This is a genomic window from Cupriavidus basilensis, from assembly GCF_000832305.1.
Lineage (GTDB): Bacteria > Pseudomonadota > Gammaproteobacteria > Burkholderiales > Burkholderiaceae > Cupriavidus > Cupriavidus basilensis_F.
The window spans coordinates 2,326,170-2,382,026 of record NZ_CP010536.1 but is presented as its reverse complement, the minus strand read 5'-3'; the positions used below and the strand labels follow the sequence as shown (position 1 = coordinate 2,382,026).

Sequence of the window (55,857 nt, the reverse complement as noted above, 5' to 3'; positions counted from 1 at the left end):
CCGCCTGGACGCGAACTCCGACATGAAGATGGAGGCGCTGACCACTTACCTGGCCAAGGATCCCGGCGTCAAGAAGGTCTACCTGATCAACCAGAACTACTCCTTCGGCCACCAGGTGGCGCGCGCCGCCAAGGAATACCTGAAACGCAAGCGCCCGGACATCCAGATCGTCGGCGAAGACCTGCACCCGCTGGCACAGGTCAAGGACTTTGCCCCGTACGCGGCCAAGATCAAGGCCTCCGGGGCCGACACGGTGATCACCGGCAACTGGGGCAGCGACCTTGCGCTGCTGATCAAGGCCGGCAAGGACGCGGGCCTGGCCACCAACTACTACACCTACTACGCCGGCACCACCGGCGTGCCGACCGCCATGGGTGCGTCGGAAGCCGGGCATGTCAAGTACGTCGGCTACTACAACCCCAACAACAAGGGCTTCAAGGGCGGCGATATCATCGAAGGCTTCAAGAAGAAGTACAACGATGACTTCTACGTGATGGCCGCCTACACCGGCATCGCCATGCTGGGCAAGGCGTTTACGGACATCAAGTCGACGGATCCGGTCAAGGTGGCCAAGGCGCTCGAAGGCATCAAGGCCGAGAGCCTGAACGGCACGGTGGAGATGCGCGGCTCGGATCACCAGGCCCAGCAATCGCTGGTGGTGGCTACCTGGACCAAGGTTGACGGCAAGGAGGTCAAGTTCGATCAGGAAAACACCGGCTTTGGCTGGAAGACCGATGCGCTGATGGACCAGTACGTGGCAGCGCAGCCGACTTCCTGCCAGATGAAGCGCCCGGGCTAAGCCTGCGCGCGGCGGGTGGCGCGGCCAGTTCCGGCGCGCCACCCGATCCTGCATACTTCGGCCGGCCCGGCGCGTTGCATGCCGCGTTCGGGTGGGCGGCGCTCACCCGTGCGCGCCCGTTCTCCGGCCGCCGATCGGTGGCCGCCAACTGGCCACGAGCGTCAGAATGAAGGATAAGTTGTGGAATTCTTCGTCATTTCCCTGTTGAACGGCGTCAGCTACGGGCTGTTGCTGTTCATGCTCTCTTCCGGGCTTACGCTGATCTTCAGCATGATGGGCGTGCTGAACTTCGCGCACGCCAGCTTCTATATGCTGGGCGCGTACTTTGCCTACACCATTGCCAGCAAGATCGGCTTCTGGCCCGCGCTGATCTTCGCGCCGCTGCTGGTGGCCGGCGCCGGCGCGCTGGTGGAGCGCTTCGGGCTGCGCACCGTGCACAAGTACGGGCACGTGGCAGAACTGCTGTTTACCTTCGGCCTGGCTTACCTGATCGAGGAAGGCGTGAAGCTGGTATGGGGCCTTGCCGCCGTACCCTACCGCATCCCGGCAGAGCTGGATGGGCCGCTGTTTACCGTATTCACCTCGTCGTTCCCCAAGTACCGCGCCTTCATGATGCTGGTGTCGCTGGCCATGCTGGTGGCGATCTACCTGGTGCTCACCCGCACCCGTATCGGGCTGGTGATCCAGGCCGCGCTGACGCATCCGGAAATGGTCGAGGCGCTTGGCCATAATGTGCCGCGCGTGTTCATGATGGTGTTCGGTGGTGGCGCCGCGCTGGCGGGGCTGGCCGGCGTGATCGGCGGCAATGCCTTTATCACCGAGCCGTCGATGGCGGCGGCGGTGGGGTCGATCATCTTCGTGGTGGCGGTGGTGGGCGGCATGGGGTCTCTAGTGGGGGCGTTCATTGCCTCGCTGCTGATCGGTGTGCTGCAAACCTTTGCCGTCACGCTTGATGCCTCGCTGGCTGGCCTGCTGGGCTCGATCGGCCTGCAGGTTACCGACAGCACGCCGCTGTCCTCGCTATGGAAGCTCACGGTGGCGCAGGTTGCCCCGGTACTGCCGTATCTGTTGCTGGTGGTGATGCTGATCTTCCGCCCGCGTGGTTTGATGGGCACCAGGGAGGGTTGATAGCATGAGCATGGAGACGACAATGCAACAACGCCGCGAGACGGTTGTGACCGGCAGCACCATGCGCTACCGCCCGATGAACCTGGCACGCTGGGCGATCTGGGGCCTGACCGCGGCCCTGATGCTGGTGATGCCGCTGTTCTTCACCGGCGGGTTCGCCATCACGCTGATGTCCCAGATGGGCATCATGATTATTTTCGCGCTGTCCTACAACATGCTGCTCGGGCAGACCGGGATGCTGTCGTTTGGCCATGCGGTGTACGCGGGCCTGGGCGCGTTCATCGCCATCCACGTGCTCAATATGGTGGGGGCGGGCAAGGTGTGGCTGCCGGTTTCGCTGCTGCCGGTGGTTGGCGGCCTGGCCGGCGCCTTCTTCGGCGTGCTGTTCGGCTATGTCACCACCAAGAAGTCCGGCACCACCTTTGCGATGATCACCATGGGCATCGGGGAAATGGTATTTGCCAGCTCGCTGATGTTCCCGGATTTCTTTGGCGGCGAGGGCGGTATCTCCACCAACCGCATGGTGGGCGATCCCGTGTTCGGCATCACCTACGGCCCCGGGCGCCAGGTGTATTACCTGATCGCCGTGTGGTGCCTGCTGTCGATGGTGGCCATGTACGCCTGGACCCAGACGCCGCTCGGCCGCATTGCCAACGCGGTGCGCGACAACCCGGAGCGGGTGGAATTCATCGGCTACAACACGCAGCGCGTGCGCTACCTGGTGCTGATCCTGTCGGCATTCTTCGCCGGCATCTCGGGGGCGCTGTCGGCGATCAACTTCGAGATCGTGTCGGCCGAAAACGTCAGCGCGGTGCGCTCCGGCGGGGTGCTGCTGGCCGCCTTCATTGGCGGTGCGGGCGTGTTCTTCGGGCCGGTGATCGGCGCGGTGGTGTTCATCCTGTTCGCGGTGGCGCTGTCGGACCTGACCAAGGCCTGGCTGCTGTACCTTGGCCTGTTTTTCGTGCTGATGGTCATGTTCGTGCCGGGCGGCATCGCCAGCTTGCTGATGATGCAGGTGCCGCTGCTCGCGCGCGGCAAGCTGCGCGCCATGTTGCCCGACTACGGCCGCGCCGCGGCTGCCGGGCTGGTGCTGCTCGCCGCGGTGATCCTCACCGTGGAGCTGGTCTACAAGGTGCAGGTGGACAGCGCCAACGGGACCGAGATGTCGCTGTTGCGCATCGGCTTTGACGCCGCGACGGTGAAGCCGTGGCTGGTGGCCGCAGCGTTGTGGGTGGCCGGCCTGCTGGCTTGCCGCGCCGCGCGCGCGCGGGTGCGCGCCACATGGGACAAGGTACAGGCCGAGATGGCGGGAGGCACGGCATGAGCGCCGCACTGGAACTGAACGACGTACGCAAGAAATTCGGCCAGACCGAGATCATCCGGGGCGTCAACCTGAGCATCCCCAAGGGGGAGCGGCATGCGTTGATCGGCCCCAACGGCGCCGGTAAATCGACCACCTTCAACCTGATCTCGGGGCGTTTCGCGCCGAGTTCGGGCACGGTCAGGCTGAACGGCCAGGAGATCGGCGGGCTGCAGCCATTCGTGATCAACCGCATGGGGCTGTCGCGCAGCTTCCAGATCACCAATATCTTTCACCGCTTGTCGGTGTTCGAAAACCTGCGCTGCGCGGTGCTCTGGTCATTGGGCTACAAGTACTCGTTCTGGCATCGCCTGTCCGAGCTGCGCGACGCGCGCGAGCGGGCGGACGAAGTGCTGGAGCTGATCGGCCTGCAGCACCGCCATAGCACCCAGGCCAGCCTGCTGACCTATGCGGAACAGCGCGCGCTGGAGATCGGCATCACCATCGCCGGTGGCGCCGAGGTGATCCTGCTGGACGAGCCCACGGCCGGCATGAGCCGCTCGGAGTCCGACCATGCGGTGGAACTGATCCGCCGCGTCACCGTGGGCAAGACCCTGGTGATGGTGGAGCACGACATGAGCGTGGTGTTCGGGCTGGCCGACCGGATCTCGGTGCTGGTCTACGGCGAGGTCATCGCCACCGACACGCCCGAGGCCATCCGCGCCAACCGCAAGGTCAAGGAAGCCTACCTGGGCACGACCCTGGACGAACCTGCTACTGAGGGAGCGCACTGATGGGCAAGCGCATGCTGGACGTGCAGGGCCTGCACGCCTACTACGGAAAAAGCCATATCCTCCACGGCGTCGACGCGCATATCGACGAAGGCGAGATCGTTGCGCTGCTGGGCCGCAACGGCGTGGGGCGCTCGACCATGGCCAAGGCTATCCTCGGCATGGTCAAGGCGGAGGGCTCGGTGCGCTTTCGCGACGAAGAGATCCTCGGGCGGCGCACCTTCGAGATCGCCCACCTGGGCGTGGGCTACGTGCCGGAGAACCGCGATATCTTTCCCACGCTGACGGTACGCCAGAACCTGCAACTCGGGGAGAAGCGCAATCCGCGCCAGTCCAAGCCTCGCTGGACGGTGCAGGACATGTACAACATGTTCCCGCGCCTGAAGGAGCGCGAGAATACGTCAGCCGGCGTGCTCTCCGGCGGCGAGCAGCAGATGCTCACGCTGTGCCGCACCCTGATGGGCGACCCCGACCTGGTGCTGATCGACGAGCCTACCGAAGGGCTGGCCCCGATGATCGTCGCGCTGGTGGGCGATTACCTGAAGGTCCTGAAGGAGCGTGGCGTGTCGGTGCTGCTGATCGAGCAGAAGCTGGCTATCGCGCTCGATATTTCGCAGCGGGTCTATGTGATGGGGCACGGGCACATTGTGTTCGAGGGCACGCCAGGAGACCTGAAGGCCAATGCCGCCATTCGCAAGGAATGGCTGGAAGTGTAGGCCGGATGGGTGTCCTCGCTAGCCCGGGACACCCATCCATGCCGGCTCGTGCGCCGGCACTGCCCTGAGGCCAATTACTTCGCCCTCAGGAACTCACCGACCTCAAGCAGCACCAGTTCATTGTCGTCGGCCTTGTTAGGCTCGCGGCTGCTGGAGAAGGGCAGGTTGTTGTCGTTGCCGACCACGATATGGGTCGGGTCGACCACATCCACGTTCTCGATGGTGAAGAACGGGAACTTGAGCACGCCTTCGTTGAGCGGCTTGCGGGCCAGCTTGTCGGGGTCGGCGATATTGAGCAGGTCGATGTAGCCGATCTTGCGCACCGCGCCGCCCGCGTTGGCGTCGCTCAGTTCGATCTTGTAGATGCGCTTGAATTTGGCGATATCCGCGAAGCAGTCGTTGCGCTTCTGGCCTTCGGGGCAGGCTTTGTCGGCCGTGCCTTCGCCGTTGTCGCGCTCGATGATGAGGCCGGTGCTGGCGTCGATCATGTTGAAGTCGCCGATGGCGTTGCCATTGGCTTCCAGCGGGTACTTCCAAGAGCGGCCCGTCCACTTGCCGGCCTGGGTGTCGAACTCCAGCACCCGCAGGGCTTCCTTGCCGCCGATACGCTCAAAATCCTTGGCTTCGGCGTTCCACACGGGGCCTTCCAGCAGCGCGTAGAGCTTGCTGCCGTCCGGCGACGAGGCCATGCCTTCGAAGCCCTTGGAGCGCTTGACCTGGAAGTCCACAGCGCCGCCCGGCACGCCCGGCGTGGTCACGGCGGGATGGTCCGGCGAGCGGACAACCTTTGCGTCGACCAGCGTGTCGTACACGGCCAGCACCTTGCCTTGCAGGTCGGCCTTGATCAGGAAGGGCCCGAACTCGTCGCCGATCCACAGCGCGCCGCCGGCGAACTGGAAGCTTTCCGTGTCGAAGTCCGCACCGGTCAGGTAGCGTTGCCTGGTGCCTTCGTGGACGACGCGGAAGGGCACCTTCTTGTCCGGATCGTGCAGGAACACAGTGCCCAGGCGATGGAGCTTGCCGCTCTTGAAGTCCACCTTGTAGTGATTCAGGTAGAGCATGAAGTCCGGCGAGTTCGCCTTGCTGCCGGCGCCATTGTCGGTCAGCACCCAGAAGCTGCCGTCCGCCATGTGCTTGATGCCGGAATGGCCTTGCAGCGGCTGGCCCTTGAAGGGCAGCGACACACCCGTCGGCCGGTTGTTCGACTGGCCTTCCACCGCGCCGATCTTTTCCACGCGCGCGCCGGTGGTGAACTTGCCGCTCTCCTGCAGGTCCTGCGGCGCGTCCTTGGGCGCGGCGATATAGCTCTGCGCGGGCAGGATGGCGTGGCCGGCGAGGGTGGCGGGGTACGCGGCAGGGGCTGTGGCCTGGGCCGCGGCGGGCAGAGCCCAGGCCGCAGCGGTGACGGCGATAACGGCAACGACGGTCGCGGACGGGAGGATGCGCATGTAGGAGAAGAATGGTGTAGAAAGACCGCTACGATGCATGGGCCACGTGACGGTGGCGTGATGAAGGTGTGACGCTCGCGTGACAGTCAAGTGTCTCGGTCTGACAATGGCCGCACGCGCTGATCATGGTTTTTCTTGGTACGACATGGTTTTTCCCAGTCAGTGCTGTGATCAAACCTGGTATCAAACCTGGTGTTGACGAATTGTCTACATTTGGATAACCTGTCCATATGAAAAAACGTACACCAGAACGCACGCCCGAGCAGCAAGCGCTGCTCGAGCAACTCAAGCAGGTGGCTCAAGGTTTGAGCGAGACCTTCGCGCCCTTTTGCGAGGTGGTTGTTCACGATCTGCTGGACCCCAAGCACGCCATTCTCGCCATCCATAACAACTTGTCGGGCCGCCAGGTGGGAGACCCCGCAACCGAGCTGGGGCTTGCCCGGATCGCCGACCCCGAGTATCCGCAGGTGATCGCCAATTATGCGAATCAGTTCGCCGACGGGCGGCAGGCCAAGAGCACGTCGATCGGCATCAAGGATTCGACCGGGGGCTATGTGGCAGCCCTGTGCATGAACGTCGACCTGACGCTGTTCCGCAGCTTGCAGAACGTGCTGGGCCAGTTCGGCAGCGTGGACGCCGGCGCGGCGATGAAGGAGTCGCTCGACCCGGCCGGCGCAGATGCCATCCGGGCCCGCATCGACCAGTTTGCCGCGCGGCTGGCCACCACGCCGCGGTCCCTCAAGGCCGAAGACAGGCGTGCGTTGCTGCGCGAGCTCAAGGAGGCGGGGTTCATGGAGGTGCGCCGCGCCATGGAAATCGTGGCGCTGCATCTCGGCGTGTCGCGGGCTACGGTGTATAGCTATGCGAAGTGAAGCGCGTTTGCTCCTGCTCGACAAGAACCAGGTCGAGTCACTGCTGCAGCCGGCGGATGCCATGGAGGCGGTGAGCGAAGCCTTTGCCCTGCATAGCGAGGGAGAGGGCCGTGTCTTTCCGCTGGTTCGGGAGCCGCTGGCGACCGGTGGCGTGTTCGGCATCAAGTCCGGCGACGTCCAGTCGCAAGGCTTGCTGGGTTTCAAGGCGGCCGGATTCTGGCCGGCCAACCGCGAGGTGGGCGGCGAGCCGCATCAGGCCACGATCATGCTGATCGATCCGGCAACCGGGCGGCCAGTGTGCATGATCGATGGCAACGCCGTCACCACGATGCGCACCGGTGCCGCCGGCGGCCTGGGGCTTCAGTGGCTGGCACGCCAGGACAGCGAGCGCCTGTGCCTGTTCGGCACGGGCGTGCAGGCGCGGATTCAGTTGACGTTTGCCCTGGCGCTGCTGCCCTCGCTCAAGCAGGTTCAATACGTTACGGTGACGGGCCAGCACGACGCGGCGTTCGAGCGCGCCTTTGCCGAGCGTTGTGAGATCTCCCATGCCCCTGATCGCAATGCGGCGGTGGCGGGCAGCGACGTAGTGATCACGGCTACGCCTGGCGGCGGTGCGCTGTTCGACCTGCAAGCCGTGCAGCCAGGCACGCACCTGAACTGCGTGGGCGCGGACACGCGTGGCAAGCGCGAGTTGCCCGACGGCCTGCTGGCGCGCGCGCGGCTGTTCGTCGACGATCGGGCCCAGGCCCGCCAGATCGGCGAGACGCAGTGGGCGCCGGACACGCCTTGCACGGAAATCGGCGACGTGCTGGGCGGCAAGGTGCAAGTTGAGCGCCACGACACCGACATCACCGTCTTCGATATGACAGGCCTGGCGTTGCAGGACCTGACGGTGGCCCGCCTGCTCCAGCGGCGAGCCGCCACCGCGCAAGCTGGCACCAGCATCCACTGGCCCTGGTAGCCTTTTTACTCAAACGAGACTTACGACCATGCTGAATCTACCGACCTTTGATGATGTGTCAGCCGCCGCTGCGCGGATTGAGGGCTACGCGCACCGCACCCCCGTCATGCGCTCGCGCACCGCGGACAAGGACGTGGGCGCGGAGCTCTTCTTCAAGTGCGAGAACCTGCAGCGCATGGGCGCCTTCAAGTTTCGTGGCGCCTTCAATGCGGTCTCGAAGTTCGACGAGCGCCAGAGGCGGGCGGGGGTGGTAGCTTACTCGTCGGGCAATCACGCGCAAGGCATTGCGCTGGCGGCGTCGATTCTCGGCATCCCTGCAACGATCGTGATGCCCCATGATGCGCCGGCCGCCAAGGTGGCCGCGACCCGGGGCTACGGCGCCAAGGTGGTCATCTATGACCGCTATACGGAAGATCGCGAGGCCATCGGCCGCAAGCTGGCCGAGGAACATGGCCTGACCCTGATCCCGCCGTATGACCACCCGGATGTCATCGCCGGGCAGGGTACCGCGGCCAAGGAGTTGTTCGAGGAAACCGGCGAACTCGATGCCCTGTTCGTCTGCCTTGGCGGCGGCGGGCTGCTTTCCGGGTCCGCGTTGTCCGCGCGGGCGCTGTCTCCCCAATGCAAGATCTATGGCGTGGAGCCTGCCGCTGGCAACGACGGCCAGCAGTCGTTTCGCACTGGCTCGATCGTGCATATCGAGACCCCCAAGACCATCGCCGACGGCGCGCAGACGCAGCACCTTGGCAACTACACGTTCGAGATCATTCGCCGCGATGTCGATGACATCGTTACCGCGACCGACGACGAGCTGGTCGACTGCATGCGCTTTTTCGCGTCGCGCATGAAGCTGGTGGTGGAACCCACCGGCTGCCTCGGCTTTGCCGCTGTGCGTGCCATGAAGGCCGAACTGCAAGGCAAGCGCGTGGGTGTCCTCATCAGCGGCGGGAACATCGATATCGACCGGTTCGCGGCGTTGCTTGCTGGCTGATTGACCCGTTCCGCGCGCGGGCCGGGCGGTGCGCATGGCACCGCCCGGCCATGCCGCGTGGCGCCGTCGGCATGATGCCGGGGGCGCCATTCCTGCCGATCGCCATCCGCGTGCGCCTGTCCATCAGGCCGCGCGCGATGGCGTTTGCCTTCACCGGGAATCCCCCCCGGTATCGCCATTGCATGCCTGGCCTCGCTCTGGCCATCCCCTCCATTGTTTCCGCTTTGCTGCCGTTGCCAGGAGGCATGCGCTTGCCACCGGCGCTGTGCGCTCGGCTTGCCGAAACACTCCGGGTTTTCATCGTGTTGACGTTTTGTCTAGTGTTGGATAATCTGTCTTATCGACATGGGCGGAATGCACTGCGCGTCGATATTGGAAACTGGCCAGGAGGCGAAGCTTTGAAAACCACTAACAGACTTACCCGCAGGATCATGCTAAGCATGGTCCTGGGTGTCATCGTCGGCTATGCCTGTCACCGCATGGCGGCAGACGCGGCAGCTGCCAAGACGATTGCCGGGAATTTCTCGATCATCACCGAGATTTTCCTGCGCATGATCAAGATGATCATCGCCCCGCTCGTGTTTGCGACCCTGGTCTCGGGCATCGCGAGCATGGACGACACCAAGACGATTGGCCGCATCGGCGCCAAGGCCTTGACATGGTTCATCCTCGCGTCACTCGTGTCGCTCAGCATCGGACTGCTGTTCGTGAACCTGGCGCAACCCGGTGTCAACCTGAACATGGTCCTGCCGGACGCTGGCGCAAGCACGAATCTCAAGACCAGCGCGCTCAACCTGAAAGAGTTCGTCACGCATATTTTCCCGAAGAGCCTCTTCGAGGCCATGGCGACCAACGAGATCATGCAGATCCTGATCTTTTCGCTTTTCTTCGGCATTGCGCTGGGCAAGACGACCGGCAGCTCGGGCCAATTCCTGAAGCGGTCCGTCGACGAACTGATGCACGTGATGCTGCGCGTCACGAATGCGGTGATGTTGTTCGCGCCGGCCGGCATCTTTGCGGCGCTTGCCGCGGCCATCACCGTGCAGGGCCTTGACGTACTGGTGACCTATGGCAAGTTCATTGGCGCGTTCTATCTCGCTTTGCTTACCCTGTGGGCCGTGCTCTTTATCGCGGGATATGTGGTTCTCAAGGGGCGCATGTTCGATCTGGCAAAGGGTATCCGCGAACCCATGATGATTGCCTTTTCCACCGCCAGCAGCGAGGCGGCTTACCCGAAGATGATCGAGCGGCTGCAGCGCTTCGGGGTGAACAAGCGCCTGGTCGGCTTTGTCCTGCCGCTGGGATACTCCTTCAACCTCGACGGTTCCATGGTGTATCAGGCGTTCGCGGCGGTCTTTATCGCGCAGGCCTTCGATATCCATATGTCGCTCGGGCACCAGATCACCATGCTGCTGATCCTGATGGTCAGCAGCAAGGGCATGGCCGCGGTCCCGCGCGGCTCGCTGGTGGTGGTGGCCGCCATCTTGCCGATGTTCGGCTTGCCGGAGGCCGGCCTGTTGCTGGTGATGGGAATCGATCAGTTCCTGGATATGGGCCGCACGGCGACCAATGTCCTGGGCAATAGCATTGCCACTGCCGTCGTTGCCAAATGGGAAGGGGAGCTGGGTACCGAGGAAGAGTTCGACCCGCTCTGCGTCGATGTGGCCGCCGGTCACGGCGAACCGGTCGCACCAGCGATACCTTCCCCGGCGCGCATGGCTTGATCGCACGGAAAAGCAATTTGCTTATGAGAATGCCGGGCATGCTCTTGCAAGCCCCCTCTCAAGGCGATCAAGCGACACATCTAGAGAGGGGTGGGTTTTAGTGCGTCTAGCCGCTGGCCCGCCTGGCGCCGGCATTCGCACGCCGTTGCAATCCCAGCCCCCAACGCGGCGCGCGTGGCTAGCCCGCTGAGTGCCTGGGCAGTGAAGCTGCAGCCGGTCCTGCCTCCGCTGCCCGCTTGCAGTTGAACGGCATATCTTCATAGTCGATCAGCCGCGTCTTCTTGACCAGCCGATAGCCAAGCCAGAGAACCAGGAACAGCGGCACGCCGATATAGGTGCCGACAATCTCCAGCCAGCGCCCGCGCACGTCGGAGAAGGCCTGGTAGTTCTGGCCGAGCACGATCACCACGCACAGCACGATGGCAAAGAGGGGGCCAAACGGGTAGAGCGGCGAGCGGTAAGCCAGGTCGGACGGCTTGTAGCCCTGGTGCACCAGCCCCCGGCGAAAGCGGTAGTGGCTAATGGCGATACCCAGCCAGGCGATAAAGCCAGTCATGCCGGACGTGTTCAGCAGCCACAGGTAGACCGCCTTGTCGCCAAACAGCGAGCTGAGGAAGCACAGGGCGCCGACGGCGGTGGTGGCGAACAGCGCGACGTAGGGCACGCCGTTGGCCGAGAGCCGCGCCAGCGCGCGCGGCGCCCGCCCGCTGACCGCCAGCCCGTAAAGGATCCGGGTGGAGGCGTACATGCTGGAGGTGCCGGCGGAGAGCAGGGCGGTCAGCACTACGGCATTCATCAGGCCGGCGGCGAAGGCCAGGCCAGCGTGGCGGAACACCAGCGCGAAGGGGCTGACGCCGATGTCGGTGACGTCGTTGCGCAGCAGGCTGGGATCGGTGTAGGGGATCAGCACGCCAATGATCAGGATCGCCAGCACGTAGAACAGCAGGATGCGCCAGAAGGTCTGGCGGATGGCGCGCGGAATGGTGCGTGCCGGGTCGGCGGCTTCGCCGGCGGCCACACCGACCGTTTCCGTGCCCTGGAAGGAGAACCCGGCAATCATGGCCACGCCGAACATGGCGGGGATGCCGCCAACGAAGGGCGCATCGCCCAGCGTGAAGTTGTGCCAGCCGGACTGCGGGCCGCCCTGCATGATGCCGAAGATCATCATCAGGCCTGCCGCCAGGAAGATCAGGATCGTGGCCACCTTGATCAGCGCGAACCAGTACTCGGCCTCACCGAAGCCGCGTACCGAAAAGGCATTGAGGCCAAACATCAGCAGCAGGAATCCTGCGCTCCACACTACGCCGGAGACGTGCGGAAACCAGTACTGCATCACTAGTTGCGCCGCCGCCAGCTCCACGGCAATCGTGACTGCGAGGCTGAACCAGTAACTCCAGCCAAGCGCGAAGCCAAAGCCTTCTTCTACGTACAGCGCGCTGTAGGTGACGAAAGAGCCGGCCACTGGCATATGCACGGCGAGCTCGCCCAGGCTGGTCATCAGGCAGTACACCATCAGGCCGATCAGGCAGTACATCAGCAGTGCGCCACCGGGTCCCGCCTGGGAGATCGACGCGCCGGAGGCCACGAACAGCCCGGTGCCGACCGCGCCACCGATGGCGATCATGGTCAGGTGGCGGGCCTTGAGCTTGCGCTGCAGGTCGTCGTGCTCGACGACGGGGTGCTGGTGAGGATGGGGATGGGAAGACATCAGGGTCACTGGAACTTCGGCGGGCGGGGCCGCGGCTTCGGCGCGGGCGACGCCTTGTGGGGCGCCCGTGCGGGCAAAGGGCGCGAGTTTACCGGGTTATGCGGGTAAATCCGAGGGTTGGGGCGGTTTATGTCAGGAAAGTCGCCTACTGTGACTAGAGGTAATCCTCAGGGGTGGGGTAATGTGCTGCATGGGCCATGAAACTCCGGGCTTACCCTAGTGTATTGGTGGCCTTTGGCAACCTTTTGGCAGCCTGCATGCACGCCGGCGAGATCCGCCATGAACGAGGCGCATGGGAGTGCCAGCGAAGCCCCAAAATGAAATTGAACGACCGTGCTATTTTGTGTATGCTTGATCCGCTCGCGATAGGGTGGGCATCGGTCGACGGGGGCAAGCACAGGGCTTCCCCGGTGGCCGGGCGGTGGTTTGGGGCCCCGCGGAAAAACATAATTCGAGAATTCGAATCCCGAGACAACTTCTAGTTCTAGTTACCAAAGGAACCAGCATGACAGCGCAGTATCAGGTTCAGGACGGCGTCGCCGTCATCACGCTCGACAATCCCCCCGTCAATGGCCTGGGTCTGAGCACCCGGCTTGGCATCGTCGAAGGCATGACCCGTGCGCTGGACGATGCGGCCGTCAAGGCCATCGTCATTACCGGCGCCGGCAAAGCCTTCTCGGGCGGCGCCGATATCCGTGAATTCAATACGCCCAAGGCCACCCAGGAGCCGACGCTGCACTCGGTGATCAAGGTCGTGGAAGGTTCGAGCAAGCCCGTCGTGGCGGCGATCCATTCCGTCGCCATGGGCGGTGGCCTGGAACTGGCGCTGGGTTGTAACTACCGTGTGGCTTCGAAGGGCGCGCAGATCGCCCTGCCGGAAGTAAAGCTGGGCCTGCTGCCCGGCGCCGGCGGCACGCAGCGCCTGCCGCGTGTGATCGGCCTGGAAGCGGCCTTGAACATGATCGTGTCGGGCAACGCCATCCCCAGCGAGAAATTCGCCGGCACCAAGCTGTTCGACGAGATCGTTGACGGTGACGTGCTGCCCGCGGCCGTGGCTTTTGCCAAGACGGCGGCGGCCAACCCCGGCCCGTATCCCAAGGTGCGCGACCTGAAGGTCAAGCACGAGAACGCGGAAGGCTTTATCGCTTTCTCGCGCAATACCGTGGCAGCCGTTGCCAAGAACTTCCCGGCGCCGCTGAAGTGCGTGGATGCCGTGGCCGCCTCGCTCAAGCCGTTCGAAGCTGGCCTGAAGGCCGAGCGCGAAGGCTTCATGTACCTGATCACGACGCCGGAATCGCGCGCGCTGCGCCACGCCTTCTTTGGCGAACGCGCCGCCAGCAAGATTCCTGACGTGCCGGAAGGCACGGCAACCCGCAAGATCGAGCGGGTCGCCGTGATCGGCGCCGGCACCATGGGCGGCGGCATCACCATGAACTTCCTGAACGCCGGCGTGCCGGTGATCATGCTGGAAACCAAGCAGGAAGCGCTGGACCGCGGCGTGGCCACGATCCGCAAGAATTACGAAAACAGCGCCAAGAAGGGCAAGCTCACGCAAGAGAAGGTCGAGCAGCGCATGGGCCTGCTGACCACCACGCTGTCCTATGACGAGATCAAGGACGCGGACATGGTCATCGAGGCCGTGTTCGAGGAAATGGGCGTCAAGGAAATCGTCTTCAAGAAGCTGGATGAAGTGATGAAGCAGGGTGCGATCCTGGCTTCGAACACCTCCACGCTGGACGTCAACAAGATCGCCTCCTTCACCAAACGTCCGCAAGACGTGGTCGGCATGCACTTCTTCAGCCCGGCCAACGTGATGAAGCTGCTGGAAGTGGTGCGCGGCGAAAAGACCGGCAAGGACGTGCTGGCAACCGTCATGCAGCTCGCCAAGAAGATCAAGAAGACCGCCGTGGTATCGGGCGTGTGCGACGGCTTTATCGGCAACCGCATGATCGAGCAGTACAGCCGCCAGGCTGGCTACCTGCTGGACGAAGGCGCGCTGCCGGAGCAGGTGGACAAGGCCATCGAGAAGTTCGGCTTTGCCATGGGCCCGTTCCGCATGGGCGACCTGGCCGGCAACGACATCGGCTGGGCGATCCGCAAGCGCCGCGCGATCGACAAGCCGGAAATCCAGTACTCCAAGACCGCCGACCTGCTGTGCGAACTGGGCCGCTATGGCCAGAAGACCGGCGCGGGCTGGTACGACTACAAGGCGGGCGACCGCAAGCCGTACCCGAACCAGCAGGTCAACGACATGATCGTGCAGCATTCCAAGGACCTGGGCATCACCCGCCGCAAGATCTCCGATGAGGAAATCGTCGAGCGCCTGGTGTTCGCGCTGGTCAACGAAGGCGCCAAGATCCTGGAGGAAGGCATTGCCTCCAAGGCCTCGGATATCGACATGGTCTACCTGACCGGCTACGGTTTCCCGCTGTTCCGCGGTGGCCCGATGCTGTACGCGGACCAGGTTGGCCTGTTCAATGTGGCGCAGTCGATGGCGCGTTATGCCAAGGGCTACCACGGCGAAGCCTGGCAAGCAGCCCCGCTGCTGGTCAAGCTGGCGGCCGAGGGCAAGGGCTTCAACGGCTAAGCACAGCCAAGGCGATTTCGCGCGGCGCAGTCAGGCCGCGCGGGGTTCTCATCACGGATCGCAAACCGGTCACCAAGCGAGGAGTAGCGGCATGGCCAAGCAATACGGCCCCGAAGATTGCCTGCTGGTCATCGACGTGCAGAACGACTTCATGCCGGGCGGCGCGCTTGCCGTGGCGCATGGCGATGAAGTCGTCCCTGTGATCAACCGTCTCGCGACGGCGTTTGCACGAGTGGTGCTGACCCAGGACTGGCATCCCGCCGATCACGTTTCGTTTGCCGCCAACCATGCCGGCACGCAGCCGTTCCAGACCGTGGCGTTGCCCTATGGCCAGCAAGTCCTGTGGCCCACGCATTGCGTGCAGGGCACCCACGGCGCGGCGTTGCATGCCGGGCTGGAAGTGCAGCATGCGCAGATGGTGATCCGCAAGGGCCATCATCGCGAGGTGGATAGCTACTCGGCCTTCATGGAGGCCGACCGCGCCACCCCGACGGGGCTCGCGGGCTATCTGCGCGAGCGCGGCGTGCGCCGGGTGTTTTGCGTGGGACTGGCAACGGATTACTGCGTTGCCTGGAGCGCGCTGGATGCCCGCGCGGCGGGGTTCGAGGCCGTCGTGGTCGAGGATGCCTGCCGCGCCATCGACCTCGACGGGTCACTGGCGCGTGCGCGGCAAGACCTGGAAGCCGCGGGCGTGCGACGCATGCAATCGGCCGCGCTGTTGTCCTGAACCCGAAGAATCGCCAAGCCAAGCCAAGCTGACACGGCTGAACCCAGCCAACGACATATTGCATGACACTGCCGGACGTGAACGCACGCCGCAGGTCACCAGATACCAGAGATACCGAGGAGCAAGACATGAAAGAGGCAGTCATCGTTTCCACCGCACGTACCGGCCTGGCCAAGAGCTGGAAGGGTGCTTTCAACATGACCCACGGCGCGACCCTGGGCGGCCATGCGGTCCAGCACGCCATTGCGCGCGCCAAGATCGACGCCGGCGAAGTGGAAGACGTGCTGATGGGCTGTGCCAACCCGGAAGGCGCCACCGGCGCCAATATCGCGCGCCAGATCGCGCTGCGCGCGGGCTGCCCGGTTACCGTGCCCGGCGCCACCGTGAACCGTTTCTGCTCGTCCGGCCTGCAAACCATCGCCATGGCCGCGCAACGCGTGATCGCCGATGAAGGCGACATCTTCGTGGCCGGCGGCGTGGAGAGCATCTCCTGCGTGCAGCAGGAAATGAACCGCCACATGATCCAGGAAAACTGGCTGACCAAGAACAAGCCGGAAATCTACTGGAACATGCTGCAAACCGCCGAGAACGTGGCCAAGCGCTACAACATCTCGCGCGAGCGCCAGGACGAATACGGCGTGCGCAGCCAGCAGCGCGCCTTCGCCGCCCTGGAAGCCGGCAAGTTCAACGATGAAATCGTGCCGATCACGGTGCTCGCCGGCGTGGCCGACAAGGCGACCGGCCAGCTGATGACCAAGGAAGTCACGGTCTCGGCCGACGAAGGCATCCGCGGCGATACCACGCTGGAAGCCGTGTCGAAGATCCGCACCGCCATGCCCGGCGGCGTGGTCTCGGCAGGCAATGCATCGCAGTTCTCCGACGGTGCTTCGGCGGTCGTGGTCATGGATTCGAAGGTGGCCGAGGCCCGCGGCCTGCAGCCGCTGGGCGCGTTCCGCGGCTTTGCCGTGGCCGGCTGCGAGCCTGACGAAATGGGCATCGGCCCGGTGTTCGCGGTGCCCAAGCTGCTGAAGAAGGCTGGCCTGACGGTGGCCGACATCGGCCTGTGGGAGCTGAACGAAGCCTTCGCCGTGCAGGTGCTGTACTGCGCCGACACCCTGGGCATCCCCATGGACCGCCTGAACGTCAATGGCGGCGCCATCGCGGTGGGCCATCCCTATGGCGTGTCGGGTGCCCGCCTGGTCGGCCATGCGCTGATCGAAGGCAAGCGCCGTGGCGCGAAGTACGTGGTGGTGACCATGTGCATCGGCGGCGGCCAGGGTGCTGCCGGACTGTTCGAAGTCTTCTGAGGCGGCCCGGTACCGTGAGCGATTCCGCCGACCCGATGCTGGCCCATGGCCGGGAGGTGCTGGCCAGCCAGCCCTTCTCGGTGATGGTCGGCGCCGATCTGGCCGCGCCGGTGGCGACCTCCGAGTACAAGATCAACTACCTGCGTCCGGCGATCGGCGACACGCTGATCGCCCGCCTGGGCGAAGGTAGCTGAGCACGGCAGGAAAGAGACGGGCGCGCGAGCGCCTTTTTCTTTCCCCGCGCCATTTAGAGATACAGAATTCGCGGTGCGCCACGAGAGCGTGCCGTTGTGGAGACAGCGACGATCCCCGCCGCGAGGCTTGCAGTTGATGCAGCCGCCGCCGGGTCGCGCATCTTTGAATTTCCCTTTCAGTCTGGGAGCCGTTTCCTGCCATGTCGCTGATCCTTTCCCGCCGTGACCTGAACTTCGTGCTGTACGAATGGCTCAAGGTCGAGGGGCTGACCCGCATTCCGCGCTACGCCGACCATTCCCGCGAGACCTTCGACGCCGCGCTCGATACCTGCGAGAAGATCGCCGCCGACCTGTTCGCGCCGCATAACAAGAAGAACGACCAGCAAGAGCCGCATTTCGACGGCGAGACCGTCAGCATCATCCCCGAGGTCAAGACTGCGCTGAAGGCCTTCTGCGAGGCTGGCCTGATGGCCGCCGGGCAGGACTACGACATCGGCGGCATGCAACTGCCCGTGGTGGTGGAGAAGGCCGGCTTTGCCTACTTCAAGGGCGCCAACGTCGGCACCAGTTCCTACCCCTTCCTGACCATCGGCAACGCCAACCTGCTGCTCACGCACGGCACGCCGGCGCAGGTGGAGACCTTCGTCAAGCCGGAAATGGAAGGCCGCTTTTTCGGCACCATGTGCCTGTCCGAGCCGCAGGCCGGCTCGTCGCTGTCGGACATCACCACGCGCGCCGACTATGAGGGCGAATCGCCGCTCGGCCAGCAATACCGCCTGCGCGGCAACAAGATGTGGATTTCGGCCGGCGAGCATGAGCTCTCCGACAATATCGTCCACCTCGTGCTGGCCAAGATCCCCGGCCCGGACGGCAAGCTGATCCCGGGCGTGAAGGGCATCTCGCTGTTTATCGTGCCGAAGTACCTGGTCAACGCAGACGGCAGCCTGGGGGAGCACAACGACGTGGTGCTGGCCGGTCTGAACCACAAGATGGGCTATCGCGGCACCACCAACTGCCTGCTGAACTTCGGCGAAGGCATGAAGTACAAACCGGGCGGCAAGGCGGGTGCCATTGGTTACCTGGTGGGCGAGGCGCACAAGGGCCTGGCCTGCATGTTCCATATGATGAACGAGGCCCGCATCGGCGTTGGCCTGGGCGCAGTCATGCTGGGCTATACCGGCTACCTGCACTCGGTCGACTACGCGCGCAACCGCCCGCAAGGCCGCCCGATCGGCCCTGGGGGCAAGGATCCGGCCAGCCCGCAGGTGCGGCTGGTCGAGCATGCGGACATCCGCCGCATGCTGCTGGCGCAGAAGAGCTATGTGGAAGGCGGCCTGGCGCTCAACCTGTATTGCGCGCAACTGGTGGACCAGGAGCGTGCGGCGGAGGGTGCGGAGCATGAACGCCTGGCACTGCTGCTCGATATCCTCACGCCCATCGCCAAGAGCTGGCCGTCGCAGTGGTGCCTGGAAGCCAACAACCTGGCCATCCAGGTGCATGGCGGCTACGGCTACACCCGCGAATACAACGTCGAGCAGTTCTACCGCGACAACCGCCTCAACCCGATCCATGAAGGCACGCACGGCATCCAGGGCCTGGACCTGCTGGGCCGCAAGGTGGTGATGAAGGACGGCGCGGCCTTCAACGTGCTGGGCGAAGAGATCCAGGCCACCATCGGCCGCGCCCTGGCCAGCGGCGATGCCGAGCTGGGTAGCCACGCCAAGGCGCTGGGCGCCGCCGTCAAGCGCGTGGCGCAAGTCACGCAGGCGTTGTGGGCGGCGGGCGACGCCACGGTGACGCTGGCCAACGCCTCGGTCTACCTGGAGGCCTTCGGTCATGTCGTGCTGTCGTGGACGTGGCTGGAGCAGGAACTGGTGGCGCAGGCCGCGCTTGCTGGCGCCAGGAGCCAGGAGGACCAGGACTTCTATCGCGGCAAGCTGGCGGCAGCGGCGTATTTCTTCCGCTGGGAGTTGCCCAAGGTGGGCCCGCAGCTCGACCTGCTGGCGTCGCTGGACCGCACCACGCTGGATATGCAGGACGCCTGGTTCTGACCGGCGCCCGGCACAAGATCATCGAGCGCGCGCACCTTGCTGCGCGCGTCAAAACCAATCGGGAGACACCATGAACACCATCCAGCAATTGTTCGACCTGACGGGCAAGACGGCACTGATCACCGGCGGCTCGCGCGGGCTTGGCCTGCAGATCGCCGAAGCGCTTGGCGAGCAGGGCGCGCGCATCGTGCTGTCGGCGCGCAAGGCCGATGAGCTGCAAGCGGCGCAAGCCCACCTCAAGGCGCTGGGCATTGATGCCGAGTGGATCGCCGCCGACGGCGCGCGCGATGCGGATATCGTGCGCCTGGCCGACGAGGCCCTGGCCAAGCTGGGCCATATCGACATCCTGGTCAACAATGCCGGCGCCACGTGGGGCGCGCCTGCCGAAGATCACCCGGTAGAAGCGTGGGACAAGGTGATGAACCTGAATATCCGCGGCGTGTTCCTGCTGTCGCAGCGCATCGGCAAGCTGTCGATGATTCCGCGCCGCTATGGCCGCATCATCAACGTGGCCTCCATCGCCGGCCTGGCGGGCAACCCGCCGGGATCGATGGAAACCATTGCCTACAACACCTCCAAGGGCGCGGTGGTGAACTTCACCCGCACGCTGGCGGCCGAGTGGGGCGAGCACAATATCACGGTGAACGCGCTGGCGCCGGGCTTCTTCCCCTCCAAGATGACGCAGGGCTCGCTGGACCGCCTTGGGGTGGAGGCCATGTGCGCATCGGTACCGCTGCACCGGCTGGGTGACGACGAAGACCTGAAGGGCGCGGCGCTGCTGTTTGCCAGCGCCGCCGGCAAGCACATCACCGGCCAGGTGCTGGCGGTGGATGGCGGCGTGAGCGCGGTATAAAGTCCATGCTCCAATGCGGTTGGCTCATGCGGGGCGGGCGTTCCGCCGCGCCGGCCGGCCAGCCGTATCGTCTTCGCCACACTAGCAATCATGACCAAAACCAACGGATTTCCCCTCAAGATTCCTTTCCTTGCCGATCTCGGCGTGCAATGCACCCGCATGGACAAGGAGGGCAGCGAGATCGAACTGGCGCTGGAAACGCGTCACCAGAACAGCTGGGACATGGCCCATGGCGGCGTGCTGATGACGCTGCTCGACGTGGCCATGGCCATCGCCGGTCGCGGCGCCGATCCCGATGGCCGCGGGGTGGTGACCATCGAGATGAAGACCAGTTTCATGGCGCCCGGCCGCGGCAAGCTCATCGCGCGCGGCCTGTGCGTGCACCGTACCAGCACCATGGCTTTTTGCGAGGCGGAGATCGTCGACGCCGATGGCAAGACCGTGTCGCGCGGGTCGGGCACGTTCAAGTTCGTCAAGCGCGTGCCGCCGCAGCGGGCGGCAAGCGGCGCTTCGGATACCGGCGCGGACGGCTGAGGCCGCGGGACGGAGAAGGGATATCAGCCATAAGACCGGCAGGGCCGCCAGAGCCGGCGGCGCGCAGCAGCTGTAAAACAAAAAAAAGGAGACAAGATGCTGTTTGAACGGATTGCCGCCACGCGGCGATTGAAACTGACCGTGCTCGCCGCCTTCGGCGCAGGAGCCCTTGCCATGTATCAGCCGGGCCAAGCCCAGAATGCACCTGTTCCTTCGGCCGGCGCGCCGGTTGCGGCGCCTGCCGCGCCGGTGTTCCCGGACGCGGCCGCCACCGATCCCGTCGCGGCGGGCTGGATGCAGGGCTTTCCTCCCGCAGCCGCCAAGGTCATCAGCTTCACCCCTGCCAGCAACGGCTTTCCGCGCACGCGCTGGAGCTTTTCGCATATCCGCGAACTGGTCCCGACGGCCTCGGTCTGGCACGGGCGCGGCCCGGTTTCGGCACTGCCGCGTGCCGAGCGCGATATCGGTGGCGTGCCGTTTACCGATGCCGACGGCACCCGCCGCACGTTCAGCGACATGCTCGGCCTGACCTATACCGACGGCATCCTGGTGATGCACAAGGGCCGGATCGTCTATGAGAAGTACTTCGGCGCGCTGGACGACCATACGCCGCACATCGCCATGTCGGTCACCAAGTCCTTCGTCGGCACGCTGGCCGCCATGCTGGTGGCGGACGGCAAGCTGGACCCCGCCGCGCCCGTTACGCGCTACCTGCCGGAGATGGCGGGCACCGCCTACGGCGATGCGACCGTGCGCGAAGTCATGGACATGACGGTGGGCGTCAAGTACTCGGAGAATTACGCCGATCCCAAGGCCGAGATCTGGGACTACAGCCGCGCCGGCGGCATGATGCCGCTCGAGCCCGGCTATGCCGGACCCAGGACGTTCTACGAATTCCTGGCCACCTTGAAGAAGGACGGCGAGCATGACCAGGTCTTCGCCTACAAGACGGTCAATGCCGAAGTCCTGGCCTGGATCGTCAAGCGCGTGTCCGGGCAGTCGCTGGCCAGGCTGCTCTCCGAGCGCGTCTGGCAAAAAATGGGCGCGGAGAACGATGCCTACTTCATGGTGGACAGCATCGGCAGCGAGTCCGGTGGCGGCGGCCTGAACACTACGCTGCGCGACCTGGCCCGCTTTGGCGAGACCATGCGCAACGGCGGCCGCTTCAATGGCCGGCAGGTCATCCCGGCCGAAGTGGTGGCGGACATCCGCCGCGGCGGCGATCCCGGCAAGTTTGCCAAGGCTGGCTATGCCACCTTGCCCGGCTGGAGCTACCGCTCGATGTGGTGGGTCTCGAACGACGACCACGGCGTGTTCGAGGCGCGCGGCATCCACGGCCAGCGTATCTACGTCGATCCCAAGGCGGAGCTCACCATCGTGCGCTACGCCTCGCATCCCATCGCCGCCAACGGCGCCAACGACCCCGTCACGCATCGCGCGTATCGGGCACTGGCGCTGTCATTGATGAAATTACCAAACAAGCCGGCAAGCTGACCAGCTAGCTGGCAACTACCCACAACGAACGACAACGAGCGACAAAGGGCGAGTGTCCTTGTCCATTTCACTGTAAGGAAGCCATCATGTCGAACACCTACAAGCGCATCGTCTTGGCATCGCGTCCCACCGGCGCCGTGACCCCTGACAACTTCCGCCTGGAAGAGGTGCCTGTGCCCGAGATCGGCGAAGGCGAGGTGCTGGTCCGCAATCATTTCCTGTCGCTCGATCCGTATATGCGCGGCCGCATGAACGAAGGCAAGTCGTACGCTACCCCGCAGCCGCTGGGCGACGTGATGATCGGCGGCACGGTTGGCGAGATCGTGGCGACGAAGAACCCCAAGTACGCAGTCGGCGACAAGGTGGTCGGCATGTTCGGCTGGCAGGAAATGGGCGTCACCAATGGCATCGGCATCCAGAAGGTCGATACCACCCATATTCCGCTGTCGGCCTACCTCGGCTCGGTCGGCATGCCCGGCGTCACGGCCTGGTATGGCCTGAACAAGATCATCCAGCCGAAGGCCGGCAAGACCATCGTGGTGAGCGCGGCCTCCGGCGCGGTCGGCAGCGTGGTGGGCCAGCTGGCCAAGCTCCAGGGCTGCCGCGTGGTCGGCTTTGCCGGCGGCAAGGACAAGTGCGACTACGTGGTCAATGAACTCGGCTTCGATGCCTGTGTCGACTACAAGGCGGCCAAGGACAGCAAGGCGCTGTACACGATGTTCAAGGAAGCCACCCCGGACGGCGTGGATGGCTACTTCGAGAACGTCGGCGGCGAGATCCTCGACACCGTGCTCGCCCGCATGAACGCCTTTGGGCGCATCGCCATCTGCGGCATGATCGCCGGCTACGATGGCCAGCCGATGCCGCTGAAGAACCCGCAGCTGATCCTGGTGTCGCGCCTGACCGTGGAAGGCTTTATCGTGTCCGAGCACATGGACGTGTGGCCGCAAGCGCTGCAAGAGCTGGGCACCGCGGTGGCGCAAGGCAAGCTCAAGTTCCGCGAGAGCGTCGCGCAAGGCCTGGCGAGCGCGCCGGAAGCGTTCATGGGCCTGCTCAAGGGCAAGAATTTCGGCAAGCAACTGGTCAAGCTGGTTTAAGTCCGTAGTTGCCGCGCGCCGCCTCGATGCCTGCGCGCGGCAGCGGTCAATCAAGGAGATTCCCCATGAATGCCCCTGCACAAAGCACCAGGCCCCAGGCCGACCAGGACGAAATGGCCGCCGGCCTGTCCGAAGCGGTCAAGGCCAAGTACCGCGTACTGCCGCGCCCGCCGAAGTTCGATACACCGGCAGAGGAGCGCCTGCACCGCAAGCAGCGGCTGGCCGCGGCCTTCCGGCTGTTTTCCAAGTTCGGCTTTGACGAGGGCGTGGCCGGCCACATCACCGCGCGCGATCCCGAGTTCCCGGATACGTTCTGGGTCAACCCGTTCGGCGTGCATTTCAGCCAGGTCAAGGTGTCCAACCTGATCCGCTGCGATCACCATGGCGACGTGGTGGAGGGCGACTACCCGGTCAACGCCGCGGCCTTCGCCATCCATTCGCGCGTGCACCAGACCCGTGAGGATGCGGTCGCCGCCGCGCACTCGCATAGCACCTATGGCCGTGCCTGGTCCACGCTGGGCCGCACGCTCGACCCGCTGACGCAGGACGTGTGCGCCTTCTACAACGACCATGCCCTCTACGACGATTTCGGCGGCGTGGTGGTGGAGTTGGACGAAGGCCAGCGCATCGCCAACGCGCTGGGCGGCAACAAGGCCGCGATCCTGCAGAACCATGGCCTGCTGACGGTGGGCAAGACGGTGGACGAAGCCGCCTGGTGGTTCATCACCATGGAGCGCTCATGCCAGGTGCAGTTGCTGGCCGAGGCCGCCGCCGGGCGCACCAATGCGCCGCTGAAGGTGATCTCCGACGCCGCGGCGCGCCAGGCGTACTCGATCGTTGGCACTGCGCAGGCGGGCTGGTTCCAGTTCCAGCCGCTGTATGCCCGCATCGTCAAGGAACAGCCCGACCTGCTGGATTGAAGTCATGGCCGCCTTTGCTCCATTCACTGGCAAGGTCGTGCTGATCACCGGCGCGTCCGACGGCATTGGCGCCGAACTGGCCCTGCTGCTGGCGCGCCAGGGTGCACGGCTTGCGCTGGCGGCGCGCCGTGTCGACCTGCTGCAGGCGCTGGCGGAGCGCATCCGCCGCCAGCACCCGGCCGCCGACGTCGGCGTGTGGCGCGTCGACGTGTCCGACGAGTTTGACTGCCGGCGGCTGGTGGCCACGGTGGTGGCGCAGTATGGCGGGCTCGACGTGCTGGTCAACAATGCCGGCGTGTCCGCCCACGGCTACTTCGAACAGGTATCGGACTACAGCTACTACGAGCAAGTCATGCGCGTGAACTACTTCGGCGCCATGTGGTGCACGCGCGAGGCGCTGCCGCACCTGCGCGAGCGCGGCGGCCTGATGGTGGCGGTGTCCAGCCTGGCTGGCAAGATCGGCGTGCCGGGCCGTACCGCCTACTCGGCCAGTAAGTTCGCGCTGGCGGGATTCTGCGAGGCGCTGCGGGCCGAGCTGCGCGGCTCCGGCGTGGATGTGTGCGTGGTGTTCCCCGGCGTGGTGGCGACCGATACACGCGTCAATGGCTTCGGCCCCGACGGCCGCCCACTGGGCGAGAGCCGGCTGCGCGAGGAGGGGGCCATGAGCGCGCAGGAATGCGCGCGCCAGATGCTGGCAGCCATGGCCGCGCGCAAGCGCGAACTGGTGATGACCGGCAAGGGCCGGCTTGGGCTGTGGCTTAAGCTGCTGGCGCCGCGCCTGGTCGAGAACATGGCGCTCAAGGCGCTGAAGCAAACGGGGCGGTAGTGCGGTTGAGAGCGTGAGAGCGTGGCAGCACGACGGCGTGACAGAAGAGATCGAGCAATAACAGGCACGCGCCTTGCTGATAGCCGTGGCGGCATCCGCCCGACGCACCGGCAGCAGGCATAAGAGAAATTTCAGCCTGAGTTCAATCTGGTTATAGATTGGCGATAGATTGGCTTCAGACTGGCAACACAAGCGATTCCGACACCATGGCAGACCTTATCCTTCACCAGTACGCAACGTCGCCGTTCTCCGAGAAGATCCGCCTGCTGATGGGCGCGAAGGGCCTGGCGTGGCAAGCGGTGGAAATCCCGCCCATCATGCCCAAGCCAGACGTGGTGGCGCTGACCGGCGGCTACCGCCGCACCCCGATCCTGCAGGTGGGGGCCGACATCTATTGCGACACCGCGTTGATCTGCGAGGTGATCGACAGCGCGGCGCCCGCGTGCCCGCTCTATCCTGCCGCGCAAGCCGCCACCACGCGCCTGGTCGCTGGCTGGATCGATACCGCGCTGTTTACCGCCGCCGTCACCTACCTGTTCCAGCCGGCCGGCGCGCAAAGCATGCTGGGCCACCTCACGCCGGCGCAAATGCAGGCTTTCTCGGCAGATCGCAAGGCCATGCGTGGCGATACCAATGCGCTGCGCATGCCGCTGCCCGAGGCCATCGCCATGCTGCAGGAAACCTTCGGGCGGCTCGAGCAGCAATTTAATGCAGGCGTGGCGCATGTGGCCGGGGCCGAGCTGTCGGTGGCGGATTTTTCGCTGTACCACAATGTCTGGTTCATCCAGCGCGCCAGCGAGCTGGCCAGGCTGCTGGATGCGTATCCGGCGGTGCAAGCCTGGTATGCGCGCATGAAGGCCTTTGGCCATGGCACGGTGCGGGTGGTCAGCGCGGCGTCGGCGCTGGAGGTGGCACGGTACGCCGATCCGGCAGCGTTGCCTGGCGGGGTGGCTGCCGGCAGCGGCTTCGAAGCGGGTGATGCGGTCACCGTGACGCCAACGGACTACGCGCGCGATCCCGTGGCCGGCGTGCTGGTGGCGCTGGACGCCCACCGTGCCACCTTGCGCCGCCAGGACCCGCGTGCAGGCGCGGTCAACGTGCATTTCCCGCGCCAAGGCTATCAAGTGCAGCACGCGGGCTAAGAGGCTGTTTCAAAATGAAGCGAAGCGGTTCTGGCTAGGCGCGCGGCCGCAGACAGTACAACTGGTACGGCAAGGCCGCGCAACGACGCCAGAATCTTTTTGAAATGGCCTCTAAGACCCGCGCGGCAAGGCAATCCCATCACAACGACAGCAACGAGAGGCAGACAACATGAAGCAATTCCAAGGCAAGGTGGCTGTGATCACCGGCGGTGCATCGGGCTTCGGCAAGGAATTCGCCAAGCTGGGTGCGGGACTCGGCATGAAGCTGGTGCTGGCCGACGTGCAGGAGGACGCGCTGGATGCCACCGTGGCGGAGTTCAAGGCGCAAGGCGTGCCGGTGATCGGCGTGCGCGTGGATGTGTCCAAGGCCGAGCAGGTGCAGGCGCTGGCCGATGCCGCCATCGCCACCTTTGGCCAGGTCAACCTGCTGTTCAACAACGCCGGCGTGGGCGCGGGCGGCCTGATGTGGGAAAACACCGAGCGCGACTGGGAGTGGGTGCTGGGCGTCAACCTCTTTGGCGTGATCCACGGTGTGCGCATCTTTACCCCGCTGATGCTCGCGGCCGCGGCCAAGGACCCGTCGTTCGAAGGCCATATCGTCAATACGGCCTCCATGGCCGGCTTGCTCAGCCCGCCCGCGATGGGCGTCTACAACGTCTCCAAGCACGCCGTGGTTTCCCTGTCCGAATCGCTGTACCAGGATCTCAGCCTGGTCAGCGAGCAGGTGCGCTGCTCGGTGCTGTGCCCGTATTTCGTGCCGACCGGCATCACGCAATCGGGCCGCAACCGGCCGGCCGGGCTGGCCAATGACGCTCCGCCCACGCGCTCGCAACTGGTGTCGCAAGCCATGTCGGACAAAGCGGTCAGTTCGGGCAAGGTCACGGCCGCCGAAGTGGCACAACTTACTTTCGACGCCATCCGCGACAACGGCTTCTATATTTACTCGCATCCGCAGCAACTGGATCCCGTGCGGCAGCGCTTCGAAGATATCATTGGCCAACGCAACCCAAGCGACCCGTTCGCCGACAAGCCGGAAGTGCGCGCCGGGCTCATCGCCGCCTTGCGCGGATAACCGAGGGGGAGCCGCCAGGTGCGGCCAGCAGCAAGTCCACCAGAGACAGCCACAGACAGCCACAGACAGCCAGAGACAGCCATTGCGGCAAGGGAGGAATTCATGACCAAACCTGCAGTCATTCGCCATCTGCAGTACGCCACCTTGCCCAATGGCACGCGCCTGCACTACGCCAGCGCCGGCGAGCGCGGCAAGCCGCTGGTGTTGTTCGTGCATGGCTTTCCCGAGTTCTGGTACGAGTGGGAAGCCCAGCTGGCCGAGTTCGGCAAGACCCACTTCGCCGTGGCGCCGGACCTGCGCGGCTTCAACCTCTCCAGCAAGCCCGCGCAAGTCGAGGCCTACCGTCCCCGCCACATCGTCGAGGACCTGGTCCAGTTCATCAACGCGCTGGGCTACTCGCATTGCGTGGTGGTGGCGCACGACTGGGGCGGGGCAATCTGCTGGAACCTCGCCATCCAGTTTCCGCAGATGGTGGAGCGGCTGGTCATCATCAATTCGCCGCATCCCTATGTGTTTGCCAAGGCGCTGACCAGCGATCCCCAGCAGCAAGCCGCGTCGGCCTACATGAACTGGCTGCGCGAGCCGGGATCGGAACAAGCGCTGGCGGCGGACGGCTTCGCCAAGCTCGAGGGCTTCCTGAATGGGCAGGGCAAGCAGCCCGCGCCCTGGTTTACCGGCGAGACCCGCGAGAAATACCACGCGGCCTGGTCGCAGCCCGGCGCCGGCGGCTCTCACCCGCTGACCGGCGGTGTGAACTATTACCGCGCGTCGCCCATGCATCCGCCGGGCCCTGGCGAGACGCCTCCCGATATCTCCAGGCTCGATCCCGCCGCCTTCACCGTGCGTGTGCCGACGCTGGTGGTCTGGGGCGAGCGCGACACCGCGCTGCCCAAGAGCCTGCTGGATGGCCTGGACAAGTTCATCCCGGACATGCGGCTGGAACGCATTCCGGATGGCACCCACTGGGTCATCCACGAGCAGCCGGAGCGCATCAACCTGTTGATCCGGAGCGCTTTGCCCTGATTTGTCGTGCATGCCAGACCGCGTCAGGCATGCGCGCCTGCGCTGGCCCGGTCGGAACCCGCCGCAGTGTGCATGGGGCGGGGCGGCGCCTGCTGCTACATTGACCTGATTCGACGGCGCCGGTGCGCAAGGAAGGTCAAGATGAAGACGATCGGACTGATCGGCGGCATGAGCTGGGAATCCTCGGCCGAGTACTACCGCCTGATCAACCAGGACATGAAACAACGTCTCGGCGGCCACCACAACGCGCGCAGCGTCATGGTCACGGTCAGCTTCGAGCAGATCAAGGCACTGCAGCACGCGCAACGCTGGGACGAACTCGGCGAAGCCATGCGGCAAGCCGCCCTGCAGGTACAGGCCGCCGGCGCGGATTTCGTGCTGCTCTGCACCAACACCATGCACCGGGTGGCCCCTGTCCTGGAAGCCGCGCTCGACATTCCCTTTCTCCACATCGTCGATCCCACCGCGCAAGCATTGCGCGCCGCCGGCATCCGGCGCGTGGCCTTGCTTGGCACGGCCTTCACCATGGAGCAGGACTTCTATCGCGGCCGCATGCAGGACAAGCACGGCATCGAAGTCGTGGTCCCGGACGCCGCCGACCGCGCGCTGGTCCACGCGATCATTTACGACGAGCTATGCCACGGCATCGTGCGCGACGCCTCGCGCGATGTGTACCGGCGCATCATCGGCGGCTTGCAGGCGCAGGGCGTGGGCGGGGTGATTCTGGGCTGCACCGAGATCGCGCTGCTGATCGGGCAGGATGACGTGGCGCTGCCGGTGTTCGATACCACGGCTTTGCATGCGCAGGCTGCGGTGGGGCTGGCGTTGGAGGGGGTGGTGGTGGCGAATTAGGTCGGGAAGGGGACGGGTTCGGCTCGCATCGCAGGCGTTGTCGCAAAGGACTTGTTTTTTTATATCCAAATCAGTATATTCGAGCGATGAAGCTAATCCGATTCCTCGGAAACTCGCTCAAGTCCTTGCGAGAGTTCCCGGAGCCTGCCAGGCAAGATGCCGGCTACCAACTGGACAAGGTCCAGCGTGGGCAGCAGCCAGACGACTTCAAGCCCATGCCCGACATTGGCAAGGGTGTAGAAGAGATTCGCGTGTGGGACGATTCAGGAACCTATCGTGTGGTCTACACGGCGAGGTTGGCCGACGCGGTCTACGTACTGCATGCCTTCCAGAAGAAAACACAGGCCACGTCGCAGCGCGATATCGATCTGGCCAGGATCCGGTACATGGAGCTCATGAGAGGTGCCAAATGACTGACATCGAAACTTTTAACAGCGTATGGGATGCCATTGCGGACACCCCGGAACAAGCCGCCAATCTCTGCGCGCGGGCGGAATTGATGCAACAAATCGCGGCTATCATCAAGTCCAATGACTGGAAACAGGCCGATGCGGCCAGCCATTGTGGTGTTACCCAACCGCGGATCAATGACCTGCTGCGTGGGCGCGTATCCCGGTTCTCCCTTGACGCGCTGGTGAATATCGCTACCGCCCTTGGCCGGCGTGTGCATATCGAATTGGATGCTGCCTGAGTACGGTAACGTCTCTCGCGGGAAAGCCTGAAGTGGCAGGCGAAGAAGTGAACACCCGGAAAGAGGGCGCCGACAGCGAAGAAAAACAGCAAAACAGCAAAACGGGAAATCGCAGGAGAATGCCGATTTCCCGTCAGCCATTCAACTCAACCTGTGCCGATACAACCGGTAATTCTCGTCATCGAAGCAGACAAAACTGACCTGCTCGATGGTGGGTGCGGCCACCAGGGCCTTGCGTACGGCCTCGATGGCAATATCCACGGCGCGCTCGCGCGGGAAACCGTAGATGCCGGTACTGATATTGGGAAAGGCGATGGTGCGCAGCTTGTGCTGCGCGGCTAGCGCGATGCTGGCCTGGTAGGCGCTGGCAAGGAGGGCGTCCTCGCCGTGGTCGCCCCCTTGCCAGACCGGGCCGACCGCGTGGATGACGTAAGGCGCGGGCAGCAGGCCACCGGTGGTGATCACCGCCTGGCCGGTGGGGCAGCCGCCCTTGGTTTCGCGAATGCCGCGACAGGCGGCCATGATGGCGGGACCGCCAGCGCCGTGGATGGCGCCGTCGACACCGCCGCCACCGAGCAAGCCGCTATTGGCGGCATTGACGATGGCGTCGACTTCCATGCGGGTGATGTCTCCGTGCAAGACCTGCAGGTGTTCCCCTGTCATGACCTCTTCTCCGTGCTGGGTGGTAAAGCTGGATCGCCCCGGCTGTTGCGCGCACCTGTGCTGCTGGCCCGCCGCGGCACTTACATGGATTCCGCCAGCATACGCCGATAATCCGCGGCGCTGGCCTCTTTCGGGTTGGTCTTGTGGCAATGGTCGACCAGTGCACCGGCGATCACCTTGTCGAACATGTCTTCGGTGACACCCATCTGGCGCAGACCGGTGGGCAGCCCGAGGCGCGCGGTCATGTCGTGCACGGCCTGGGCCAGGTCGGCGTCCTGGGGCAGGCCCATGGCGTGGCGCAGGCGGGCGTAGCGGTTGTCGCGCACCACGCTGGGCGCGTCAGCGTTGAAGCGCAGCACCGCCGGCATCACCACCGCATTCAGGGTGCCGTGGTGCAGGCCGGTCTTGCCGTCCACCTTGAGGCCGCCGAGCGGGTGCGATAGCGAATGCACGCAGCCCAGTCCCTTCTGGAAGGCCATGGCGCCCTGCATGGAGGCGCTCATCATGTTCAGGCGCGCGTCGCGGTCCTGGCCGTCGCGGGTGGCGCGTTCGATATGCTTCCAGCCGCGCTCCAGGCCGTCCAGGGCGATGCCATCGGCGGGCGGGTTGAAAGCGGGCGCCAGGAAGGTTTCCACGCAATGCGCGATGGCGTCCATGCCGGTGGCGGCGGTCAGGCCGGCCGGCAGGCCGAGCGTGAGGCCCGGGTCGCATATGGCGGATTTCGGCAACAGGTGCCAGGAGTGGAAGCCGAGCTTGCGACCATCCTCCAGGATGATGATGGCGCCGCGCGCGACCTCGCTGCCGGTGCCCGAGGTGGTCGGCACGGCGATCAGCGGCGCGGCGCGCTCGGTGAGCCTGGCACTGCCGCCTTCGATGGTGGCGTAGGTGGTCAGCTCGCCGGGATGGGTGGCGAGGATGGCGATGCCCTTGGCCAGGTCGATGGAGGAGCCGCCGCCGACCGCGATCAGCCCGTCGCAGCCGCTATCCCGATACTGCGCCGCGGCTTTCTTGACCATGGCTTCGGTCGGGTTGGAAGGGGTTTCGTCGAAGATCTCGTGCGGCAGGCCGCCCAGGGCCACGATGGCCTGTTGGGCCACCCCGGCGGCAACCACGCCTTTATCGGTGACGACCAGCGGGCGCCGGATGCCGATGCGCTCGCACTCTGCCTTGAGCTGGCTGATGGTGCCGAAATCCAGGTGAATGTGGGTCAGGTAATAAATGAAGGCCATCTATGCTGTCTCCGTCGGTGAGGGTTTTCCATTTCTTCTGGCTTCTGACTTCTGGCTTTTCTGACGATGGTCGATGATCGCGCAAAACCTGCCGCCCTGACCAGCCCCAGGGAAATTTCATATGCTTTGCTGCAGAAACATCTGGAATCATACTAAAATCGAACGATCGTTCACAATTCGAACGCCAGTGGCGCTGACGCCACTGGAGATTCGGCTGCTGCCGAAGGTTCGTTGCTACTGATTCTGAGTGTCCATGTCCGCTGTCCCGCCTGATTCCACCGCTGCGCCCGCGTGGCCCGTGCTTGCCTTGCCCGGCATGCCGCCGGTGCCGCTCGACCCGCAGGTGGCGGCGTTGCTGGAGCTGATCGGGCGCGTGAAGCGTCCGTCCATCCACGAACTGGACCCGGCCGACGCCAAGACCGCGTACGAAAAGAGCGCGCCCATCATGGATATCGCGCCGCTGCCCGTGCACAGCGTGGAAAACCTGACGGTAGCCGCGCGCGATGGCTACGACATCCCGGTGCGGCTGTATGCGCCGCGCGAGGCCAGCTGGGCCGAGCCGTTGCCCTTGCTGGTGTACTTCCATGGTGGCGGCTTCACGGTGGGCAGCGTCAACTCGCACGATCCCCTGAGCCGGCTGCTGTGCATGCAGGCTGATTGCATGGTGCTGTCGGTGGACTATCGGCTTGGCCCGCAGTGGAAGTTTCCTCATGCGGCGAACGATGCGTTCGATGTCATGGCGTGGGTCTTCGCCGAAGCCGCGCGCCTGGGCGCCGATGCCAGCCGTATCGCCCTGGGCGGCGACAGCGCGGGCGGCACCCTGGCCAGCGCCTGCGCCGTGCACGCGCGCGATCTGGGCCTGGAGCCTGTCCTGCAGATGCTGATCTATCCTGGCACCTGCGCCCGCCAGGACACGCCTTCGCATCGCGCGCTGGCCGATGGCTATCTGCTGACCGCGCCGATGATCCAGTGGTTTTTCTCGCAATACCTGGACAGCGAAACCAGCCGCGACGACTGGCGTTTTGCCCCGCTGGACGGTGGTGGCACCGGTGCCGACGTGCGCGGCTGCTGCCCCGCCTGGATCGCCGTGGCGGGCTACGACCCGCTGCACGATGAAGGCGTGGCCTACGCGGCCAAGCTGCGCGCCGCGGGTGTCCCGGCGCAATTGGCGGACTATCAGGGCATGATCCACGATTTTTTCAAGCTGGGACGCTTTGTCCCGGCGGTGGCCGACGCCCACGGCGATGCGGTCGCCGCCTTGCGTGCTGCCTTCGACGGCTGAGCGGGACTCGCCGGCAGGGGCCGGCAGCCAGATCGAAGCGGTCGCAGAACCCCGGGTTTCATTGGCTTTACGTGTAGTGCATTACTTGTATCAGTAGCAAAAGGAGACACAGACTCATGCAACGCCGCCATTTCCTCGCCCATGCGGGCGCGCTCGCCGCCACCGCGGCTACCCTGGGGCTGGCCAGCGCGCCGGCCCTGGCGCAGGCGGACAATTTCCCGCAACGGCCGATTCGCCTGATCATCGGCTATACCGCGGGCGGTTCCACCGACCTGCCGTTCCGCGTGCTGGCGGAAAACGCTTCCAAGATCCTCGGCCAGCCGGTGATCATCGAGAACAAGCCTGGCGCGGGCGGCGTATTGCCCGCCCAGCTGATGCAATCGACCCAGCCGGACGGCTACACGCTGGCGCAGGTCGCCATGCCGGTCTACCGCCTGCCGTACACCACCAAGATCAACTGGGATCCGGTCAAGGACTTGTCGTACGTGATCAACCTGGCCGGGTACTCGTTTGGCCTGGTTGTGCCGGCGGATTCGCCGATCAAGACCATGCAGGACTACATCGCCTACGCCAAGGCCAACCCGGGCCGCCTGACCTACGGCTCGCCGGGCTCGATGACCACGCTGCACCTGACCATGGAAGAGCTGGCCATGAAGCAGAACGTGCAGTTCTCGCATATTCCGTACAAGGGCAACTCGGAATCGATGCAGGCCCTGCTGGGCGGGCACGTGATGTCGGTGGCGGACACCCCGGCCTGGGCACCGTACGTGGAGTCCGGCAAGCTGCGCCTGCTGTCGACCTGGGGCGAGAAGCGCTCGGCGCGCTTCCCCAATGTGCCGACGTTGAAGGAGCTGGGCCTGGGCATCGTGCAGACCTCGCCGTTCGGCGTGGTGGCACCCAAGGGCACCGATCCGAAGATCGTCAAGAAGCTGCATGACGGCTTCAAGAAGGCCATGGAAATGCAGAACTATCGCGATGCGCTGGCCAAGTTCGACATGGAGCCGTTCTATATGAGCAGCGAGCAATACGCGCACTTCGCCGCCGATACGGTCAAGAAGGAAAAGGCCATCATCGACAAGCTGGGGCTGAACAAGCCGCAATAAGCCCGGTTTAGCCGCTTTATGCCGGCGCCGCCCTGTCCGGGGCCGGCGCCGTTTTCCTATCAGGCCGATATCAGGCCGATATCCGGCCGGCAATCAAGGGGGGACGCCGACATGGCGAAGGAAGATTTCCGTCACAGCATGCCGCTGCGCGTGCGTTGGGCCGAAGTGGATCCGCAGTCGATCGTGTTCAACGCGCACTACCTGACCTACTGCGATATCTGCGTGACGGAGTACTGGCGGGCGGTGGGGATCCGGTATCCGGAGGATGTGCTGCACGCGCACGGCGTGGATATCTTCGTGGTGAAATCCACGCTGGAGTATCACGCGTCGGCGCGCTTTGACGACATGCTGGAGATCCGGGGGCGGATTGCGCGCCTGGGCCGCTCCAGCATGTTGTTCCGCGTGGAGATGTACCGTGGCGACGAGCACCTGGTCACGGGCGAGATCGTCTATGTCTGCGCGGATCCCGCTACGCAGAAGTCGGCGCCGATTCCGGGTCCGGTGCGGGAAACGATCACGGCGTATGAAGTGGTGAAGCCGCACGCTTGAGCTGTCCGGCTTTCATGGTGTCAGGTGCGGCGGCGTCGGCCTGCTTGCAAGCCAGCGCCGCCAGGACGCGTCTGCGGGTTCAGCGCGCCGCTATGCCCGCATCCTCGATATAAGCCCGGATCACCGCATCGAAATCCTCGTCGCCCTGGAACCCCAGCGCCAGCGCGCGCTCCGTATTCCACGCGGCAGGCCACGTGCCGACGATATTCTCGATGCGCGCCTCGCGCTCCCAGCTCACGCGATCCGCCACGGCGTCGCCGGCCACCCGCCGCAACGCCGCCACCATCTCCTTGGGCGTGACCGACAAGCCGGGCAGGTTCACCGTGCGGCGTTCGCCAAGCTTGGCGCCATCGATCTCCATGCCCCGCGCCAGCGCGGCAATCGCCCCGCGCGGGGACAGCAGCCACAGCGGCGTTTCCGGCGCGACCGGGCAATTGGCGGCAACGCCTGCCAGTGGCTCGCGGATGATGCCGCTGGCGAACGACGAAGCCGCGGCATTGGGCTTGCCTGGCCGCACGCTGATGGTCGGCAGGCGCAGCACGCGGCCGTCGACAAAGCCGCGGCGGCTGTAGTCCGACAGCAGCAACTCGCCGATGGCCTTCTGCGCGCCGTAGGAGGATTGCGGATTGAGCGCGGTATCGTCCTGCACCACAGCGGGCAGGGTGCCGCCGTACACCGCCACCGAACTGGTGAACACCACGCGTGGCCGGCTGCCATGTTTCACATGAAGCGCCCGGCAGGTTTCCAGCAACGCGCGCGCGGCATCCAGGTTCACGCGCATGCCCAGGTCAAAATCTGCCTCGGCCTGGCCACTGACCACCGCCGCCAGGTGGAACACCGCGCTGGTGTGTTCATCGACGGCCTGCGCCAGCACGGCGGGATCCGACAGGTCGCCGGTGACCACGCGTACGCGCGCGTCGTTCAGCGCAGGCGGCGCTACCACGTCGAGCAGCGTCAGGCCCGCGATGGCGACGGGCTTGCCGTCGATGTCCAGGGTGCCGCGCTTTAGTAGTTGGCGGGCCAGTTGCAGGCCGAGAAACCCGGCCCCGCCGGTGATCAGTACTTGCATGTTCGTTTTCCGGTTGTGCCGCCGTGGGCGGCATGGAGACAGCGGCTGCTCAGGCCTTCCAGTAAGGCTTGAGCCAGCCCAGACCCGCCGAGGTACCGGCGCGCGGACGATACTCGCAGCCGATCCAGCCGTCATAGCCAAGGCCATCGATCACGTCGAACAGGTACGGGTAGTTCAGCTCGCCCAGGTCTGGCTCGTGGCGCTCTGGCACGCCGGCAATCTGAATGTGGCCGATGCCGGCAAAGTCGCGCTTGAGCTTGACGGTAAGGTCGCCTTCCACGATCTGGCAGTGGTAGCAGTCGAACTGCACCTTCAGGTTGGCCGCGCCCACTTCCTTGCAAATGGCCTGGCCGTCGTCCTGGCGATTGAGGAAGTAGCCCGGCATGTCGCGTCCGTTGATCGGCTCGATCAGGACCGTGATGCCCTGTGCCGCCGCAGCCTGCGCGGCATGCGCCAGGTTTTCCAGGTAGCAGGCGCGATGACGCCCGTGGTCCGCGCCGGCCGGCACCAGGCCGGCCATCACGTGGATCTTGTCATTGCCGATCACGGCAGCGTATTCCAGCGCGCGGCCGAACGCGTCGCGGAACTCGGCCTGGCGCCCGGGCAGGGCGGCCATGCCGCGCTCGCCGGCGGCCCAGTCGCCCGGCGGCGCGTTGAACAGCGCCTGCGTCAGGCCGTTGGCATCGAGCCGTGCGCGGATATCCGCGGCAGTGTGCTCGTACGGGAAGAGATACTCCACGGCCTTGAAACCGTCCGCCGCCGCGGCGGCGAAGCGATCCAGGAAGGCGTGCTCGGTGTACATCATCGACAGGTTGGCGGCAAAACGCGGCATGCGGTGCTCCAGGAGAAATTTGTTGTTCTTGCGTTCTTGGCCTACCGGTTGACCAGCTTGGCCGGCGTGAGCCAGACCAGTCCGGCCCCGAGCACCAGCATGCCCGACAGCACATACATGCTCGACTGCGTGCTGTGGGTGAGATCGGTCAGGTAGCCCACCATGTACGGTGCCACAAAGCCCGCCAGGTTGCCCACCGAATTCACCACCGCAATGCCCGAGGCAGCGGCCAGCCCGGACAGGAAGGCGGTGGGCAGCGACCAGAACAGCGGGGCGCAGGTCAGCACGCCGGCGGCGGCCAGCGACAGCGCGGCGATGGCCACCACGGTATTGTGGGTAAACGACGCGGCAATGGCAAAGCCCACGGCGCCCATCAGCGCCGGCACGATCAGGTGCCAGCGGCGCTCGCGGCGGGCGTCGGCACTGTGGCCGAGAAAGTTCATCACCACGATGGCGCAGATAAAGGGAATGGCGCTGAGCAGGCCGATATTCAGGTTGCCGGTAACGCCGCTGGTCTTGACCAGCGTGGGCATCCAGAACGTCAGCGCATATTGCCCGGTGACAAAGCAGAAGTAGATCATGCACATCCACCAGACGCGGCTGTCCTTGAACACGGCGCCGAGCGAGTGGCCGGTGCCCGAGGCGCCGGCCTGGCGCGCGTCTTCCTCGATATTGCGTTTGAGCACGCGCTTCTCGTTGGCGTCCAGCCACGGCGCCTGGTCGATGCCGTTCTTGAGCACGAACACGGTGACGATGCCGATCAGCAGTGCGGGCAGGGCCTCGATCAGGAACATCCATTGCCAGCCGCGCATGCCGCCGTAGTCATGGAAGGCGTCCATGATCCAGCCCGACAGCGGGTTGCCGAGCATGCCTGCCACCGGGATGCCCGACATGAACAGCGCGATCATCTTGGCGCGCCGGTTGGCGGGATACCAGTAGGTCAGGTAGAGGATCACGCCCGGATAGAAACCCGCCTCGGCCAGGCCGAGCAGGAAGCGCATGATGTAGAAGGTGGTGGGCGTCTTCACGAAGACGAACAGCGCCGAGATGATGCCCCACGTGATCATGATCCGCGCGATCCAGACGCGCGCGCCGAGCTTGTGCATCAGCAGGTTGCTGGGGACTTCGAACAGGAAGTAGCCGATGAAGAACAGCCCGGCGCCAAGGCCGAACACGGTTTCGGAAAACGCCAGGTCCTGCGCCATCTGCAGCTTGGCGAAGCCCACGTTGACGCGATCCAGGTAAGCAATGACGTAGCACAGCATCAGGAACGGCATGATGCGCCAGAACACCTTGCTGTAAGCGCGTTTCTCGATGTCGCGGTCGATGTCTTGGCCGGCGCCGGCTAGCGCGGCCTTGGTGGATGTATGCATGGTTGTCTCCGTATATCGGCTTGGTTCCGGTTTGATTCCCGTTGTTAGCGGCAAACCGGGGGCGAACGCTGCCCTTGCCGCGGCCCAGGCGTTAGCGAGGGCGTGCGGCGGGCGGTTCTGCTTTGCTTGTGCTTTTGTTGCTAGGGCTTTCTCGTACCTGCGCGCGCGGTCCCTACCAGCGCGCTTTGAACGTATCGCGCAGTTCGGCGAGCGCCTGCTCGTCGAGCGGGTCAGGCTTGTCCTTGAGCATCAGCCAGAGCCTGGCGGTTTCTTCAAGTTCCTCGAGCGCGAAGGCGGCGCGCGAGACGGTGGCCTCCCACACCACCGGACCAAGACGCGCGAGCAGCACGCCACGCACTTCGGCGGCAAGCTGCGCAACGCGCGCCGCCACCGCCGGGTCGCCCGGGCGATGGTAGGGAATCAGCGGAATATGCCCGACTTTCATCACGTAGTAAGGTGTGATCGGCGGCAGCACATCGTCCGGCCGCCAGGCGCCCGCCAGGCTCAGCGCCACCAGGTGGGTGGAGTGCGTATGCACCACGCCATGGGCCTGGGGGTTGTTGTCGTAGACGGCGCGGTGCAGGGTCAGCGTCTTGGACGGCTTGTCGCCGGCCACCCAGTTGCCGCCGCTGTCCACCTTCGCGATGGCGGCCGGGTCCAGCATGCCCAGGCAGGCATCGGTCGGCGTGATCAGCCAGCCGTCCTCCATGCGCGCGCTGATATTGCCGGCGCTGCCGACGGTGTAGCCACGCTGGTAGAGGCTGGCGCCGATGCGGCAGATTTCTTCGCGCAGGCTGGCTTCGGTGCTCATGCTTGCCCTCCAAGCTGGCGCAGCGCTTCGTCAAAGAAGTCCACGCCGCCAAAATTGCCTGACTTGAGCGCCAGCGCCAGCGGCTGCGCTTGCAGCGTGACGGTGGCGGGCACGCCCGGCGCGATCTGCGTGCCGATGCGCAGCGCTTGCACGCCCAGCGCCTGCACCACCGCGCCCGAGGTTTCGCCGCCGGCCACCACGAAGCGGCGCGTGCCGCGTGCTTTGAGCGCGGCGGCGATGTCCGCCAGTGCCTGCTCGACCAGATGGCCGGCGCGCTCCACGCCGAGGGCGGCCTGTACCGATTTGACCTCCTCCGGCGTGGTGGTGGCGTAGAACAGCACCGGCTGCGCATGGGCGCCCGCCAGGGCCAGCGCCTGTTCAACCACGGGCGCGCCTTGCGCCAGCGCGAGCGGGTCGATGCGCAGGGCGGGGCGCTTGGCCACGAGCCATTGCGCCACCTGCGCATTGGTCGCCTTGGACGCGCTGCCGGCCAGCACCACGGCCGGCCCGGCCACCGGCGCCACGCTGTCGGCATCCGCGCGTTGCGGCAGCGAGCCGGCGCGGCGGAAGTTGGCGGGCAGGCCGAGCGCCAGGCCCGAGCCGCCGGTGAGCAACGGCAGGTCAGCGCACGCCTCGCCCAGCGTATGCAGGTCGGCATCGCTTACGGCGTCGGCAATCGCCAGTTTCACGCCATCGCCGCGCAAGGTGGCCATGGCCTGGCGGGCCGCGTCGCTGCCGCGCGCCACGGCGTCGTAGCGCAGCAGGCCCACCTTGGCCTGGCTCTGGCGCTGCAGCACGCGGACCAGGTTGGCGTCATGCATTGGCGTGAGCGGGTGGTTCTCCATGCCCGACTCATTGAGCAGGACATCGCCCACGAACAGGTGCCCGCGGAAGATGGTGCGGCCGTTCTCCGGGAATGCCGGGCAGGCGATGGTGAAGTCGCTGCCGAGCGCCGCCAGCAGAGCCTCGGTCACCGGGCCGATATTGCCGGCATCGGTGGAGTCGAAGGTCGAGCAGTACTTGAAAAAGAACTGGCGGCAGCCCTGGGCTTGCAACCAGCGCAGCGCAGCCAGCGATTGCGCGATGGCATCGGCCGCCGGGATGGTGCGCGACTTGAGCGCGACCACCAGCGCATCGGCCTGCTCCACGCCGGGCAGCGCCGCGCCGCCCGCCGGCACGCCGATGGCCTGCACGGTGCGCATGCCGTTACGCACAAGCGTGTTGGCCAGGTCGGTGGCGCCGGTGAAGTCGTCGGCGATGCAGCCAAGCAAGGCGCGCGAGGAAGGGTTCTGTGCAGTCATGCTGGCTTGCCTCACTCAGCCTTTTTCGCCGGCAGCTCGATGCCGGGAAATATCTTGATCACGGCGGAATCGTCCTCGCCGCCGTGTCCCGCGCTGGATGCCATCATGAACATCTGGTGCGCCGCGGCCGACAGCGGCAGCGGGAACTTGCTGGTGCGCGCGGTATCGAGCACCAGGCCGAGGTCCTTGACGAAGATATCGACCGCGGACAGCGGCGTGTAGTCTCCCGACAGGATATGCGGCACGCGGTTCTCGAACATCCACGAATTGCCCGCGCTGTGGGTGATGACTTCATACAGGGCATCGGCATCCACGCCTTCACGCAGACCCAGCGCCATGGCTTCTGCCGCTGCGGCGATATGCACGCCAGCCAACAGCTGGTTGATGATCTTCACCTTGGAGCCGGCGCCATGCGCGTCGCCCAGGCGGTAGACCTTGCCGGCCATGGCGGCCAGCACGTCCTCGGCCAGCGCATAGGCCTCGGCCGGGCCAGAAGTCATCATGGTCATTTCGCCGCTGGCGGCGCGGGCGGCGCCACCGGAGACCGGTGCGTCCAGCAGCAGGATGCCGCGCTCGCCCAGCCGCTTGCCCAGTGCCTCGGCGAAGCTCGGCGGCACCGTCGCGCTGGCGATCACCAGCGTGCCGGGGCGCAGGCCGCTTGCCGCGCCTTGTTCGCCGAACAGCACGGCCTCGGTCTGCGCGGCGTTGACCACCAGCGTAACCACCACATCGCATTTGCCGCCGAGCTCGGCCGGGCTGGCGCAGGGGATGCCCCCCGCGTCGGCAAAGCGCTGCAGCACGTCGGGCCGCAGGTCGCAGGCATGTACCTTGAAGCCGGCGCGCAGCAGGCTGTGCGCTACGCCGTTGCCCATCGCGCCGAGGCCGATGACGCCAATTGATTTGCTCATGAAGACTCCTGCCAGGGGGCTGTGATCAGCGGATCAGTCGATCAGTGGGAAAGGCCGCGCGCGGGCGCGTCGGCAAGGTCGGTGGCGGTCTCGGGCTGCCCGCCATGGGACAGGCGCCGCGCCGCGTTGTACATATGGGTCTCGGCCGCGTTGCGCGCGGCCAGCGCGTCGCCGGCGCGGATGGCGGCCACGATGGCCTGGTGTTCCTCGCGCACCTGGCGCGAGAAGTCCGCCCGGCGTGCCTCGTTGGTACGGGTCACGCGGGTGGCGGTTTCCAGGTACTGGCTCAGGAACGCCAGCGTCTTGAGAAAAAACGGGTTGCCGGTGGCTTCGGCGATGGTCCGGTGAAAGGCCACGTCGGCCGCCACGCCATCGCCGCCGGCGGATTCCTCGGCGTCGATGCGCGCCAGCGCGGCGTCGATGGCCATCATGCTGGCATCGGTGCGCTCGCGCGCAGCCTGTGCGGCCACCTCGGCCTCGATGGCCCGGCGCAGTTCCACGATCTGCAGCACCGATTCGAGCGTGGCCACATCGGTGTAGTCGATCCGCAGCGGCCGGATGCCGGCCTGCTCGGTGACGAACACGCCGCTGCCCTGGCGCGACTCCACCACGCCTTCGTGGCGCAGCCGGGCGATGGCTTCGCGGATCACGGTGCGGCTGACGCCGAACTCCTCGGACAGTACCGCCTCCGTGGGCAGCTTGTCGCCGCGGCCGAAAGCGCCGCTTTCGATCTTCTCCAGCAGTTGCTCAGCAACGGTGTCTGTCAGGGCTCGGGCCGGGACTTTCTGGAACACGGGAGGCCTCAGGTGATTAGGTAATATGGTCATCATACAAATTTTCCGGGAAGAATGCGGATCGGGAATTACCCCTACCCCTATCCCTTTCCTTAATGCTGCATTGCAGCAGTGGTCGGCATCGGTTGCCGGCGCCGTGGCCGGAGTATCATGACGGCCGCCCCTCTGGCCGTTTTTTCACCGCCTTGCGCTTTGCGCACCGAACAACCATGACGATCACCATCCGCCTCGCCCCCTGGTCCGAAGCCCGCGATACTGCGCGCGCCATCCGCTATGCCGTCTTCGTCGAAGAACAGGGCGTGCCGGTGGAGCTGGAATGGGATGAATGGGATGAGCCGAGCTGGCACGCCCTGGCGCTGGCCGAGGACGGCAGCGCGCTGGCCACAGGCCGCCTGCTGCCGGATGGCCACATCGGCCGCATGGCGGTGCTCAAGCCCGCGCGTGGCAGCGGCGTCGGCGCCATGGTGCTGGATGCGCTGATGGCCAAGGCCGCGGAGCTTGGCTACCCTGAGCTGGTGCTCAATGCGCAGCGCTATGCGGCACCGTTCTACGCGCGTGTGGGCTTCGAGCAGGTCGGCGAGGAATTTGAAGAGGCCGGCATTGCTCACGTGGAAATGCGCAAATTGCTGCGCTGAACGCCACGGGCGGTTGTCGTCAGGCGCGAGCCTGACGAGCAAACAAGGGCAGCGCCAATAGCGCGCTGACGCTGGCCGCCAGCCACACGGCCGCCCAGCCATAGCCGGCGGCCATCGCCGGGATCGCCAGCGGCACCAGGAAAAAGCCCGAAAACGCAAAGGTATTGCCCAGCCCGAGCGCGGTGCCTGCGCGGCTGGCGCCCGCGATCGTCGCCAGCTCGGTGAAGGCCACGCCATGCCAGGCTGACGTGCAGATGCCGCCCAGCACCAGGCATGCCATCAGCACCGGCGTCAGCAAGGCGTGCCAGTCCGGTGCGGCGGCACACAGCCAGGTCAGCCCTGCCAGCGTGGCGAACACAAGCAAGGTCAGCAAGCTGCAGGCGCGCATATAGGCGCGGCGGTTGCCATGGCGGTCGGTCCAGCGGCCGCTCCACACCCGCATGACGGCAGCGCCTGCCTGAACCGCCGCCACGGCCATGCCCGCCGCGGCAATGCCGACGTGGCTGAAATCGTGCAGGAAGACCGTTGCGAACGTCAGCACAGCCACTTGCGGCACGCACATCAGGCCCATGCCGCTCACCAGCCGCCAGACCTGCGCGCTTCTCAGCGGGCCGGCCCCTGCCTTGCCGTGCGCGCCGCTTGCCGGCAGCGTAGCGCGCGCAGGCTCGGCCGGCGGCTCGTGCATCCAGTGCCAGGCAAAGGCCGCGGTGACGCCACAGAAGACCGCCAGCGCGCCGTAGACGGCGGTAAAGCCAAAGGACTGCGCCAGCAGCGGCAGCATCAGCGCGCCAATCCCGCCGCCGGCGGGCACCGCGGTCTGGCGGATGCTCATGGCCAGGCCCCGTTCGCCTTCGCGGAACCATGCCATCACGGCGCGGCCGCTGGAGCCGTTGACGCTGCCGCCCAGCAGGCCCAGCCCCAACAGGCCTAGCGCCAGCGCGGCGTTGCCCGGGATATGGCCGGGCAGCGGCGCCACGAACACCGCCATCAACGCCAGCCACAGCGCGGTGGCCATCAAGCCGGTCAGCAGCACGCGGCGGTCGCCCCAGCGGTCGGTCACCAAGCCCCACGGCACTTCGCTCGCCGCAATGCCAAGTCCCATCATGCCCAGGCAGAAACCCAGCTCGCCATCGCTGATCCGGTAGCCGGCGCGCATCAGCACTGCCGTGGTGGGAATGCCCGAGAACGCCGCGGCAAAGCTGGCATTGGCCGCGACGCCGAGGGCCAGCACTTTCCAGCGATGGCCCGGGCCATGGCGCGGGGCGAGGGCTGCGCCGGCAGGGCCAGGCACAGCGGCAAACGGGAGTGGGGCGGGAGCACGGGGCACGGGATCATCCTTGGGAAAACGGCATATGCAAGCCTTGACGCCCTGATTCTGCCGCCGCAGAATGATCCTGAATATCAGATAATTATTGATTAAACATCCCAAATAACAGGATGGTTTGACATGGCAGCGGTGAACTTCGACCTTGATGTGCTGCGCAGCTTCGTTGTCGGCATGGAGCTTGGCAGCTATGCCCGGGCCGCCGACCGGCTGGGCCGCTCCACCTCGGCGGTCAGCGCGCAGCTCAAGAAGCTGGAGGAACAGGCGGGCACGGCGATCTTTCGCAAGGCCGGGCGGGGGCTGGCGCTGACGGAGGCGGGCGAGACCATGCTGGCCTATGCCCGCAGGCTGCTGGAGCTCAACGACGAGGCTGCCGCCGCCGTGCACGGCGTGGCGCTGGAAGGCTGGGTGCGGTTCGGCCTGCAGCAGGACTTTGGCGAGGTGCTGCTGCCCGAGGTGCTCGGTCGGTTCGCCCGCGCGCACCCCAAGGTGAAGATCGAGGCACGCGTGGCGCGCAACACCGAGCTGCTGGACAGCGTGGCCGCCGGCCGCCTGGACCTGGCGCTGGCGTGGGACGATGGCGTGCGCATGCCGCATGTGGAGCAGGTGGCGCTGTTGCCGATGCGCTGGATCGGGCCCGCCGCCGCGCGTGCGCCATGGCAAGGCAACGGCCCGCTGCCCTTGGTGGCGTTCGAGCCGCCATGCCGTTTCCGCTCCGCGGGCACGGCCGCCCTGGACCGCGCCGGCATTGCCTGGCGGGTGGCTTTCAGCAGCGCGAGCCTGGGCGGCTTGTGGGCGGGGACGGCGGCCGGGCTGGGGCTGACCATCCGCACCGGCATGGGCTTGCCACCTTCCGTGCGGGCCTGGGAGCCGGGCGAGGGCGGGCTGCCTGAGTTGCCCTCGCTGGCGCTTGCGCTTTACCGCAAGGATGCCGAGCTGGAGGCACCCGCCACGCGGCTGGCAGGCATCGTGAGCGAGGCGGTTCGGGCTGCATTGCCGGCCAGGCTGGCGGCCGTGGCCTGAATGGAGCGATAACTTGCGGGGCTTGCAGCCAGCCGCCTACGCTGTACCATCGCGGTCTTTGTTTTTGCCGCCGCTTTCGCGTTGATCTTGTCTATGTCTGAAATCCGTTCCCGCCTGCTCCAGGCCCTGGCCGATGCCACGCCCGCCCTTGACCTCGACCGTGCGCCGGCGGGCGAACCGCCCGCCGGCGAAAACCTGCTCTCGGCATGGTTGCGGCCCTGGCTGGCGGAGCACTGCCTGGTCAAGGTGGACTGGCGGGAGTTCAGCACGCTGGGCGTGCAGGCCGTGGCGCGCCTCGCCACGCTGCGCGCGGCGGGTGTCTCGGCCATCGACGTCGACGATCTCTATGACGAAGACGGCATTCCGCTAGGTGGCGACGACAACGATTTCGATATGGAGCCTGCTGCGCTCTACCTGGCGCACGTCAACCGCGAACTGGCGCCGCACGGCATGCAATTGCTGGAGATCGGGCACTTCGAGGATGCATGGCTGCTGGTGGTGCGCAATGACCCCGCCGCGATCCGGGCGCTGAACGTGGCATTGCGCCCGACCGGCCTGGCGGCCCGGCAGTACTGAGCGCGCCCGCCTTAGCGCGGCGCTTGCACCGAGCCGGCGTCGCGGGCAACGCGCAGGTGCCCACGGTAGGACACTTCGCCGGTGCGGCCGTTGGCGTCGAAGCTGCGTTCGCTAAGCTCGAAGCGGCCGTCATGGCGCACGCGCAGCACGGTGCTGGCGCGGGTGCCATAGCTGGGCGAGCGGATGAAGGCGGAGGACAGCAGCTTTTCCCACTCCGGGGTCACCCCCGTGCGCGGAAGCTCGCAATCCAAGGCCTGGCGATCGTTGGCCAGCAGCTCGAGATAGGGTTCGATGCTGGCGCCGGCCAAGCCGGTGTCGGCGGCGAGTGTTTCGGCGAGCGCGCCGACGCGGCTGCGCACCTTGGGCCACGGCGTATCCAGCAAGGCGTTGGACAGACCATAGATGCCAGGCTTGAGGCGCTGCGGATTGGGCGAGGCGCCGCGGTTGCTGTACCACCAGAGTTCGCGCAGGTCGCACGCCAGCAAGTTGAAGCCGTTGTAAGCGCCGGTGCGGGGCGCCAGCCCGGCCAGATAGGATTGCGGATCGCTGTCGCCACGCAGGAAGCCGGCAACCAGCTCACCGCGCGAGCGCGCATCGGTGCGTTTCTCGGACGGGGCGCGGTAGTTGGTCAGGGCGGCAAAGCGGCCGTCGCCGGCCAAGCCCATCCAGGTGCCTGGCTCGCCGATCACTTCCGCCATGTCGCGGCCGGCCAGCACCTGGGGGGCGTCTTCCCACCAATGCACGGGCGCCGCCGGGCGGGCATAAAACTCGTCGCGGTTGCCGGCCACCACCAGGGCATAGTCCGGGTGCGATTGCCAGGCCACCAGAATCAAGCACATAGCGCTTCCTTTGCTGCATTCACTGCGATTGCCGCATTCACTGCATTGACTGCGATTCGATCATCGGCTTCGTCATTCAGGGACCATCTCGGCGGGGCCGTTCCACGGCCACCCTCAGAGCTGGTCGATATCGACAAAGCGCTCCACCTGCCGCTCGCCGCTGATCCACTGCTGCAGCCCGCTTTGCCGCCATAGCCCGTCGAGCAACTGGTCGAAGGCTGGCGGCACATCGGCGTAGGCTTCCATCCAGGTCTGCATGCCGTCGCGCGCCTCGGGCCTGCGTAAGAGCGTACCACCAATTCCGCTCGCTTCGGCAACGGTCTCCATCCAGCTGTGCCAGTGTGCGATGGCCTCATCGGCACGGGCTTCCGGTACCCGGAAATAGACGTACAGGTGGTCGCTCATGGCTATTCCCAGTGTTGCCAAGGGTTCATCAGGCGGCGTCGCCGAAGGGGACCGCATAGGGCAGCTCACCGACGCGCACCGCGCTGCCGGCGGCGCTGCCCAGGTGCAGGGCGCCACCCGCCGCGTCGATCTTCAGTTCGGCCAGGCCGTCCCAGCCGCCTTGTGGCGCGGCGGCAGCATTGACCACCATGCCGCAGGGCTGCTCAGGATCCTCGGGGCGGAAGATCTCCGTGGCCGCGCCCGGCACTTCGCCTTCGCCATGGATCAGCCACATGCGTCGTTTGAGCGTGCCGCGGTACTGGCTGCGCGCGACGATTTCCTGGCCCGGATAGCAGCCCTTGCGAAAGCTCACGCCGCCGACCAGTTCCAGGTTGATCATCTGAGGCACGAATTGCTCCTGCGTGGCCGCGGCGATGCGCGGCACGCCGGCTTGCACCTCCAGCCAGTCCCACACCGCGGCATCCACCGGCACCAGCTGCGCCGACAGCGCGGCCTGGACTTCGTCGGCCTGCTCGGCCGGCAGGACCACCTGCCAGCGCGGCAGCCCGGCGCCGTCGGGCAGCCGGATCACGGTGGCGCTGGCGGCCGCGGCGCTGGCCCAGGGCGCGGCCGGTGCGGGCAGGCCGGCCGCCTGCAGGGCGGCGGCGCCACTGGCACCTGCCACACCCAGCACGGCGCGAGCCGGCGTGAGATCGGACAGCTTGGCCTTGGCGCGCAGCACGAACATCGACAAGCGCTTCTGGATAGCGGGCTGCAGGTCGGCGGACAGCTGGAGCACGATGCCTTCCTCGTCACGCCACATCAGGAAGCTGGCCAGCAGCCGTCCCTTGGGCGAGCAGTAGCCGGCCAGGCGGGCGGCGCCGGTGTCCAGGTCATCCACGGCATTGGTCAGCTGGGTATGCAGGAAACTGCCGGCGTCTTCGCCGGCAACCCGGATCAGGCCCTGGTGCGCGGGTCGGCAGACGACTCCGCTTTGGCGCACGGCTTCGAACTGGGTGGCACGGTCTGGGGCAGGGGCATTCATGGCAGGTATCGCAGGCAAGGCGCGCACGGGCGCGCCGGATGGAAGGTGCAAGGAGCTACAAGCGGCTAAAGGTGCAAGGCTCCCGGTATTATATGAGGCTGTCGCCATTTCAGCCGGGATGCCCATGGCCGACACCGGGCATCCCGGCTTTGCCGCGGTGCATTGTGCGCCGCTACTTTCTCTTTTACATGAAACGTCTTTTCCTGCGGCTGCTGCTGGTCGCCGTGATTTTCACGATTGCCGCCGCCGGCGCCTTTGCCTGGTGGGCCAATCGTCCGCTCGCGCTGACAGCCTCGCCCATTGAGGTGGTGATCAAGCCCAATTCCAGCGTGGCAAGCGTTGGCCGCCAGATCCAGCGTGGCGGGGTGCGGATGGACCCCCGCCTGTTCGCGCTGCTGGTGCGGCTTACCGGCCACGGCGCCGACCTCAAGGCCGGCGGCTATGAGTTCGACAGCAGTGCCACGCCGCTGTCGGTGATCGGCAAGATCGCCCGGGGCGAGGTCAACCACTATGTGCTGACCGTCATCGAAGGCTGGGAATTCCGCAAGATGCGCGCTGCCGTGGATGCGCATCCGGCGCTCAAGCACGATAGCCGAGGCTTGTCGGACGTGGAACTGATGAAGGCCATCGGTGCGCCGGAGCCGGCGCCGGAGGGCCTGTTTTTCCCCGACACCTACTTGTTTGCCCGCGGCAGCAGCGATCTTGAACTGTACAAGCATGCCTATCGCGCCATGCAGCGGCGCCTGACAGACGCCTGGAACGCCAGGGCGCCTGACCTGCCGTACAAGTCGCCCTATGAGGCGCTGATCATGGCCTCGATCGTGGAGAAGGAAACCGGCCAGCCGGCCGAGCGCCCGCTGATTGCGGCCGTGTTCGTCAACCGGCTCAGGAAGGGCATGATGCTGCAGACCGATCCCACGGTGATCTACGGCATGGGCGAGGCGTTCGAGGGCAATATCCGCAAGCGCGACCTGCAGTCCGACACCCCTTACAATACCTACACGCGCAACGGCCTGCCGCCCACCCCGATCGCGTTGCCCGGGCTGGCCTCGCTGGCCGCCGCCACCGCGCCGGCCCCGTCCGACGCACTGTATTTCGTGGCGCGCGGCGACGGCAGCAGCCATTTCTCCAACTCGCTTCCCGAACACAACCGCGCGGTAGATAAATACCAGCGCGGCAAATAAGTCTCCCCATGCGCGGAAAATTCATCACATTCGAAGGCATCGACGGTGCCGGCAAGAGCACCCACGTGGAGTGGGTGGCGGACCGCCTGCGCGCCCGCCTGGCAGGTCACGCATCGGTTGTTACCACCCGCGAGCCCGGCGGGACTCCGCTTGGCGAGGATCTGCGGCAGTTGCTGCTGCACCGCAAGATGCATCTCGAAACCGAGGCCTTGCTGATGTTCGCCGCCCGCCGCGAACATATTGCCGAAGTCATCGAACCCGCGCTGACGCGCGGTGACTGGGTGGTTTCCGACCGCTTCACCGATGCCACCTTTGCCTACCAGGGCGGTGGCCGGGGCCTGCCGCGCGCACGGCTGGAGGTGCTGGAGACCTGGGTGCAGGATGGTCTGCAGCCCGATCTGACGCTGTTGTTCGATGTGCCGCTGGAAACCGCCAGCGCGCGCCTGGCCGGCGCACGCGAGCCCGACAAGTTCGAGGCCGAGTCGCGCGCCTTCTTCGAGCGCACGCGGCAGGAATACCTGCGCCGCGCGGCGGAGTCTGCGCAGCGTTTCCGGGTCATCGACGCGACCCGGAGCATTCCCGAGATTCAGGTAGAGCTTGAGAAAATCCTCGCAACACTTTGAATTGGCAGCGTGATTCGGGAATATCGATATCGATAGTAATGGGGTTGGCCGAGCCTGCCATCGCCCATCGCTCGCCTCACGTGCATAGTTACACCAGGTTTCAACCCTAACTCACTGATCCGCATGCTTTATCCCTGGCAGAAAGAAGACTGGCAACGGCTGAACGCGCTGCGCGAGCGGCTCCCGCATGCCTTGCTCATTCACGGCCAGCAAGGCATCGGCAAACGCGACCTGGCGCTGCATTTTGCCCAGGGTCTGCTGTGCGAGACGCCGCGCCCCGACGGGCAGCCTTGCGGCACATGCTCGGCCTGCCACTGGTTCAGCCAAGGCAACCACCCGGACTTCAGCGTGGTGCGCCCGGAGGCCATGGAGGCGACGGACGAAGTGCAGACGGATGAAAGCGGCAAGAAGAAAACGCCCAGCAAGGTCATCCGCATGGAGCAGGTGCGGGCCCTGATTGAAACGGTCGGCATCGGCACGCACCGCGCCGGCTTGCGCCTGGTGGTGGTGTATCCCCTCGACGCCTTGCAGCATGAGGGCGCCAACGCCTTGCTCAAGACGCTGGAGGAGCCGCCGCCGTCCACCGTGTTCCTGCTGGTGACAGACCGGCTGGATCGTGTGCTGCCCACCATCCTGTCGCGTTGCCGCCAGTTTTCCGTGCAACGGCCCACGGCCGATGCGGCCATGCGCTGGCTGAGCAGCCAGGGCGTGGGAGACGCCGAGGCGCAGCTGGCGCTGGCCGGTGGCTCCCCGCTGACCGCGCTGCATGCCGCCGAGGCCGAGGAGCAGCCGATGCAGCGCTGGCTGGTGAGCCAGCTTGGCGCAGGCGCTGGCTTCGATGCGCTGGCGGCGGCCGAGCAGGTGCAGAAGCTGCCGGTGCCGTCGGTGCTTGGCATCCTGCAGCGCTGGACGTACGATCTGCTGTCGGCCCGCTTGGCCGCAACGCTGGGGCCGCGTTATTTTCCGCGCGAGCAGGCAGCCCTGGCGCGTTGCGCACAGGCAACCGATGCTCACCGGTTGCAGGCGTTCTCCACGCGCCTGGTGGGCCATCGCCGCAGCGAGAACCATCCGCTGGCGGCCCGGCTGGTGATGGAGGCCGTGTTTCTGGAATACCGGCAGTTGTTTCAGTAAGCCCAAGACGTTGAACAAATCCAATATGGCCTGAAGGCCAACAGTCAGTAACAAGGGGTCAGTCATGAATACAGAGGTGACAGGGGCACGGGGCGCCAGCGTTCCCGGAGCCGCAGGCTTGGCCGCCGCCGGCGGTATCGGGGCGCCGACGGTGCCGGGTGCAGCTTCCCGGCCCAACGTGCTTTCGCTGTCGATCAAGGACCAGGCGGGTCTCTATGCGGCCTACATGCCGTTCCTGCACCGCGGCGGCATCTTTGTCCCGAGCAACCGGCCCTTCCGGCTGGGCGAGCAGGTCTTCCTGGTGCTTTCGCTGGTGGACCGGCCGCAGAAGTACCAGATTGCCGGCCACGTGGCATGGATTACCCCGGTCGGCACGCCCAACAAGACGCCCGGCATCGGGATTCACCTGCCGGATGACGACAACGGCCGCAACCTGCGCCGCGCGGTGGAAGAGATCCTGGGCAAGACCATTGAGTCCGGTCGGCCCAGCCAGACGTTATAACCGACATCAGCTGTCTGGCATAAGTATTTGATATGGTTGATTTTTGCCAGATTTTCTGGTCCATCCGAGAAGAAATTCAACAATGAGTGATTCCGCCTTTACCGTGCGGCCCGCGCTGCAGCGTGACCTGGCCAGCATCGTCGCCATCTACAACAGCACCGTCGCGTCACGCATGGTCACCGCGGACACCGAGCCCGTGGCGGTGGAATCGCGCCAGGCCTGGTTCGATGCGCATCAGCCGGAGCGGCGTCCGCTGTGGGTGGCCGAGGACGGTGAAGGGCGCATGGCCGGGTGGCTCAGTTTTTCCGACTTTTATGGGCGCCCGGCCTACGGCGCCACCGCCGAAGTCTCGATTTACCTGGACGCCACCCGCCGCGGGCAGGGCCTGGGACGCTACCTGCTGCAGCAGGCCATCGCGCATGCGCCACAGATCGGGGTCAATACGCTACTGGGCTTCATCTTTGGTCATAACGGGCCCAGCCTGGCCCTGTTCACCTCGCTGGGCTTCGAGCGCTGGGGCAACCTGCCGCGCGTGGCTGTGCTCGATGGGGTCGAGCGCGACCTGATCATCCTCGGGCGGCATCTGACGAAGCCGGCCGAGTAGAAGCGGCCGCGAGCCAGGCGCCGCCTGGCAGTGCAGTGGGCACGCTGGCTCGCTGGCTCGCTGGCACGACCGGATACAATGGCGGGTGGCGCCGCCCGCGGCGGCGTCTTTATCCGGAAACCGCCCCAATGTTTGTCGATTCCCACTGCCATCTAGATTTCCCCGACCTGGCCGCGCGCCTGCCCGAACTACTGGAGAACATGCGCGCCAACCAGGTGTCGCATGCCCTGTGCATTTCGGTCACGCTGGAAGATTTTCCGCGCGTGCTGGCGCTCGCCGAGCAGCATCCGCACCTGTACGCCACCGTCGGGGTGCATCCCGACTATGAGGAGGGCGAGGAGCCCACTCTGGAGCGCCTGCTGGCGCTGTCGGCGCATCCGCGGGTGGTCGGTACTGGCGAGACCGGCCTCGATTACTACCGGCTGGAGGGCCGCAGCATCGCGGACATGGAATGGCAGCGTGAGCGTTTCCGCACCCATATCCGTGCCGCGCGGCAGACTGGCAAGCCCCTGATCATCCATACCCGTTCGTCCGCCGAAGACACCTTGCGCGTGATGCGCGAGGAAAGCGCGGGCGAAGCCGGCGGGGTGATGCATTGCTTCACCGAGAACTGGGAGGTCGCCCGGCAATCGCTGGACGAGGGCTTTCATATTTCATTCTCCGGCATCGTCACCTTCAAGAATGCGGTGGAGTTGCAGGAAACGGCGCGCAAGATCCCGCTGGACCGCATGCTGATCGAGACCGATTCGCCGTACCTGGCGCCCGTGCCGTACCGCGGCAAGACCAACCAGCCCGCATGGGTGCGCCATGTGGGTGAGTTCATCGCCAACCTGCGTGGCATGCCGGTTGAGGCGCTCGCGGAACATACGTCGGATAATTTTTTCCGTCTTTTCAAGCATATAGATAGGAAATCTCATGCTTAACATGAATACCGTCCGACGCCTTGCCGCCGTTGCGGCCATGCTGGTGAGCGCCGTGGCCTGGGCCGCGCCTGTGGACGATATGCGCCATGCGGTGGAGTTCGATGACGTCAAGGCTGCCCAGAAGATGCTGGCGCGCGGGGTCGATCCGAACCTGGTGGACGCCAAGGGCAATCCCATGCTGGTGGTGGCATTGCGCGAGAAGTCGCTGAAGGTGGCGCAGGCGCTGATCCGTGCCAAGGACATCGACTTCGACAAGACCAATGCGGCCGGCGAGACACCGCTGATGATGGCCAGCCTGCAGAACGAACTGGACCTGGTCAAGCTGATGGTCGACCAGATGGAGGTCGAGATCAACAAGACTGGCTGGACGCCGCTGCACTACGCCGCGACCAACGGCAACAACGAGATCGTCAAGTTCCTGGTCGACCACGCGGCTTATATCGACGCGGAAAGCCCCAATGGCAGCACGCCGCTGATGATGGCGGCGCGCGGCGGGCATATCGAGACGGTCAAGTTGCTGCTGGACGAAGGCGCCGACATGCGCCTGAAGAACCAGCAGGGCATGACCGTGATCGATTTTGCCGAGCGCTATCACCAGAAGGAGATCGCGGAAGGGCTGAAGTCGCGCTGGCAGAAGCTGTATCCGCAGACGCCGTTAAGCGCGCAGCCTCCACAAAAGGGGTGGAACTGACTTAATGAAGACGCGCCGGGCCAAAACCCGGCGCGTTTTTGCCTGGTTTCTGCTCAGGCGTCGTCGGCCAGGCGCAGGCCGGTGAACTGCCAGCGCTGGTGCGGGTAGAAGAAATTGCGGTAGCTGGCGCGGATATGCGACTCCGGCGTGACGCAGGAGCCGCCGCGCAGCACCATCTGGCTGCACATGAATTTGCCGTTGTATTCCCCCACCGCGCCGGCGCCAGGCCGGAAGCCCGGGTAGGGCTGGAAGGGGCTGGCAGTCCATTCCCACACGTCGCCGAACATCTGCCGCAGCACGCCGGCGGTATTCTGGCGATCGGGCAGCGGCCGCAGCACGCGTCCCTCGACAAAATTCCCGGTAGCCGGCAGGTTGCGCACGGCATGCTCCCATTCCGCCTCGGTTGGCAGGCGCCGCTCGGCCCAGCGGGCAAAGGCATCGGCCTCATAGAAGCTGATATGCGTGACCGGGCTATCCGGGTCCACCGGCTGCATGCCGCGCAGGCTCATTTGCCACCAGGTGCCTTCGCGCTCCTCCCAGTACAGCGGTGCCTCGATGCCGTGTTCGCACACCCAGCGCCATCCATCCGACAGCCACAGTCCGGCAGTCCGGTAGGCGCCATCCTCGATAAATTCAAACCACTGGTGGTTGGTGACCGGGTGCGAGCACAACTGGTAAGGCTGCAGGAGCACGTTGTGCCGCGGGCCTTCGCAATCGAAGGCAAAGCCGTCGCCGTCATGGCCGATGGCGACCACGCCACCGGCAAAGCGGATCCATTCCGGCGCCGGGCGCGGATCGGCGATCACGGGCGCCAGCAGCTCCGGCGCGAAGGCCGGCTTGAGCGGGTTTTGCGCGAACAGATGCAGGATGTCGGTCAGCAGCAGCTCCTGGTGCTGTTGCTCGTGGTTCAGGCCAAGCTCGATCAGCGCCGCCTCGGCATCGGTCTGCGCGGTGGTCAGCAGCCCGAGCATGGTTTCGTCGACCGCCTCGCGGTAAGCCAGGATCTCGTCGAGTGACGGCCGCGACAGCAGGCCGCGGCGTGGCCTCGGGTGGCGGGCGCCGACGGATTCGTAGTAGGAGTTGAACAGGTAGCGATACTGCGGATCGACCGGCTCGTAGTCCGGGATACGCGCCGTCAGCACGAATTCCTCGAAGAACCAGGTGGTATGCGCCAGGTGCCATTTGGCGGGGCTGGCGTCGTCCATGGACTGCACCGTGGCGTCGGCGTCGGTGAGGTCGGCGACCATGGCTTCGGTAGCCGCGCGCACATGGCGGTACTGGGACAGCAGGGCTGGCTCGTGCGGAGGATGCACGGCGCTGGCAGGCAGCAGGGCAGAGGACATGCGGGCTCCCGGATCGGACTATGCATCCGCCGCGGATGCCGCTTTGGGCGGCGGCTGGCCGTGGCGTGTGGATTGCGGACAGGTTCCGACCCGGGCCTGCACAACAAGGCCGCGCGGGCTTCCCCCTGGATGGAAATGCACCGAAACCGCTCAGGCGTTCGGAACCATCATAGACCCGATCGCGCGGTGGGCATAGGCGGCTCGCGCCTGCAAGAATCCGTGGCAGGGCGCAGCGCTGCAAGGCGCGAGGGCTGAAACGCAGGAATGCAAAACGCCCGCCGGCATGACTGCGGGCGGGCGTTTTGCGCTGGACTGGGCGGCGCGAGGCCGCCGTGCCGGGATCAGGCTGCCAGGGCTTGCACCGCGCCGTTGGCGGCGACCAGGCTGGCTTCGCGGGCTTCGGGGCCCATCGCCAGGCCGTGGGCGCGCACGTACGTGATGTCGGTGATGCCCAGGAAACGGAACACGACATCCACGGTCTGCTCATGCAGGTCCAGGGCGTTGGCGTCCTGGCGCACGCCGCCGCGCGACGACACCACGATCACGCGCTTGCCGCCGGCCAGGCCGACCGGGCCGGTCTCGGTGTACTTGAAGGTGCGGCCAGCCTGGGCGATGCGGTCGATCCAGGACTTGAGCTGGCTGGGGATGCCGAAGTTGTATTGCGGCACACCGACGACCAGCACGTCGGCTTCGAGGAATTCCTTGAGGAAGGCTTCGGTGCGTTGCAGCTCGCTTTGCTGCACGGCGTTGAGGCCGTCCTTCGGGCCGCCCAGCACGGGCAGCAGCGCGCCGGACAGGTGCGCCGGCGCGTCCTGGTCCAGATCGCGCACGGTCAGGGTGGCTTCGGGGTGCTTGGCGCGCAGGTCGGCGACCACCTTGGCGGTCAGGCTGCGGGAAGCGGAATGGCCGCCAAGTACGCTCGAGTCGATTTGCAAGATCTTCATGTTCATCTCCACTGGGGTTCGGGTTGGATGAATGAAAGATAGCGGTCTGCCATTGATGCCGGTAGTGGGGCAAAATAGAACTTATTGTTCCAGGCGCAGAACGCAGGCGTGCTGCTACCCTGGCACGCTCCTACTGCCAAGGATGACCCATGCAAGACCTGAACGATCTTTCTCTGTTTGCCCAGGTGGTCCAGCACGGCAGTTTTTCGGCCGCGAGCCGTGCCAGCGGCGTGCCGAAGTCCCGGCTCAGCCGGCGCATTGCCCAGCTGGAGCGCGACCTGGGGGTGCAATTGTTGCGCCGGACTACCCGGCAGGTGCGCGTGACGCCTATCGGCGAGGCCTACTACGAGCGCTGCCGCGCCAT

Annotated in this window: 56 protein-coding genes and 1 pseudogene (2 of these 57 running past the window's edge); 40 read left to right on the top strand and 17 right to left on the bottom strand. The window is 65.7% G+C overall.

Going from position 1 to position 55,857, the window contains the following annotated elements:
- The 5 genes from RR42_RS11150 to RR42_RS11130 form a co-directional block, all read left to right on the top strand.
- On the top strand, nt 1-799 hold the 3' portion of the coding sequence (locus tag RR42_RS11150; RefSeq protein WP_043346665.1) for a branched-chain amino acid ABC transporter substrate-binding protein. 440 nt of this gene lie to the left of the window's left edge; only the last 799 of its 1,239 coding nucleotides appear in the window; its start codon lies off the left edge, out of view; its stop codon occupies nt 797-799.
- A gap of 180 nt (nt 800-979) precedes the next feature.
- The gene (locus RR42_RS11145) at nt 980-1,927 is read left to right on the top strand and encodes a branched-chain amino acid ABC transporter permease (protein ID WP_043346663.1); all 948 of its coding nucleotides are present in this window, start codon (nt 980-982) and stop codon (nt 1,925-1,927) included.
- A 10-nt stretch (nt 1,928-1,937) separates the two neighbouring features.
- Nucleotides 1,938-3,251, top strand: a complete 1,314-nt coding sequence (locus tag RR42_RS11140; RefSeq protein ID WP_043351905.1) for a branched-chain amino acid ABC transporter permease — start codon at nt 1,938-1,940, stop codon at nt 3,249-3,251.
- A complete protein-coding gene (locus RR42_RS11135) occupies nt 3,248-4,021 on the top strand; it encodes an ABC transporter ATP-binding protein (RefSeq protein WP_043346660.1) in 774 nt (257 codons plus the stop codon). Before RR42_RS11140 ends, RR42_RS11135 begins: the two co-directional genes overlap by 4 nt.
- Complete coding sequence (locus RR42_RS11130; RefSeq protein ID WP_043346656.1) at nt 4,021-4,734, top strand: ABC transporter ATP-binding protein; 714 nt, start codon at nt 4,021-4,023, stop codon at nt 4,732-4,734. Before RR42_RS11135 ends, RR42_RS11130 begins: the two co-directional genes overlap by 1 nt.
- A gap of 74 nt (nt 4,735-4,808) precedes the next feature.
- Here the strand turns inward: RR42_RS11130 and RR42_RS11125 are convergent, their stop codons facing one another.
- Nucleotides 4,809-6,182: an esterase-like activity of phytase family protein gene (locus tag RR42_RS11125; protein ID WP_043346653.1), complete on the bottom strand. Its 1,374-nt coding sequence runs from the start codon at nt 6,180-6,182 to the stop codon at nt 4,809-4,811.
- A gap of 230 nt (nt 6,183-6,412) precedes the next feature.
- On the opposite strand from RR42_RS11125, the gene RR42_RS11120 reads away from it, so the two are divergent.
- The 4 genes from RR42_RS11120 (at nt 6,413) to RR42_RS11105 (ending at nt 10,730) form a co-directional block, all read left to right on the top strand.
- The gene (locus tag RR42_RS11120) at nt 6,413-7,054 is read left to right on the top strand and encodes a helix-turn-helix transcriptional regulator (protein WP_043346649.1); all 642 of its coding nucleotides are present in this window, start codon (nt 6,413-6,415) and stop codon (nt 7,052-7,054) included.
- On the top strand, nt 7,044-8,015 hold the full coding sequence (locus RR42_RS11115) for an ornithine cyclodeaminase family protein (RefSeq protein WP_043346645.1): 972 nt from the start codon (nt 7,044-7,046) through the stop codon (nt 8,013-8,015). Before RR42_RS11120 ends, RR42_RS11115 begins: the two co-directional genes overlap by 11 nt.
- Before the next feature lie 28 nt (nt 8,016-8,043).
- Nucleotides 8,044-9,006 carry a threo-3-hydroxy-L-aspartate ammonia-lyase gene (locus tag RR42_RS11110; RefSeq protein WP_043346642.1) on the top strand — a complete coding sequence of 321 codons (963 nt, stop codon included), beginning with the start codon at nt 8,044-8,046 and terminating at the stop codon, nt 9,004-9,006.
- A gap of 398 nt (nt 9,007-9,404) precedes the next feature.
- A complete protein-coding gene (locus RR42_RS11105; protein WP_144409891.1) occupies nt 9,405-10,730 on the top strand; it encodes a dicarboxylate/amino acid:cation symporter in 1,326 nt (441 codons plus the stop codon).
- A gap of 178 nt (nt 10,731-10,908) precedes the next feature.
- Here RR42_RS11105 and RR42_RS11100 read toward each other — a convergent pair whose 3' ends face one another.
- Entirely contained in the window at nt 10,909-12,438 is a 1,530-nt protein-coding gene (locus tag RR42_RS11100) for an amino acid permease (RefSeq protein ID WP_043346636.1), read from the bottom strand.
- A gap of 505 nt (nt 12,439-12,943) precedes the next feature.
- Here RR42_RS11100 and RR42_RS11095 point away from each other — a divergent pair.
- The 17 genes and pseudogenes from RR42_RS11095 (at nt 12,944) to RR42_RS11015 (ending at nt 29,808) form a co-directional block, all read left to right on the top strand.
- Nucleotides 12,944-15,025, top strand: a complete 2,082-nt coding sequence (locus RR42_RS11095; protein WP_043346634.1) for a 3-hydroxyacyl-CoA dehydrogenase NAD-binding domain-containing protein — start codon at nt 12,944-12,946, stop codon at nt 15,023-15,025.
- Between the two features lie 91 nt (nt 15,026-15,116).
- Entirely contained in the window at nt 15,117-15,752 is a 636-nt protein-coding gene (pncA, locus tag RR42_RS11090) for a bifunctional nicotinamidase/pyrazinamidase (RefSeq protein WP_043346630.1), read from the top strand.
- Nucleotides 15,753-15,880: 128 nt separating this feature from the next.
- Nucleotides 15,881-17,059: an acetyl-CoA C-acyltransferase gene (locus RR42_RS11085; protein WP_043346629.1), complete on the top strand. Its 1,179-nt coding sequence runs from the start codon at nt 15,881-15,883 to the stop codon at nt 17,057-17,059.
- Between the two features lie 35 nt (nt 17,060-17,094).
- Nucleotides 17,095-17,235: pseudogene (locus RR42_RS11080) on the top strand (phenylacetic acid degradation protein); the annotation flags it as partial.
- 218 nt (nt 17,236-17,453) lie between these two features.
- Nucleotides 17,454-19,304: an acyl-CoA dehydrogenase gene (locus RR42_RS11075; RefSeq protein WP_043346627.1), complete on the top strand. Its 1,851-nt coding sequence runs from the start codon at nt 17,454-17,456 to the stop codon at nt 19,302-19,304.
- Between the two features lie 70 nt (nt 19,305-19,374).
- Nucleotides 19,375-20,157: an SDR family oxidoreductase gene (locus RR42_RS11070; protein ID WP_043346625.1), complete on the top strand. Its 783-nt coding sequence runs from the start codon at nt 19,375-19,377 to the stop codon at nt 20,155-20,157.
- A gap of 90 nt (nt 20,158-20,247) precedes the next feature.
- A complete protein-coding gene (locus tag RR42_RS11065; RefSeq protein ID WP_043346623.1) occupies nt 20,248-20,691 on the top strand; it encodes a PaaI family thioesterase in 444 nt (147 codons plus the stop codon).
- A 96-nt stretch (nt 20,692-20,787) separates the two neighbouring features.
- On the top strand, nt 20,788-22,185 hold the full coding sequence (locus RR42_RS11060; RefSeq protein ID WP_144409815.1) for a serine hydrolase domain-containing protein: 1,398 nt from the start codon (nt 20,788-20,790) through the stop codon (nt 22,183-22,185).
- An 86-nt stretch (nt 22,186-22,271) separates the two neighbouring features.
- Nucleotides 22,272-23,282 (top strand): NADP-dependent oxidoreductase, encoded by a 1,011-nt coding sequence (locus RR42_RS11055; protein WP_043346621.1) that lies wholly within the window; start codon nt 22,272-22,274, stop codon nt 23,280-23,282.
- A 65-nt stretch (nt 23,283-23,347) separates the two neighbouring features.
- The gene (locus RR42_RS11050) at nt 23,348-24,202 is read left to right on the top strand and encodes a class II aldolase/adducin family protein (protein ID WP_043346617.1); all 855 of its coding nucleotides are present in this window, start codon (nt 23,348-23,350) and stop codon (nt 24,200-24,202) included.
- A 4-nt stretch (nt 24,203-24,206) separates the two neighbouring features.
- A complete protein-coding gene (locus RR42_RS11045; protein WP_043346615.1) occupies nt 24,207-25,028 on the top strand; it encodes an SDR family oxidoreductase in 822 nt (273 codons plus the stop codon).
- Between the two features lie 206 nt (nt 25,029-25,234).
- On the top strand, nt 25,235-26,170 hold the full coding sequence (locus RR42_RS11040; protein WP_043346612.1) for a glutathione S-transferase family protein: 936 nt from the start codon (nt 25,235-25,237) through the stop codon (nt 26,168-26,170).
- Nucleotides 26,171-26,339: 169 nt separating this feature from the next.
- Nucleotides 26,340-27,242, top strand: a complete 903-nt coding sequence (locus RR42_RS11035; protein WP_043346611.1) for an SDR family oxidoreductase — start codon at nt 26,340-26,342, stop codon at nt 27,240-27,242.
- Between the two features lie 102 nt (nt 27,243-27,344).
- Nucleotides 27,345-28,265 carry an alpha/beta fold hydrolase gene (locus tag RR42_RS11030; protein WP_043346608.1) on the top strand — a complete coding sequence of 307 codons (921 nt, stop codon included), beginning with the start codon at nt 27,345-27,347 and terminating at the stop codon, nt 28,263-28,265.
- A gap of 141 nt (nt 28,266-28,406) precedes the next feature.
- Entirely contained in the window at nt 28,407-29,117 is a 711-nt protein-coding gene (locus RR42_RS11025; RefSeq protein ID WP_043346605.1) for an aspartate/glutamate racemase family protein, read from the top strand.
- 86 nt (nt 29,118-29,203) lie between these two features.
- Entirely contained in the window at nt 29,204-29,530 is a 327-nt protein-coding gene (locus tag RR42_RS11020; RefSeq protein ID WP_043346603.1) for a type II toxin-antitoxin system RelE/ParE family toxin, read from the top strand.
- A complete protein-coding gene (locus tag RR42_RS11015) occupies nt 29,527-29,808 on the top strand; it encodes a helix-turn-helix domain-containing protein (RefSeq protein WP_043346601.1) in 282 nt (93 codons plus the stop codon). The genes RR42_RS11020 and RR42_RS11015 overlap by 4 nt, the downstream gene beginning before the upstream one ends.
- Nucleotides 29,809-29,949: 141 nt before the next feature.
- Here the strand turns inward: RR42_RS11015 and RR42_RS11010 are convergent, their stop codons facing one another.
- Nucleotides 29,950-30,471, bottom strand: coding sequence for an O-acetyl-ADP-ribose deacetylase (locus RR42_RS11010; RefSeq protein ID WP_043346598.1), 522 nt, complete (start codon nt 30,469-30,471; stop codon nt 29,950-29,952).
- A gap of 80 nt (nt 30,472-30,551) precedes the next feature.
- Nucleotides 30,552-31,700 carry an iron-containing alcohol dehydrogenase gene (locus RR42_RS11005; RefSeq protein WP_043346596.1) on the bottom strand — a complete coding sequence of 383 codons (1,149 nt, stop codon included), beginning with the start codon at nt 31,698-31,700 and terminating at the stop codon, nt 30,552-30,554.
- Between the two features lie 253 nt (nt 31,701-31,953).
- Here RR42_RS11005 and RR42_RS11000 point away from each other — a divergent pair, with 253 nt between their 5' ends.
- The 3 genes from RR42_RS11000 to RR42_RS10990 all read left to right on the top strand — a co-directional run bounded on the left by RR42_RS11000 (nt 31,954) and on the right by RR42_RS10990 (nt 34,634).
- Nucleotides 31,954-32,982, top strand: a complete 1,029-nt coding sequence (locus RR42_RS11000; protein ID WP_082054872.1) for an alpha/beta hydrolase — start codon at nt 31,954-31,956, stop codon at nt 32,980-32,982.
- A 116-nt stretch (nt 32,983-33,098) separates the two neighbouring features.
- On the top strand, nt 33,099-34,085 hold the full coding sequence (locus RR42_RS10995; protein ID WP_043346594.1) for a tripartite tricarboxylate transporter substrate binding protein: 987 nt from the start codon (nt 33,099-33,101) through the stop codon (nt 34,083-34,085).
- A 111-nt stretch (nt 34,086-34,196) separates the two neighbouring features.
- Nucleotides 34,197-34,634: a YbgC/FadM family acyl-CoA thioesterase gene (locus tag RR42_RS10990; RefSeq protein WP_043346591.1), complete on the top strand. Its 438-nt coding sequence runs from the start codon at nt 34,197-34,199 to the stop codon at nt 34,632-34,634.
- 79 nt (nt 34,635-34,713) lie between these two features.
- On the opposite strand, the gene denD is transcribed toward RR42_RS10990, so the two are convergent.
- The 7 genes from denD to RR42_RS10955 form a co-directional block, all read right to left on the bottom strand.
- Nucleotides 34,714-35,703, bottom strand: coding sequence for a D-erythronate dehydrogenase (gene denD, locus RR42_RS10985; RefSeq protein ID WP_043346589.1), 990 nt, complete (start codon nt 35,701-35,703; stop codon nt 34,714-34,716).
- Nucleotides 35,704-35,752: 49 nt separating this feature from the next.
- Entirely contained in the window at nt 35,753-36,535 is a 783-nt protein-coding gene (gene otnI, locus RR42_RS10980) for a 2-oxo-tetronate isomerase (RefSeq protein ID WP_043346587.1), read from the bottom strand.
- Nucleotides 36,536-36,576: 41 nt separating this feature from the next.
- On the bottom strand, nt 36,577-37,908 hold the full coding sequence (locus RR42_RS10975; RefSeq protein WP_043346584.1) for an MFS transporter: 1,332 nt from the start codon (nt 37,906-37,908) through the stop codon (nt 36,577-36,579).
- Nucleotides 37,909-38,080: 172 nt separating this feature from the next.
- Nucleotides 38,081-38,719: an aldolase gene (locus tag RR42_RS10970; protein WP_043346582.1), complete on the bottom strand. Its 639-nt coding sequence runs from the start codon at nt 38,717-38,719 to the stop codon at nt 38,081-38,083.
- Nucleotides 38,716-40,020, bottom strand: a complete 1,305-nt coding sequence (gene otnK / locus RR42_RS10965; protein WP_043346579.1) for a 3-oxo-tetronate kinase — start codon at nt 40,018-40,020, stop codon at nt 38,716-38,718. The genes RR42_RS10970 and otnK overlap by 4 nt, the downstream gene beginning before the upstream one ends.
- Nucleotides 40,021-40,031: 11 nt before the next feature.
- Nucleotides 40,032-40,928, bottom strand: coding sequence for an L-threonate dehydrogenase (gene ltnD / locus RR42_RS10960; RefSeq protein WP_043346576.1), 897 nt, complete (start codon nt 40,926-40,928; stop codon nt 40,032-40,034).
- Between the two features lie 41 nt (nt 40,929-40,969).
- On the bottom strand, nt 40,970-41,722 hold the full coding sequence (locus RR42_RS10955) for a FadR/GntR family transcriptional regulator (RefSeq protein WP_043346573.1): 753 nt from the start codon (nt 41,720-41,722) through the stop codon (nt 40,970-40,972).
- 209 nt (nt 41,723-41,931) lie between these two features.
- Here RR42_RS10955 and RR42_RS10950 point away from each other — a divergent pair, with 209 nt between their 5' ends.
- A complete protein-coding gene (locus RR42_RS10950; protein ID WP_043346570.1) occupies nt 41,932-42,357 on the top strand; it encodes a GNAT family N-acetyltransferase in 426 nt (141 codons plus the stop codon).
- Nucleotides 42,358-42,376: 19 nt separating this feature from the next.
- On the opposite strand, the gene RR42_RS10945 is transcribed toward RR42_RS10950, so the two are convergent.
- Nucleotides 42,377-43,648, bottom strand: a complete 1,272-nt coding sequence (locus RR42_RS10945; RefSeq protein ID WP_052494596.1) for an MFS transporter — start codon at nt 43,646-43,648, stop codon at nt 42,377-42,379.
- 156 nt (nt 43,649-43,804) lie between these two features.
- On the opposite strand from RR42_RS10945, the gene RR42_RS10935 reads away from it, so the two are divergent.
- Nucleotides 43,805-44,704 (top strand): LysR substrate-binding domain-containing protein, encoded by a 900-nt coding sequence (locus RR42_RS10935; protein WP_043346567.1) that lies wholly within the window; start codon nt 43,805-43,807, stop codon nt 44,702-44,704.
- A 93-nt stretch (nt 44,705-44,797) separates the two neighbouring features.
- A complete protein-coding gene (locus RR42_RS10930; protein ID WP_043346565.1) occupies nt 44,798-45,280 on the top strand; it encodes a hypothetical protein in 483 nt (160 codons plus the stop codon).
- Nucleotides 45,281-45,291: 11 nt separating this feature from the next.
- On the opposite strand, the gene RR42_RS10925 is transcribed toward RR42_RS10930, so the two are convergent.
- The 3 genes from RR42_RS10925 to RR42_RS10915 all read right to left on the bottom strand — a co-directional run bounded on the left by RR42_RS10925 (nt 45,292) and on the right by RR42_RS10915 (nt 47,548).
- Nucleotides 45,292-46,119 (bottom strand): NRDE family protein, encoded by an 828-nt coding sequence (locus tag RR42_RS10925; RefSeq protein WP_043346563.1) that lies wholly within the window; start codon nt 46,117-46,119, stop codon nt 45,292-45,294.
- Between the two features lie 114 nt (nt 46,120-46,233).
- Nucleotides 46,234-46,524 (bottom strand): DUF4936 family protein, encoded by a 291-nt coding sequence (locus RR42_RS10920; protein WP_043346561.1) that lies wholly within the window; start codon nt 46,522-46,524, stop codon nt 46,234-46,236.
- A gap of 28 nt (nt 46,525-46,552) precedes the next feature.
- Nucleotides 46,553-47,548 carry a YgfZ/GcvT domain-containing protein gene (locus RR42_RS10915; protein ID WP_043346559.1) on the bottom strand — a complete coding sequence of 332 codons (996 nt, stop codon included), beginning with the start codon at nt 47,546-47,548 and terminating at the stop codon, nt 46,553-46,555.
- Between the two features lie 188 nt (nt 47,549-47,736).
- Here RR42_RS10915 and mltG point away from each other — a divergent pair, with 188 nt between their 5' ends.
- From mltG to RR42_RS10880, 7 genes are all read left to right on the top strand, one after another.
- Nucleotides 47,737-48,732, top strand: coding sequence for an endolytic transglycosylase MltG (gene mltG / locus RR42_RS10910; protein ID WP_043346557.1), 996 nt, complete (start codon nt 47,737-47,739; stop codon nt 48,730-48,732).
- Between the two features lie 8 nt (nt 48,733-48,740).
- Complete coding sequence (gene tmk / locus RR42_RS10905; RefSeq protein ID WP_043346554.1) at nt 48,741-49,355, top strand: dTMP kinase; 615 nt, start codon at nt 48,741-48,743, stop codon at nt 49,353-49,355.
- Nucleotides 49,356-49,478: 123 nt separating this feature from the next.
- Nucleotides 49,479-50,486, top strand: a complete 1,008-nt coding sequence (locus tag RR42_RS10900; protein WP_043346552.1) for a DNA polymerase III subunit delta' — start codon at nt 49,479-49,481, stop codon at nt 50,484-50,486.
- Between the two features lie 64 nt (nt 50,487-50,550).
- Entirely contained in the window at nt 50,551-50,988 is a 438-nt protein-coding gene (locus RR42_RS10895; RefSeq protein ID WP_236701899.1) for a PilZ domain-containing protein, read from the top strand.
- 82 nt (nt 50,989-51,070) lie between these two features.
- Complete coding sequence (locus tag RR42_RS10890; protein ID WP_043346548.1) at nt 51,071-51,592, top strand: GNAT family N-acetyltransferase; 522 nt, start codon at nt 51,071-51,073, stop codon at nt 51,590-51,592.
- Nucleotides 51,593-51,720: 128 nt separating this feature from the next.
- Nucleotides 51,721-52,515 (top strand): TatD family hydrolase, encoded by a 795-nt coding sequence (locus RR42_RS10885; RefSeq protein WP_043346546.1) that lies wholly within the window; start codon nt 51,721-51,723, stop codon nt 52,513-52,515.
- A gap of 1 nt (nt 52,516) precedes the next feature.
- Complete coding sequence (locus tag RR42_RS10880) at nt 52,517-53,206, top strand: ankyrin repeat domain-containing protein (protein WP_043346543.1); 690 nt, start codon at nt 52,517-52,519, stop codon at nt 53,204-53,206.
- A gap of 53 nt (nt 53,207-53,259) precedes the next feature.
- Here the strand turns inward: RR42_RS10880 and egtB are convergent, their stop codons facing one another.
- Nucleotides 53,260-54,549 (bottom strand): ergothioneine biosynthesis protein EgtB, encoded by a 1,290-nt coding sequence (gene egtB / locus RR42_RS10875; RefSeq protein ID WP_043346539.1) that lies wholly within the window; start codon nt 54,547-54,549, stop codon nt 53,260-53,262.
- A 341-nt stretch (nt 54,550-54,890) separates the two neighbouring features.
- On the bottom strand, nt 54,891-55,493 hold the full coding sequence (locus RR42_RS10870; protein ID WP_043346537.1) for an FMN-dependent NADH-azoreductase: 603 nt from the start codon (nt 55,491-55,493) through the stop codon (nt 54,891-54,893).
- A 149-nt stretch (nt 55,494-55,642) separates the two neighbouring features.
- Between RR42_RS10870 and RR42_RS10865 the strand changes: the two genes are divergently transcribed.
- A protein-coding gene (locus RR42_RS10865) for a LysR family transcriptional regulator (RefSeq protein ID WP_043346535.1) crosses the window boundary here: on the top strand, nt 55,643-55,857 show its beginning. Its footprint extends 742 nt past the window's final position; only the first 215 of its 957 coding nucleotides appear in the window; the start codon lies at nt 55,643-55,645; the stop codon falls past the right edge of the window.

Bases quoted from the DNA above. Each gene is read 5' to 3' on its own strand.
- RR42_RS10930 (WP_043346565.1), top strand. From the start codon at position 44,798: ATGTCTGAAATCCGTTCCCGCCTGCTCCAGGCCCTGGCCGATGCCACG.
- RR42_RS11020 (WP_043346603.1), top strand. From the start codon at position 29,204: ATGAAGCTAATCCGATTCCTCGGAAACTCGCTCAAGTCCTTGCGAGAG.
- RR42_RS11050 (WP_043346617.1), top strand. From the start codon at position 23,348: ATGAATGCCCCTGCACAAAGCACCAGGCCCCAGGCCGACCAGGACGAA.
- RR42_RS11070 (WP_043346625.1), top strand. From the start codon at position 19,375: ATGAACACCATCCAGCAATTGTTCGACCTGACGGGCAAGACGGCACTG.
- RR42_RS10970 (WP_043346582.1), bottom strand. From the start codon at position 38,719: ATGAGCACCGAAGCCAGCCTGCGCGAAGAAATCTGCCGCATCGGCGCC.
- RR42_RS10885 (WP_043346546.1), top strand. From the start codon at position 51,721: ATGTTTGTCGATTCCCACTGCCATCTAGATTTCCCCGACCTGGCCGCG.
- RR42_RS11120 (WP_043346649.1), top strand. From the start codon at position 6,413: ATGAAAAAACGTACACCAGAACGCACGCCCGAGCAGCAAGCGCTGCTC.
- RR42_RS11005 (WP_043346596.1), bottom strand. From the start codon at position 31,700: ATGGCCTTCATTTATTACCTGACCCACATTCACCTGGATTTCGGCACC.
- RR42_RS11075 (WP_043346627.1), top strand. From the start codon at position 17,454: ATGTCGCTGATCCTTTCCCGCCGTGACCTGAACTTCGTGCTGTACGAA.
- RR42_RS10950 (WP_043346570.1), top strand. From the start codon at position 41,932: ATGACGATCACCATCCGCCTCGCCCCCTGGTCCGAAGCCCGCGATACT.
- RR42_RS11135 (WP_043346660.1), top strand. From the start codon at position 3,248: ATGAGCGCCGCACTGGAACTGAACGACGTACGCAAGAAATTCGGCCAG.
- denD (WP_043346589.1), bottom strand. From the start codon at position 35,703: ATGCAAGTACTGATCACCGGCGGGGCCGGGTTTCTCGGCCTGCAACTG.
- RR42_RS11130 (WP_043346656.1), top strand. From the start codon at position 4,021: ATGGGCAAGCGCATGCTGGACGTGCAGGGCCTGCACGCCTACTACGGA.
- RR42_RS11095 (WP_043346634.1), top strand. From the start codon at position 12,944: ATGACAGCGCAGTATCAGGTTCAGGACGGCGTCGCCGTCATCACGCTC.
- RR42_RS11010 (WP_043346598.1), bottom strand. From the start codon at position 30,471: ATGACAGGGGAACACCTGCAGGTCTTGCACGGAGACATCACCCGCATG.
- RR42_RS11085 (WP_043346629.1), top strand. From the start codon at position 15,881: ATGAAAGAGGCAGTCATCGTTTCCACCGCACGTACCGGCCTGGCCAAG.
- RR42_RS11045 (WP_043346615.1), top strand. From the start codon at position 24,207: ATGGCCGCCTTTGCTCCATTCACTGGCAAGGTCGTGCTGATCACCGGC.
- RR42_RS11140 (WP_043351905.1), top strand. From the start codon at position 1,938: ATGGAGACGACAATGCAACAACGCCGCGAGACGGTTGTGACCGGCAGC.
- RR42_RS11015 (WP_043346601.1), top strand. From the start codon at position 29,527: ATGACTGACATCGAAACTTTTAACAGCGTATGGGATGCCATTGCGGAC.
- pncA (WP_043346630.1), top strand. From the start codon at position 15,117: ATGGCCAAGCAATACGGCCCCGAAGATTGCCTGCTGGTCATCGACGTG.
- ltnD (WP_043346576.1), bottom strand. From the start codon at position 40,928: ATGAGCAAATCAATTGGCGTCATCGGCCTCGGCGCGATGGGCAACGGC.
- RR42_RS10895 (WP_236701899.1), top strand. From the start codon at position 50,551: ATGAATACAGAGGTGACAGGGGCACGGGGCGCCAGCGTTCCCGGAGCC.
- RR42_RS10935 (WP_043346567.1), top strand. From the start codon at position 43,805: ATGGCAGCGGTGAACTTCGACCTTGATGTGCTGCGCAGCTTCGTTGTC.
- otnK (WP_043346579.1), bottom strand. From the start codon at position 40,020: ATGACTGCACAGAACCCTTCCTCGCGCGCCTTGCTTGGCTGCATCGCC.
- RR42_RS10995 (WP_043346594.1), top strand. From the start codon at position 33,099: ATGCAACGCCGCCATTTCCTCGCCCATGCGGGCGCGCTCGCCGCCACC.
- RR42_RS10975 (WP_043346584.1), bottom strand. From the start codon at position 37,908: ATGCATACATCCACCAAGGCCGCGCTAGCCGGCGCCGGCCAAGACATC.
- RR42_RS10890 (WP_043346548.1), top strand. From the start codon at position 51,071: ATGAGTGATTCCGCCTTTACCGTGCGGCCCGCGCTGCAGCGTGACCTG.
- RR42_RS10870 (WP_043346537.1), bottom strand. From the start codon at position 55,493: ATGAAGATCTTGCAAATCGACTCGAGCGTACTTGGCGGCCATTCCGCT.
- RR42_RS11025 (WP_043346605.1), top strand. From the start codon at position 28,407: ATGAAGACGATCGGACTGATCGGCGGCATGAGCTGGGAATCCTCGGCC.
- RR42_RS10920 (WP_043346561.1), bottom strand. From the start codon at position 46,524: ATGAGCGACCACCTGTACGTCTATTTCCGGGTACCGGAAGCCCGTGCC.
- mltG (WP_043346557.1), top strand. From the start codon at position 47,737: ATGAAACGTCTTTTCCTGCGGCTGCTGCTGGTCGCCGTGATTTTCACG.
- RR42_RS11065 (WP_043346623.1), top strand. From the start codon at position 20,248: ATGACCAAAACCAACGGATTTCCCCTCAAGATTCCTTTCCTTGCCGAT.
- RR42_RS11000 (WP_082054872.1), top strand. From the start codon at position 31,954: ATGTCCGCTGTCCCGCCTGATTCCACCGCTGCGCCCGCGTGGCCCGTG.
- RR42_RS10900 (WP_043346552.1), top strand. From the start codon at position 49,479: ATGCTTTATCCCTGGCAGAAAGAAGACTGGCAACGGCTGAACGCGCTG.
- RR42_RS11030 (WP_043346608.1), top strand. From the start codon at position 27,345: ATGACCAAACCTGCAGTCATTCGCCATCTGCAGTACGCCACCTTGCCC.
- RR42_RS11115 (WP_043346645.1), top strand. From the start codon at position 7,044: ATGCGAAGTGAAGCGCGTTTGCTCCTGCTCGACAAGAACCAGGTCGAG.
- RR42_RS11110 (WP_043346642.1), top strand. From the start codon at position 8,044: ATGCTGAATCTACCGACCTTTGATGATGTGTCAGCCGCCGCTGCGCGG.
- RR42_RS10915 (WP_043346559.1), bottom strand. From the start codon at position 47,548: ATGAATGCCCCTGCCCCAGACCGTGCCACCCAGTTCGAAGCCGTGCGC.
- RR42_RS10990 (WP_043346591.1), top strand. From the start codon at position 34,197: ATGGCGAAGGAAGATTTCCGTCACAGCATGCCGCTGCGCGTGCGTTGG.
- tmk (WP_043346554.1), top strand. From the start codon at position 48,741: ATGCGCGGAAAATTCATCACATTCGAAGGCATCGACGGTGCCGGCAAG.
- egtB (WP_043346539.1), bottom strand. From the start codon at position 54,549: ATGTCCTCTGCCCTGCTGCCTGCCAGCGCCGTGCATCCTCCGCACGAG.
- RR42_RS11060 (WP_144409815.1), top strand. From the start codon at position 20,788: ATGCTGTTTGAACGGATTGCCGCCACGCGGCGATTGAAACTGACCGTG.
- RR42_RS11040 (WP_043346612.1), top strand. From the start codon at position 25,235: ATGGCAGACCTTATCCTTCACCAGTACGCAACGTCGCCGTTCTCCGAG.
- RR42_RS11100 (WP_043346636.1), bottom strand. From the start codon at position 12,438: ATGTCTTCCCATCCCCATCCTCACCAGCACCCCGTCGTCGAGCACGAC.
- RR42_RS11035 (WP_043346611.1), top strand. From the start codon at position 26,340: ATGAAGCAATTCCAAGGCAAGGTGGCTGTGATCACCGGCGGTGCATCG.
- RR42_RS10925 (WP_043346563.1), bottom strand. From the start codon at position 46,119: ATGTGCTTGATTCTGGTGGCCTGGCAATCGCACCCGGACTATGCCCTG.
- otnI (WP_043346587.1), bottom strand. From the start codon at position 36,535: ATGCCGCGTTTTGCCGCCAACCTGTCGATGATGTACACCGAGCACGCC.
- RR42_RS11055 (WP_043346621.1), top strand. From the start codon at position 22,272: ATGTCGAACACCTACAAGCGCATCGTCTTGGCATCGCGTCCCACCGGC.
- RR42_RS11125 (WP_043346653.1), bottom strand. From the start codon at position 6,182: ATGCGCATCCTCCCGTCCGCGACCGTCGTTGCCGTTATCGCCGTCACC.
- RR42_RS10880 (WP_043346543.1), top strand. From the start codon at position 52,517: ATGAATACCGTCCGACGCCTTGCCGCCGTTGCGGCCATGCTGGTGAGC.